Here is a 56,582-nt window from a genome sequence, read left to right as displayed (position 1 = left end):
TGTCGCAGCCAACTGCCTATGAAACACTACTCGGTAAGGAAGGTTGTCCGAGCGGCCGAAGGAGCTGGTCTTGAAAACCAGTGTGCGGTAACCCCGTACCAAGAGTTCGAATCTCTTACCTTCCGCGAACGATGCCCCGGGGCCCTGAACCATCAGGACCTGGGGCATTTTCCGTTAAGTGAAAGTTTGGACCGGGACCATTGAAAGTGTCGGTGCTCCGGAATAGTGTCTGGTTTGTCTTCACCGACCATCCCTTCACCGCGGCCCTGTTGCCGCGGATACCGACAGGAGCCACTATGCCCAGCCCTGACATCACTCCCGGCGCACCCAGCTGGATCGACCTCATGACTTCGGACGCCGCCACCGCCAAGCAGTTCTACGGAGAACTGTTCGGGTGGGACTTCCAGACGGGCGACGAGGAGAAATACGGCGGCTACATCACGGCCTGGAAAAACGGCAAGTCCGTGGCCGGACTCATGCAGAAGGATGACACCATGGCCGGAATGCCGGACGTGTGGACGACCTACCTGCGCTCGGACGACGCCGCCGCCACGGCAGCCGCCGTCACCGAGCACGGCGGCCAGGTCTTCATGCCGCCCATGGACGTCCCGGAACAGGGCGTGATGGCCATGTTCGGAGATGCCACCGGAGCAGCCATCGGAATCTGGCAGCCGCGCGAAATGACGGGTTACCAGCTCGTGGCCGAGCCCGGCGCAGCAGCCTGGCACGAACTCCACACCAAGGACTACGCCACCGCCGTGAAGTTCTACCAGGACGTCTTTGGCTGGGAAACGGACGTCATGAGCGACACTCCCGAGTTCCGTTACACCACGTTGGGCGCAGGGGATGCAGCGAAGGCCGGCATCATGGACGCTTCGGGCTACCTGCCGGCCGAGGTTCCGTCCAACTGGCAGGTCTATTTCGCCGTCGAGGACGCGGATGCCTCCATTGAGAAGGCAGTCAGCCTCGGCGGAAAGGTGATCGACGCACCGGACGACACTCCATTCGGCCGGCTGGCCACCCTTGCCGACCCCACCGGCGCAATGTTCAAGATCGTGGCAGATACCGGGCAGGGAGCCGCCGATCAGGCCGGAACAGGAGACGCAGACGCCTCCGGGGCGTAAAGCCTCCGGGCGTTCCATCTAAGTAAATTGATGTAAGAAATACCGGCCAGCGGCTCCCATCCGAGCTACTGGCCGGTATTCTTTTGGCATGTCCGGCACATGGGGTGGGCCGGAATCCACACCAAACAAAAACACCGTTGCCGGGACCGGGCCGATGCCGCCCCGGGGCCGGCGGTGAACGTTTCGCTGGGGGACGTCTCGCAGAATGCACGCTAAATCAATCGCACGTTCATTCAACCCTGTTTTGCTGTGCCGGAAACTACTTGACCAGGAGTAAAGTCCGGGCCCTTTGTCCGTTGCCACAAGCCGGACACATTCCACTGAGCCCCTTACCCGGGGCACCCTAATGAGAGTTAGAGCGGATGAAACGCACACCTTGGAAAATTGCGCTGGGCACGGCGTTGTCAGCGGGGCTCATCGCCGCTCCGTTGACGGCCGTCCCGGCGTTTGCAGCGGAGGTCCCACCAGCCGCTGCAGGTACATCGCCCGTCGTCATCAACGAGGCCTACCTCAGCGGCGGCAGCACCGGCGCAGCCTACAAGCACAAGTTTGTGGAGCTGTACAACACCTCTGATGCGCCCGTATCGCTGGACGGCTGGTCCCTTCAGTACCGCTCGGCCGGGGGCACGTCGGCGCCGAACGGGGTCGCGGCCCTCAGTGGCAGCATCCAGGCGAAGGGGCACTATCTGGTCCAGGGCGGCACGAACAGCGCCACATCCACGGCCGCCGAGCTGCCCGCGCCGGACGCCGTGGCCACCGGGCTGAACCCGTCCGGTACGGCAGGAACGCTGATCCTGGCCAGGCAGGCCACTGCCGTCAGCCCGCTGGCCACCGGTTCGGTGATCGAGCCGGCCAACGTTGCGGACCTGCTGGGCTACGGCACATCCAACACCTTCGAGACGCAGGCCGCGGCTGCGCCGGCCGGGAACACCGACGTCAAGAGCCTGAACCGCTCCAACGGAGGGGACGGCAACAACAACGCCGCCGACTTCGCGCTCAGCGCCACCATCACGCCGACAGCCACCGGCGGCACTGTGGATCCGGATCCCGTCGATCCTGACCCCGTGGATCCTCCCCCTGCCCCCGCAGCCAGGACCATCGCTGAAATCCAGGGTTCCGGTGCGGCCAGCCCGTTCATCGGCGCCACTGTCACTACCCGGGGCAAGGTGACCGCGGCGTTCCCCACCGGCGGTTTCGCCGGGTTCTACGTCCAGACGCCGGGAACCGGCGGCGATCTGACCCCGGCCAACCACACGGCGTCGGACGCTGTCTTCGTCTACTCCCCCGCCGCCGTCGGGTCCGTCACGGTCGGCGACTACGTCGAAATCACCGGCGCCGTCAGCGAGTTCTTCGGCATGACGCAAGTGAACGTGACTGACGCCGCCGGCCTGACAAAGCTTGCCGAAGCTGCTCCGGAAGTGAAGTCCACCGGCTTCGCCCTCCCGGCGGACGAAGCCTTCCGCGAATCCCTGGAAGGCATGCTGCTGACTCCGCAGGGCGCGGTGACCGTCACCGACAACTACTCCCTGAACCAGTACGGCGAAATCGGCCTGGCAGGCGGAACCACTCCGCTGGAACAGCCCACCGCCGTCGCCCCGTACGGTTCGGCTGACTACACGGCCACCGTGGCGGCCAACGCCGCCCGCGGTATCAAGCTCGACGACGGTGCCACCACCAACTTCCTCAAGGACGCCACGACGAAGGCGCAGGTGCTGCCGTACCTGACCACTGCGGATCCCGTCCGGGCGGGTTCGCCGGTGACCTTCCAAACCAACGTGGTGCTCAGCTACGCCAACAACGCCTGGAAGTTCCAGCCTCTGACCCACCTGACGCCGGAAAATGCGGGCATCGTCCAGCCGGCAACTTTCGGGGCCACCCGCGCCGAGGCCCCGGCCGCCGTCGGAGGCAACCTGAAAATTGCCTCCTTCAACGTGCTGAACTACTTCCCCACCACCGGCGACCTGCTCGCGGGCTGCACGTTCTACAAGGACCGTGACGGCAACCCGCTCACTGTCCAGGGCGGCTGTGACGCCCGCGGTGCCGCCAACGCCGAGAACCTCAAGCGGCAGCAGGACAAGATCGTGGCGGCCATCGGCAAGTCCGGCGCCGACGTCGTGTCCCTGATGGAGGTCGAGAACTCGGCACAGTTCGGCAAGGACCGCGACGACGCCCTGGCCAAACTGGTGGACGCCCTGAACATTGCCACGCCCGGCATCTGGGACTACGTCCGCACCCCTGCCAACGCTCCCCCGCTGGCTGACGAGGACATGATCCGCACTGCATTCATCTACAGGAAGGCCGTGGCGGAGCCGGTGGGCGAATCCATCATCCACAACGACACAGTGGCCTTCGCCAGTGCCCGCAAACCGCTGGCGCAGGTGTTCAAACCGGTTGGCGGGTCCGACGAGAAGAAGTTCATCGCCATTGCCAACCACTTCAAATCGAAAGGATCGGCTGCCACTGCGGAGGACACCGACAAGGGCCAGGGCGCCTCGAACCTTGCCCGCACTGAGCAGGCCAAATCCCTCCTCGCGTTCTCGAACGAACTGCAGTCCTCGAAGGGTACCGACAAGGTCTTCCTGATGGGCGACTTCAACGCCTACGCCAAGGAGGACCCCATCAACGTCCTCACGGCCGCCGGTTATGCCAACCAGGACGAGAAGGCCAGGAACGCCGACGGGACCGCCAAGCACTCGTACCTCTTCGGTGGCCTGGTGGGGTCCCTGGACCACGTCCTTGCGTCGCCGGGTGCGAACGCTGTGGTCACCGGCGCCGACATCTGGAACATTAACTCCGTGGAGTCCGTGGCTCTGGAGTACAGCCGGTATAACAACAATGTGACCAACTACTACGCGCCGGACCAGTTCAGGGCGAGCGACCACGATCCCGTGGTGGTGGGCCTGGACCTGCCGGCCGCACCTGTCACCCCGGCGAGCGTTGACCTGAACTTCCTGGGCATCAACGATTTCCACGGACGCATCGACTCCAACACTTTCCTGTTCGCGGCAACCATCGAAAAGCTCCGCGAGGCTGCCGCTCCCGGCGCCACGGCGTTCCTGTCCGCAGGAGACAACATTGGGGCCTCGCTGTTCGCCTCGGCCGTCGCCAAGGACCAGCCCACCCTCGATGTGCTGAACACCCTCGAACTGAGGGCGTCCTCAGTAGGCAACCACGAGTTCGACGGCGGCTGGGCGGACCTGCGCGACCGCGTCGTCGCGGGCGGAACGAACGCCAGGTTTCCCTACCTCGGCGCCAACGTCTACAAGAAGGGGACCACGGAACCGGCCCTGCCGGAATACACCGTGCTGGAGATGAACGGCGTCAAGGTGGCCGTGATCGGCACAGTCACCCAGGAAGTGCCGTCGCTGGTCACCCCGGCGGGCATCGCCGAGCTTGAGTTCGGGGATCCCGTCGAGGCGATCAACCGCGTTGCCGCGAAGATCACCGGCGACAAGCTCGCCGACGTCATCATCGTGGAGAACCACGACGGCGCCGGGTCCGGTACGCCCGACGGTTCCACTTTCGAACAGGAAGTGGCGGCCGGAGGCCCCTTCGCCAAACTGGTCAATGAAACCTCTCCCGATGTTGACGCGATCTTCAACGGCCACACCCACAAGCAGTACTCCTGGGATGCCCCGGTGCTCGATGCCAGCGGCCAGCCGACGGGCAAGACCCGCCCCGTCGTGCAGACCGGCAGTTACGGCGAATTCATCGGCCAGATCCAGCTGACGGTTGATACAACGACGATGCAGGTGACGGGCTACAAAGCCGGCAACGTCAAGCGGACCGTGCCCACGGCTTCGGAGACGGCGGCGGACCTGATGGCCAGATATCCACGCGTTGCAGCAGTCAAAACGATTGTGGACAAGGCACTGGCGGACGCCGCGGTGGTGGGCAACCAGCCCGTCGGGAAGGTGACTGCTGATATCACCACGGCCTTCACGCCGGCCACGGCAACCAGCCCGGCAGCGCGTGACGACCGCGCGAGCGAATCCACCCTGGGCAACCTCGTGGCGGATTCCCTGGTGGACGCGCTCAAGGCGCCCGACCTCGGCGCCGCGGAAATCGGCGTCGTGAACCCCGGCGGCCTGCGCAACGAGCTGTACTTCGCGCCGGACGGGACCATCACGTACGCGGAGGCGAACGCCGTGCTTCCGTTCGTGAACAACCTTTGGACCACGTCCCTGACCGGGGCGCAGTTCAGGACGCTCCTGGAACAGCAGTGGCAGACCAACCCGGACGGCACGGTCCCCAGCCGCGCCTACCAGCAGCTTGGGCTGTCCAGGAACGTCAACTACACGTACGACGCCGCCCGCGCCGCAGGTGACCGGATCACGTCCATCCGGGTCGACGGCTCCCTGATCGATCCGGCCAAGTCCTACCGCATCGGCACGTTCGGCTTCCTGGCAACCGGCGGCGACAACTTCCGGATCTTCAAGGACGGCGTCGGCACCAAGGATTCCGGCCTCGTGGACCGCGACGCCTGGATCAAGTACCTGCAGGGCCACAATCCGGTGTCGCCGGACTTTGCCCGCCGCACCGTGGCTGTTGTGAACACCACGGCGGCGGAGGTCAAAGCCGGGGGCTCCATCACGCTTGCGGTCTCCAATCTGGACCTCACGTCCCTGGGCAGCCCGGTCAACACCTCGCTCACGGCCGCCTTCACGGATGCGGCCGGAACGGTGAGCCAGCTCGGCACGGTCCCGGTGTCAGCGGGCGCGGCGGCAGTGGATGTGAAGGTTCCGGCCGGCGCAGCCTCCGGCACCGGAACCCTGTTGCTTACCGCGGCCGAATCCGGGACCGTGGTCAAGGCCGCAGTCCAGGTTGCCGCCAGCGGCCCGGTCCCGCCGGCCTGCACGGCGCCTGTGCCGCCCACCAAGTGGTACGACTTCCCGGGCTGGATCAGGTACGGCGTGGCCTGGCTCCAGTACCAGAAGTGCCTGAAGGGCTAGTTTCCAAGCCTGACAGCAAATGAACGTGCCCCGCCCCGGCCACGGACTCCGGAGTCCGTGGCCGGAGGGCGGGGCATGTTTTCGTTGGGGCAGGTGAGAGAGAGTTTGCCGGTCCTCCTGCGACGCTCTCTCACTACCTCGAAGAAAGTGAGAGAGCGTTCGCCCAAAAGGCCCCAAAAGTGAGAGAGCGTCGGCAAAAAGGGTGCAGGAAATGAGAGAGCGTCGGGGCGTTGGTTTGGGCCGGCGGGAGTCAGCGGTCGAGGATGTGCCGGGCTATTTCGTCGGCGTCACGGAGGGTCCGCTGGCCGCTGCGGTACACCGGCCCGCTCTGCGGCCGCGACTCCGCGGCAATGGCGGTGCCCCACTGCGCTGCGGAGAGCTGCAGGCCCAGCACGTACAGCCCGTCCGTGACGGATCCGTTGGCGCCCACCGGCCGGTAGGGGTGCGGACTGACATCCAGGCCGGAGGTCTCCACCGGAATTCCCTCCACGGTCATCATCAGGCGGGGCCGCACCAGGCCGTCGGCCAGGAGCTGCTCCAGCATCGGGGACACGTTCACGGCAACCCTGTTGGCGGGAGCGAGGGCTTCGATCATGGTGCGGGCGCGGACTGCTCCGTCCCTGACCCACGGAGATGCCGCCGAGAAGGTGCCGGCATTGCGGTCGAGCGCGAATTTCGGGTCCGGGCCCACAAAACTCACCACTCCCGCCTTTGCGAGCGCTGCGAGCTGCTCCGCGCGGATGGCCGGCGGGCCGCTGGCCAGTCCTTCGACGAACGACTCGAACCAGCCCCGGAGGCCGGCGACCCAGGACTCATCGGTGATGCCGCCGTCGGCCACTGCCGATTTCAGCACCGCCCTGCCGTGGTGCAGCGCGCCGATGGTCATCTTCACCGGGTCGTCCTCGCCCAAGGCCGAGCGCCGGGCGTCATCGAGCAGGTACTCCACGACGGCGGAATCCACGTCCGCCCGTGACGCGAAGGACCGTCCGGCCAAGGGTGCTGCGAGGCCCGGGAGGTTCAGGCGCTGGCCGGGCGCCACATGCTTGGCGATCAGGACGTCGGCTTCGGCCTCCCAGTGGGAAACGCTGTGGGCGTGGGGCCGCATCGTCTCCTGGAGCATGGCCAGGAACTCCCCGGGCTCGGTGACGGCGTCCGGGCGGGTCCGGACCAGGGTGGAGTAGTAGGCCCAGAGGGCGTCGCGCTGCAGGAGGGGCCAGAGGTCGTGATCGAAGCCGGGAGTGATTCCCGCCGCCGCGAACCGCCCGACGGCGCCCCCGGTGCAGTACCGGAGCGTCACACCAGCCGGGTAGTACCCGGCGAGGTTCGCTTTGGCCCGGTATGGCGTCCCGCGCCGGGACGCGGCAATAATCAGCGGCTCGTCCCCGGACGGGATGTACTCCAGTTCGGTCCGCACCGGCCTGGGACCCGCGGCCGTGTCGCCGTCTGCCACGGCTGCCACGAACTTCCCGCCGCGCCCTTCGGTGAGCTGCCCCATCACATCGAAGAAGTTCAGCCCCATGCCGCGGACCAGCACGGGCTGGCCTGCGGGCACTACGGACCAGTCGACGTCGGCAGGTGCTGCCGGCGGCAGGTACAGGAGCCCCAGCTGGCCGGCACCTGCCTGGAGCTCGCGCTGTTCGGCGTTGAGCCTGGACTCGAGGTGCCCCAGGGCCAGCACCACGGAACCGACGGTGAGCGGCCCGCCGTCCTCGAGTTCGACGTCGAACGTTCCGTTGCCTGCAGGCCGGACAGCGGTGGCTGTGGTGCGGTGGAACCGGACGGTCACGCCTGCCGGGAGGTGGGCCAGCAGCTCGTCGAGGGTGGAGCGCAGGTAGCGGCCGTAGATGGCACGGCTCGGAAAGTCCTGCGATCCGAGGCCGGACAGTTCGGCCCGTTCGTCCTCGGTCAGCGAGGCGAGCGGATTGTCCTGCTGCGCGGCCCGCCACCGGTCGAAGGTGGCGCCCGCTACCGGTGCAGCCAGTTCAGGGTCTTCGGGAATGACTGTGGGATAAAACGACTGCGTGTTCATCAGGTACAGCCGCGACTGGCCGGGCTGCCACACGTGGCCCGGCCCGGCAGGGTAGGGGTCCACCACGTCAATGTGGAGGCCCGGGGCGCCGCCCGGCCGGGAAGCGGAGGGGTTCCTGAGGCGCCAGTTGGCCAGGAGCCGCTCCAGGACACTGGTACCGCGGGGTCCGGCCCCTATTAGTGCCGTCCGGATGCTTTGCGATATGCCCACGCCATCCAGAGTATCCGCATGTGACTTGCTAGCTGCGCGCCGATGTTGTTTCGTAGGGGCCATGACCACCACAGCAGCTGATCACCAGCCCGCGTCCGGCGCCTCTTCCTCCGCCGGGAGAGCGCCCGAACCGACCGACGAGAATATCTGGCTCGAGGATATCTACGGCGAAGAACCGCTGGCCTGGGTCCGTGAACAGAACGCCCGCACCGAGGACCTGCTCGAGGATGCCGACTACGCCAGGCTCGAAAGCCGCATCCTGGAGGTGCTGGACTCCACGGACAAGATCGCCATGGTGGGCAAGCACGGCGACTGGTACTACAACTTCTGGCGCGACGGAACGAATCCCAAGGGCCTGTGGCGCCGCACGTCCTGGGACAGCTACCGGAGCGGGTCGCCCGAATGGGATGTGCTGCTGGACGTCGACGCCCTCGCTGCTGCAGAAGGCGAGGAGTGGGTATTCCACGGCGCCAATTTCCTGCGTCCTTCAGCCGGCGAACCGCACCGCCTGGCGCTGCTGTCCCTCTCCCCCGACGGCGGCGATGCCAACCGCTACCGTGAGTTCGACGTCGAGACCCGCACGTTCGTCGACCCCGCATCCGGCGGGTTCGACCTCCCGACGGCCAAGGGCAACGCCTCATGGCTGGACCGGGACACGCTGCTGGTGGCCAGCACCGCCGACGGCATGCCCAAGACGTCCTCGTCCTACGCGCGCACCGCCGTCAGGCTTCCCCGCGGCGGGTCGCTCGCGTCCGCCGAACAGGTGTTTGAAATCCCCGAGGACCACATGATGGCGCTGGTTGCCCATGACTCCACACCGGGGTATGAGCGAACCTTCGCCATGGACTGGATCAGCTTCTTCAACAAGAACACGTCCGTGCTGCGGGACGGGGAATGGGTTGTCATCGACGCCCCGACCGACGTGAACCTGAGCGTGCACCGCGGATGGCTGCTGTTCCGCCCGCAGGGCGACTGGGACGTCAACGGAACCACGTACCCGGCAGGTTCGCTGCTCGCCGCGGACTTCGAGGGCTACCTTGCGGGCAGCCGCGAACTCCAGGTCCTCTTCACCCCGGACGCGCACACGTCGCTGCAGTCATGGAGCTGGACCCGGAATTTCCTCATCCTCAACCTCCTGCGGGATGTCTCTTCGGAGATCCGCGTCCTGGACCCGGAACGGCCCGGAACTGATTCGGCCTGGGCCTCCAGTCTGCTGGACGCCTGCCCGCCGCTGCATGACGTCAACGCCTTCGCCGTTGACGACGAGGACGACGCCGGCGACTCGGATGACGACGACGGCACCGGCACCGGCGGCACCGTGCCCGTGCCGGAGGGGGAAGCTCCCGGCGCCGGGGATGACTTCTGGCTCGTGGCCACCGGCTTTACGACGCCGAGCACCCTGACCAGGGGGACGCTTCGCCGCAGCGGAGACGGCGGTGTTGTGAGCGAGCACGCGGTGATCCGCACCTCGCCGTCCTACTTTGACGATTCCGGCTACGAGGTCCAGCAGCACTTCGCCGTGTCGGACGACGGCACGCGGGTCCCCTACTTCCAGGTGGCTTCCCGGGACCTGGTGCTCGACGGCCAGAATCCCACGCAGCTGTCCGGGTACGGCGGGTTCGAAGTCTCGCGGACGCCTGCCTACAGCGGCGCGATCGGCCGGGCCTGGCTGGAACGGCGGACGGACGCACCTGGCGGAACCGAAGCGACAGCAGAAGACGGCCCGACGCACAGCCGCGGCGGCGTCTACGTGGTGGCGAACATCCGTGGCGGCGGCGAGTACGGGCCGTCGTGGCACCGCGCCGCGCTGCAGGAAAAGCGCCACCGCGCGTTCGAGGACTTCGCGGCCGTGGCCCGGGACCTGATCTCGCGCGCAGTCACGTCCAAGGAGCGGCTCGGCTGCGTGGGCGGCTCCAACGGCGGGCTGCTGGTGGGCAACATGCTGACACGGTACCCGGAGCTGTTCGGCGCGGTGTCCTGCGGGGTGCCGCTGCTGGACATGCGCCGCTACACCAAGCTGTCCGCCGGGTACTCGTGGATCGCCGAATACGGGGATCCGGACGTGCCTGAGGAGTGGGAGTTCATCCGGACGTTCTCGCCATACCACCTCCTTCACGACGGCGTGGACTACCCGGAGACCTTCATCTGGACTGCAACGTCCGATGACCGGGTGGGGCCCGTGCAGGCGCGCAAGATGGCGGCGCGGATGCAGGCCATGGGCATCCCCAACGTCTGGTTCCACGAGGCGCTGGAGGGCGGCCACGCCGGCGCTTCCGACAACCGGCAGGCGGCCGCTTTGCAGAGCCGCAGCCAGCATTTCCTGTGGCGTTCCCTGGCGGGCCGCGCCGACGGGTAGCTCCCGCGGCGGGTCCCTGTGCCTCCCGTTTGGCACGTTTTGGTGCCGTTTTGCACTGAATGCCCCGTTCTGCGTATCCTTGGTGGGCTAGGAATAGCAATTGGAGACGTGCCAGAGCGGCCGAATGGGCTTCACTGCTAATGAAGTGTGGGGCACAACTCCACCGGGGGTTCAAATCCCCCCGTCTCCGCGTTTGGCCCCGGTCTTTGGACCGGGGCCTTTTGCGTTCCCGGGACCTTCTGTGTTTGCGCCTTCTCCGTTTCCGTGGGTACTCCCGCGTTTGGCCTCCCGCCGGGAAGGTGCACGGGTGGCAGGATGGCCAGATGGCGAGCAGCAGCAAGCATGATGTGGTTATTGTCGGCGGCGGGCACAACGGCCTGGCGGCTGCCGCCTATCTGGCCAGGGCCGGGCGCGACGTCCTGCTGCTGGAGAAACTGGACCACGCCGGCGGCGCTGCCGTTTCCGCCCAGGCATTCGACGGCGTCGACGCGCGGCTTTCGCGGTACTCCTACCTGGTGAGCCTGCTGCCGCAGGAAATCATTGACGATCTCGGACTGCGGATCCGGCTCGCTCGCCGGCGCTACTCCTCCTATTCGCCGGACCCGGCAAACCCCGGCCGGGGCCTCCTGATCGACAACGGCGATGCCGGGGCAACGGCCGCATCATTCGCCGCAGTGGGGGCGCCGGCCACCGAGGGCGCGGACTTTGAACACTTCTACGCGGAGTGCCGGGAGCTCACCGGGACCCTGTGGCCCACCATGACATCCCCGTTGCTCACCCGGTCGGAGGCCAAGCGGCTCGCCACAGCGGCCGGAGCCGGGGCTGTGTGGGCATCGCTGGTCGAGCAGCCACTTGGCGAAACCATCACCAGCAGGCTGCACAGCGACCTGGTGCGCGGCGTGGTCCTGACGGATGCCCTGATCGGGACCTTTGCCAGGGCGGACAGCGCCGATCTCCAGCAGAACGTCTGCTTCCTGTACCACCTCCTGGGCGGCGGAACCGGTGACTGGGATGTTCCCATCGGCGGCATGGGGGCGGTCTCGGGCGAGCTCGAGCGCGCCGCCCGCGAAGCCGGCGCCACCATCCTGAGGTCTGCCGAGGTCACGGCCGTCCGGTCCGGCGGCTCGCTGGACTACCTCCATGGCGGCCGGGAACATTCAGTCTCTGCGGCCTGGGTCCTGTCCAACGTCGCGCCCGCGGTCCTGGACAGGCTGCGGGGCAGCACCGCCGGGGAGCCCGCAAATCCGAACCACCGGCGCGAGGGTTCACAGGTCAAGGTCAACCTGCTGCTCCAGCGGCTGCCGCGGCTGCTGGACAGCAGCGTCAGCCCGGAGGCAGCCTTCGGCGGCACGTTCCACATCAACGAAACCTGGACCCAGCTGGACGACGCCTACCTGGCGGCGGAGCAGGGAACAGTCCCGGATCCGCTGCCGTGCGAGATCTACTGCCATTCGCTGACCGATCCCACCATCCTCTCCCCGGAGCTGCAGGCGTCCGGCGCCCACACCGTGACTGTTTTCGGGCTGCACGTTCCGGACAGGCTCATCACGGCGGAGAACAACGACCAGATGCGGGCGGCGCTGCAGGCCGCCGTCGTGAAATCCCTCAACTCAGTGCTGGCGGAGCCGATAGAGCAGCTGCTGCTGACGAGCGCCGACGGAACCCCGTGCATCGAAACCAAAACCACCCTGGATATCGAGCGTGCCGTGGGCATGCCCCGGGGCAACATCTTCCACGGCGGGCTCGACTGGCCGTTCGCCGAGGACGACGCCCCGCTGGACACCCCCGCCCGGCGCTGGGGCGTGGCCACCGACGATCCCCGGATCCTGCTGTGCGGCTCCGGAGCACGGCGCGGCGGTGCAGTGAGCGCCCTTGGCGGCCACAACGCGGCCATGGCGGTGCTGGAGTCGTAGGGTCCGGTGTATGGGTTAGCTGCCTTGTTCGCGGCCTCGGCGAGTTGCCTGGGGGGGTTGCGGCCTAGGAGTTCGCGGCCTTGGGTGCCGCGGAACGCCCGCGGCTGACTTCGGCTCCGGCTTGCCGGTGCAGCGCCAGGCTGTCGGCGGTGCTGAGCAGCATCAGGACCGTAATGGCCAGAAACGCGCCCCGGTAGGGCGCAACGGGGTCTGCCCCGAAGGCGCCGGGGGCGGCGAAGAGCCGGAGGAACAGGGCGCCGACGGCGATGCCGGCACCGGCCGCAAGCTGGACCAGGGTGGCCGAAATTGCGTTGGCGGATGGCAGCTGCCCCGGGACGATGTCGGCGTACTGGATGGAGGCGTACGCCGAGAAACCGATGGAGCGGAACGCGCCGCTGCAGACCAGCAAGGCGAAGATGAGCGGTTCCGGGGTTCCGGCGTCCAGCAGGGCGCACACGGCAAACGTTGCGGCTGATGCGAGCGACGCGAAAACGAGGACGGGCTTAAAGCCGAACCTGCGGATGAGCGGTGTTGTTGCCGGTTTGATGCCGATATTGCCCACGAAAACCGCGGCCACCATGACGCCCGCATGCAGGGGATCCCAGCCGAAACCATCCTGGAACATGAGCGGCAGCAGGAAGGGGACCGCGCTGATGGTCAGGCGGTAAATAAACCCGCCCGTGGACGTTGCCCGGAACGTCCGGGTGGCGAAGACATTCAGCTGGAAGAGCGGGTTGGTGGTCCGCCGCAACCACAGGATCGCCCCCGCGATCGACACGAAGCCCGCGGCCACGCAGATCGCACCGAACGGTCCCGAGGGGTGGGCAGTGGCGAGTTCGAGGCCCACCACCAGGGCACCCACGCCCAGCGTGGTCAGCAGCAGCCCTACCCAGTCAAGGCGCCGGGACTGGTCTCCCGCTCCCTTGGGGACCAGCCGCAGGGCAGCAATGAACGCGGCCAGTCCCAACGGAATGTTGATCAGGAAGATCCAGTGCCACGACAGGAACGTGGTCAGTGCTCCGCCCACCAACGGCGCAAGGACCGGCGCCAGCAGGCCCGGCCACACCAGGTAGGCCGTAGCCCGCAGCAGGTCTTCCTTGGGGGTGCGGCGCAGCACCACGAGCGTGCCGACCGGCACCATCATGGCGCCGCCCGCGCCCTGCAGGACACGGCTGACGGTGAGCATGGTGAGGTCCTGGCTCAGCGCGCACAAAAGCGAGGCAATGGTGAACACGGCGATGGCGGCGCAGAAGACACGACGGGCGCCCACCCGTTCGGCCAGCCACCCGCTGACCGGAATGCCCATGGCCACCGTCATGAGGTAAGCCGTCATGGTGATGTTGACGTCCGCCGGCGCCACGGCGAAATCCCCCGCAATGCTGGGGATGGCAGTGGTCAGCACCGTGCCGTCCAGGAACTCCATAAAGAAGGTCGCAGCAACGAGCAGGGCCAGCCGGGGCTGCCACTCCTGGCGGACAGCCGAAGCGGCGTTGTTCAGTGGTTCGCTCATGGCTCCTGGCCTGGACTCATTCGCCGATCCTATAGGCGTGCCAGGCATGGTGCCAGAATAAGTCCGCCCCTTACGCGGACCCGCCGGAAGGCCCTACCCCGCCTGTCCCAGCACGAGGGGAAGCACGGCCCCGGCCCCGGCCCGGCGCAGGGCCCGGCCGGCGACTGTGACCGTCCAGCGGCTGTCCGTGAGGTCGTCCACCAGCATGATGCTCTGCCCCTGGATGCCGGCCATGGCCGCTTCCAGCTCAGGTCCCACGGCGAGGCGTTCCCAGACTCCGGCCAGCCGGTAGGCGCTGTTGCCTCCGCGACCGCCGGTGGGTCCGCCGTGCTCCAGGTTCAGCTCGCCCAGGTACGGTATGCGGCCAATCCCGGAGATGCCCCGCGCAAGGGAGCCAACGAGGGCGGGCTTGCTGCGCGACGGGATGCTGACGATGGCTGCGGGACGTCCGGCGCCGCTCCAGCCGGCGTTGCGTTCGTTTCCGGTGCCCCACTCGCGGAGGACCTGGACGCAGGCCTGGAGCATGGCGGGGTCCACCTCGCGGTCCGCGGCTCCTGATGCGAAAATTTCCCGCAGTGCACCGCCCCAGCCGAGGTCCGTCAGGCGGGCCAGCACCCGGCCCTCGGCCAGGCTCTCATCCGGCTTGATCTTGCCCTTGACGGTCACGCCGAGCCTGTCCATGCCGCTGGGCCACTGCAGGCGCGGCTCCAGTGCGATGCCGGCACGGCTGAGCGTCTGCCCCGCCGCTTCCGTTGCAGCTGACGCGATGTCCGCCGGGAACCAGCGTCCGGCGCAGTTGTCGCAGCGGCCGCACGCGTGGGCCGTTTCGTCGTCCAGGACCGAGGTGATGTACTCCATTCGGCACCCGGCCGTGTCCTGGTAGATCACCATGGAATCCTGCTCATCCACCCGGGCCTCGGCAATACGCGTGTACCGTTCGGCGTCGTACGTCCAGGGCTGGCCCGTGGAACGCCAGCCGCCGCCCACGCGCTCCACCGCACCGTCCACGGACAGTACCTTGAGCAGCAGTTCGAGCGGCGTGCGCCGCAGGTCCACGCGGGCTTCGAGGGCCACGGTGGATACAGCGGCGCCGGCCTCGGCCAGCGCGGTAAGGACCGCCGCGGCTTTCTCCTCCGACGGCATGGATGCCGTGGCGAAATACTGCCAGATGTCGCGGTCCTCCGAGCCGGGCAGCAGCAGGACATCGGCGTTCGCCGCGCCACGCCCCGCACGGCCCACCTGCTGGTAGTAGGCCACCGGGGAGGATGGCGCGCCCAGGTGCACCACGAAGCCCAGGTCAGGTTTGTCGAAGCCCATGCCAAGGGCCGAGGTGGCCACTAGCGCCTTGACCTCGTTGTCCTTGAGGAGCTGCTCGGCCCGTTCACGGTCCGCGGGGTCCGTGCGCCCCGTGTAGGCGAGCACTTCATGGCCGGCCTCGGCGAGCAGGCGCGCGGTGTCCTCGGCAGCGGAGACTGTGAGGGTGTAGATGATGCCGCTGCCCGGCAGGTCCGCCAGGTGGGTCAGCAGCCAGCCCAGCCGGTCGCGGGAGTCCGGCAGGCTCAGCACGCCGAGCCGCAGCGACTCACGGCCAAGGGCGCCGCGGATGGTGAGCACGCCGTCGCCCAGCTGTTCCTCAATGTCGTGGACCACGCGGGAGTTGGCGGTTGCGGTGGTGGCCAGCACGGGCACGGTGTCCGGAAGCTGTGTGATGAGGTCCGCGATGCGCCGGTAGTCAGGGCGGAAGTCATGGCCCCAGTCCGAGATGCAGTGTGCCTCGTCAATCACCAGGAGCCCGGTGCGGCGGATCAGTTCCGGAAGCTGGTTCTCCCGGAAGGACGGATTGGTGAGCCGCTCCGGCGAAACAAGCAGGACGTCCACCTCGTCCGCAGCCAACTGCCCGCGGACAGCATCCCACTCCAGCTGGTTGGCGGAGTTGATGGCGACCGCGCGGACGCCGGCCCGGGCCGCTGCCGCCACCTGGTCCCGCATCAGTGCCAGCAGCGGCGACACGATCAGTGTGGGGCCGGCTCCGCGGCGCCTGAGCAGCAGCGAGGCCACAAAGTAGACGGCCGACTTTCCCCAACCGGTGCGCTGCACCACCAAGGCGCGGCGGCCGCGGTCGACCAGGGCCTCAATGGCCTCGTACTGGCCGTCATGAAAGCGGGCTTCCGGATGTCCCACCAGGCTTCGCAGCACTTCCAGGGCCTGGTCCCGGGTGCCCGTTTCACCTGCGGGAAGATCGACGGAAGCGGAAAGGACTGAAGCATTCTGGTTATTGGCCATTGGTTCAGTATCCCAGCCCCCTCTGACAGCCGGGAAGTTCAGGCTCCGGCCATGTGGACTACAGATTCACACCCGGGCCTGCAGGGCACGCCCGGGTAACTCAACTACTCCTCCACGGCCGCGTTGCGCTTCAACGTAAGATGGAACGCGTGACTAGCGACCAGACAAAGACTTTTGACCTTTCGGCATCGTTCAAGGCCTACGACGTACGTGGCATTGTGGGCGAATCCATTACTGCCGAAATCGTCGAAGCCGTAGGCGCCGCGTTCGTGGATGTCCTGAAGCTCGAGGGCCAGACGGTCCTGGTGGGCGGCGACATGCGCCCCTCCTCCCCCGAGTTCAGCAAGGCCTTCGCCAACGGCGCCGCCACCCGCGGAGCAAACGTCCAGCTGCTGGACCTCATCTCCACGGACGAGCTCTATTACGCCTGCGGTGCGCTCAACGCGGCCGGCGCCACGTTCACCGCCAGCCACAATCCCGCCGAATACAACGGCATCAAGATGTCCAAGGCCGGAGCCCAGCCCATCTCCTCGGAGTCGGGCCTGAAGGAAATCCAGGCCCGCGCGGAGGAATACCTCCACGCCGGATCCATCCCGGCCGCGGGCACGCGCGGCCTCATCGGAGTCCACGATGTCCTCAAGGACTACTCCGAATACCTGCGCAAGCTCGTGGACCTCAAGGGATCCCGCCCACTGAAGGTGGTTGTGGATGCCGGCAACGGCATGGCAGGCCTGACCACCCCGGCAGTGCTCGGCGACGCCCTCCTGCCCAAGCTGCCGTTCGACATCATTCCCCTCTACTTCGAGCTGGACGGTTCCTTCCCGAACCACCCGGCCAACCCGCTCGAGCCGGAAAACCTGCTGGACCTGCAGGCCGCCGTCATCGAGCACGGCGCGGACATCGGGCTGGCCTTCGACGGCGACGCTGACCGCTGCTTCGTCATCGACGAGAAGGGCAACCCCGTCTCGCCGTCGGCCATCACCGGTATGGTGGCCCGCCGCGAGATCGCCCGCGCCAAGGCACAGGGCGAGGAAACGCCCACCATCATCCATAACCTGCTGACCTCCAAGGCCGTCCCGGAACTGGTGGCGCACGACGGCGGCCGCGCCGTCCGCACACGGGTCGGGCACTCCTTCATCAAGGCCGTCATGGCAGAGGAAGGCGCCGTCTTCGGCGGGGAGCACTCCGCGCACTTCTACTTCCGCGACTTCTGGAATGCAGACACCGGCATGCTGGCCGCCATGCACGTCCTGGCCGCCCTCGGCGAGCAGGACGGCCCGCTGTCCGAACTCGGCTACGAGTACGAACCCTACGTTTCCTCCGGGGAAATCAACTCCGAAATTGACGACAAGGCAGGCGCTGTAGAGCGCGTCCGTGCCGATTTTGCCGGCGAAGACGTGGATGTCGACCTGCTGGACGGCAGCACGTTCACCGCCCGCGACGGCAGCTGGTGGTTCAACCTGCGCCCGTCCAACACCGAGCCTTTCCTGCGCCTGAACGCAGAGGCCACGGACAGGGTTACGATGGAACGCATCCGCGACCGCGTGCTTGCCCTGGTCAACGGCTAGGCCGCCAGCATGGCTGAACTTTCCGGAACGCCCTGGCGGGACTCTGTGCCCGAGGCCACGGCCACCGACCTGGAAAACCTGCTGGGAACCGGCGTCGGCGCGGCACAGGAGCAGCTCGGGCGCAATGGCGGGTTCCTGCCCTTCGCACTCGTGGTGGAGAACGACGGCGAGGTGCGCCTCGTCGCCGTTACGCCTGCGGACGCCGAGTTCGGCTCGGAGGGTGAATTCGATGCCAATACGATGATCAGCGACCTCACGGAACTGCTCCGGCAGAACCGTGACGATTTCCGTGCCGCCGCCGTGGTCTGCGACATCACCCTGCTGGAAGAGGACACGGATGCCATCCACGTGGCGGCCGAGCACCGTGACGGGTCCGTGTTCGCCGCCGTCCTGCCCTACGAACCCAACACCGAGTCACGCGAATGGGAGTTCGGGCAGCTTTCAGCTGATTCCAACGAGCCCGCCATCTGGGTGGACTAGACCTCCACTAGGTTGATGACATGAAGATCAATGCCTTCGCGGATGTGAGCCTGCGGGCCATGATGGTGCTGTCCGCAGCACCTGACGGCAACCTGCTGACCACGCAGAGCATCGCCGACGCCGTGGGCACCCCGTACAACCACGTCAGCAAGGCCATGGCCAAACTCCGTGAACTTGGCGTGATCGACGTCGAACGGGGCCGGAACGGCGGCTCCAGGCTCAACGAAGCCGGGCGCAGGGCCACCGTGGGCCAGCTGCTGCGGCTCCTCAACACCCGGGTGGATCCGGCCGACTGCCACTCATTGAATGGCGACTGCCCGCTCATCAACGACTGCCGGCTTCGCGGGGCCCTCTCGCGCGCCCGGGAAGCCTTTTACCGCGAACTCGACGACATTGTGGTGTCCACTCTTCCCGGATCCCGCCAGATGGCGCCTGTGTTCCAGGCGATCGGGCTCCGCCCGGGGCTCTGACTCCCGACTCCCTGCAGACCGGGCATTTCCGGATCCGCCGCCCCCGATTTGGATATCTCTTCTACGAAGTGTAGAACTTATGTATAAATACTTGTATTTCAAATACAGGTATTGACGCGGTCCGGATGTACGCCCCGGGCCCTTACCTCAGGAGTACGCATGCTCTCGGACAAATCCCGCCCCGTCATCGAAGCCACCCTCCCGTTGGTCGGTTCCCGGATCGGCGAAATCACCCCCAAATTCTACGCCCGGCTCTTCGCGGCGCACCCGGAGCTGCTGGACGGGCTCTTCAGCCGCTCGAATCAGCGCAACGGCAACCAGCAGCAGGCCCTGGCCGGAAGCATCGCCGCTTTCGCCACCCACCTGGTGAACAACCCCGGTACCCTGCCGGAGACCGTGCTCGCCCGCATCGCCCACCGCCACGCCTCCCTCGGCATCACCGAACCTCAGTACCAGGTGGTCTACGAGCACCTGTTCGCCGCCATCGCCGAAGACCTTGCCGAGGTCATTACCCCGGAAATCGCCGAAGCCTGGACCGAGGTCTACTGGCTGATGGCGGACGCCCTGATCAAGCTCGAAAAGGGCCTCTACGCCGCACAGGCCAACGGCACGATGTGGAGCCTGTGGATGGTCGCCGCCAAGACCCACGCCGGCACCGGCTCGATGACCTTCACCCTGGAACCGGCCGACGACACCCCCATCACGCCCGCCCTGCCCGGCCAGTACGTCAGCGTCAAGGTCACCCTCCCGGACGGGCTGCGCCAGGTCCGCCAGTATTCTCTCTCCGGCGACGCCGGCACGAGCCGCAGCTTCACCACCAAGAAGGACGACGGCGGCGAGGTCTCCCCCGTCCTGCACGACACCGTCCAGGTGGGCGACATCCTCGAGATCTCCAACCCCTACGGCGAGATCACGCTCAAGGAAGGCGAGGGCCCGGTGATCCTGGCCTCCGCCGGCATCGGCTGCACGCCGACCGCGTCCATCCTGCGTTCCCTCGCGGACTCCGGCTCGGACCGCCAGGTCCTGGTCCTGCACGCGGAAAGCGATCTGGAGTCCTGGGCGCTGCGCTCCCAGATGACGGACGACGTCGAACGCCTCGAGGGCGCCGACCTTCAGCTCTGGCTGGAAGAACCGCAGGCCGGTTCCAACGCAGGCTTCATGTCGCTGCGAGAAGTGGACCTGCCGGCAAATGCGTCGCTGTACCTGTGCGGACCGTTGCCGTTCATGAAGCACATCCGCAACGAGGCCATCAACGCGGGAATCCCCGCCACGAAGATCCACTACGAAGTCTTCGGCCCGGACATCTGGCTGGCGAGCTAGCCGAAGCCTTCAGCGGACTGCCGCCCCCTCGGCGGGCTGACCCCCAACAACGGCAGCATCACCTCGTCCACCACCTGCACCAAATAATCGTCCTCGATGGGCGCGGCCGAGAAGATGAATCTCTGCCGTAGCAAGGCGGGGCCTGCCTCGATCTTGCAAGCCGTGGCCAGGGCGGGGTCGCATTCGCCCCGGGCCACGGCTTGCTCAATAATGGCGCGCATGACCTTGACGACGTTGCCCCGCGTGTAGTCGTGGATTTCCGCGGCCACCGCCGGGTTCTGAAGCGCCTCGCCCAGCAGCCCGCGCATGGCCTGCCCCACCACTCCTTGCAGTTGCTGCGCCACCTGCCGCAGGACTGCCAGGGCATCTCCGCGCAGGCTTCCCGTGTCGGGGACGGACGCGGGGCCGGGCATCGCATCGTAGGCTGCCTCTAATACCAATGCCGCACGTCCGGGCCACCGCCTGTAAAGCGAGGCCTTACTGGCCCGGGCGCGCTCGGCGACGCTGTCCATGGTCAAGGCGGCATACCCGGATTCGGCGATCTCCGCCCGGGCCGCTTCGAAGATGGCGCTGCTCAGGGCAGCTCCGCGGCGGCGCGGCAGCTTTCGGTGGTCTTGGAGCTCCGGCATCTCAGGCCCCGTCCGACGTGGGCGCGGACAGGACCGCTCCGGCGGTTCCATCCACAAGTACGCGCTGCCCGCCGGCCAGGGTGCTGGTACCTGAACCAGTGCCCATGACAGCCGGAATTCCGTACTCCCTCGCCACGATCGCCGCATGCGAGCCGAGCCCGCCGGTGTCCACCACCACCGCGGCGGCCCGCTGGAACAGGGGTGTCCAGGACGGGTTGGTATATGGGCAGACCAGCACCTCACCACTGCGCAGCTGGCCGAACTCGGCAGGACCACGGATCACCCGCACGGGCCCGCTCGCCTGGCCGCGGCTGGCTGGCGTTCCGGTGACGAGGGCCCCCTTCACACGGCGATTACGGCCAAAGAGCAACGCCGGGTCCAGCAACGGGATCCCCTCCAACTCGCGCCGCTTCGCCGCCCGCGCCAGCACCACCGGACGGAAACGCTCACGGACGGAAGCTGGCAGCGCCCCGCCGTCGTCCGTGTCCGTGTCCGTGTCCGTGTCCGTGATCGACGCCAGCTCCTCGAAGCGCAGGTGGTAGACGTCGTGCGCCTCGTCGACCACGCCGGCAAGAACCAGGCGGCGGCCGAGCTCCCGGTACGCGCGGCGCATCGGCGGAATGACCTTTGTGGCGTAGAAGTGGCTGTCCTCGCGGAACGCCATTCCGCTCCGTGCGGACTCGACGGCGGCCAGCACGCTCCGGCGCAGCGGCGCGAACCAGAGCAGAGGGTGCCTCCTCAACTCGGACAGCGCCATCCCGGTCTGGTCCACCGTCGGGAGCCGCTCCCCGAACATGGCTTTCACCAGCCCCAGCACCACTTCCGGCGCATCGGACCAGGTGGGTGCACTGCTCAGGACAACGCTGACGGTTTCACGGTGGCCGTATTCGAGCAGAAACGCTTTGAAAGCCTCGCGGAAGGCGACGTGTTCGGGTTCCTTTTCCACCAATTCCAGCAGCCTGCCCGGGTCCGGCTCAGCAAAGGCGCGCGCCAGTCCGGGATCATCGGCGGCAATCGCGGCCAGCTGTTCAAGAGCGCGGTTCGCCTGGCTGGTCCGGGTTTCCGCCCCGGCGATCAGCGCAGCCGCCAGCTTAGCCTTGCCCAGCAGCACGAGCATCAGACGCATTTTCAGCAACGGCACGAAGACTCCGGGCAGGTAGGAGACGCGCAGATCCGTGATGCCCCGCATCGTTGCGAAGGATTCTTCCGCGAGTGCGACGACGGCACGCCACCGTAACGGGCCGGGATCCTTCCCGTTCAGCTGTTCCACGTTCTCAAGGAACGCGGAAAACCGTGGATCCTGTGTCCATTTGGCCGGATCAAACTGCCTGGCGCGGCGCGCCAATGACACAGGCGCGGCCAGCGTCCGGATGGTCGGGTGCGGAATCGGCGGGACGAGCCGCACCACCACGCCGTCCTCCTCCGGGAGGAGCTGATCAACCGTTGGGAAGACCACCCCCACGCTTCCGGCCATCCGATGCAGCATGGCCAGGATTCCCCGGCTCATCCAGCCGGACACATCCAGCGGATAGGGCCGTTCCTGGAACATCTCCATGAAAAACGGCCCCAGCCGACGTTGGAAGGGGTTGAGCGTCTGCGGCTGGGGCGGCAGCGCCGTCATAGGCCGCGACTGCAACACATACAGGAGTCCCCCGGAGACCGCCCATTCAATATCCTGCGGCCGCCCGAAGTGTTGCTGTGCCCGCTGCCCCAGACGGGCCAGCTCCGTCAGTTGATCCGCGGCCAGCTCCGGCCCGGTGCCTGGCGCTCCGGGCTGTTCCTGTGTGCCGCCGCCCGCGGCCGCACTGATCATCACTTCCCGGCCACCTGGCGCAAAGCTGAGCGCCTTTCCCGTGCGGTCCAGGACATAGTGTTCCGGCGTCACCCGCCCTGCGACCACTGCCTCCCCCAGCCCAGGGCTCGCGTCCACCACGATTTCACCACGCGCGCCCGTGACGGGGTTAGCGGTGAACATGACTCCGGCCGTATCGGCGGGCACCATTCTCTGCACGACGACGGCGATGGCCAGCCCGCGCGGATCGATCCCCTGACGCTCGCGGTAGGCAACGGCCCGGTCCGTCCACAGCGACGCCCAGCAGTCGGCGACGGCCTGGACCACGGCGTCCTCGCCGAGTACGTTCAAGTACGTGTCCTGCTGGCCGGCGAACGCGGCCCCCGGCAAGTCCTCCGCAGTGGCACTGGAACGAACTGCCACGGCTCCGCCACCCAGCTCCGCATAGGCTGACCCGATCTCTTGCCACAAGTGTCCGGGTACCTCCGTTCCGGTGAACAGGGCACGGATGGCGGCGCCGCGGCTTTCACCGTCAGCCGTGCCAATGTCCGGGCCGTCGCCGGACTCAGCGCGCAGCAGGCCCTCCAGTGCCGCACCCACCGTTGTCTCCGCCAGGAAGGACAAGTACGCGCCGGTGGTGATGATGAAGCCCTGCGGCACGGGAAATCCCTGGCGCACCAACTCGCCCAGGGCAGCACCCTTTCCGCCGGCGGCAGCGATGTCTCCTACGCCGAAATCGGCCAGCGGGGCGGTGGTCTTCTCAGTCATCCGGGGCTCCTCGTGGTTTGCGGTCGGCAGGGTCTGCGGCGTCAGGGTCTGCGGCGTCGGAGTGCGCCGTGGTCCGCAGCTCCCGCTCGGGCAGGAAGAGCGTCAGGACGAATGCCGCGGCCAGCACCATGGCGGCATAGCCGAAAACAGGCGGAAGTGCATGGCCGAACGCCTCGGCCACTGCACTGCGGTCCGCAGCAGGCAGACGCTCAAGCGCCTTGGGCGTCAGTGATTTGAGACTCTCCCCCAGTGCGGCTGCCAGCGACGCGGGGACGGCGGCGGCGAAGCGCACAGTGATCAGGGAACCCAGAACTGCCACACCGACGGAGGCGCCCACCTGGCGAAGAAAGGTCACGGTGGAAGTGGCGGCGCCCAGGTCGCGCCGCTCCACGGAATTCTGCACCACCAGCACCATGACTTGCATGACCAGCCCGATGCCCAGCCCGAGCAAAAGCATCGACGCCAGCACCAGCCACGGGTTGCTCCTCGAATCCATGGTGCTGAACAGCCAGGTTCCGGGAACGGCCAGCAACGTCCCGGCCACCGGGTACAGCTTGTAACGTCCGGTGCGGGTGATCAGCGCGCCGGATGCCGCCGTCGTGAGCAACAGTCCGGCCATGAGGGCGATCAGCATGCCGCCCGAAGCGGTGGCCGACATGCCCATGCCCACCTGCAGGAAGGCCGGAAGGTAGCTCAGCGTGGCGAACATGGCGAAGCCGATCAGGAAGCTGACCGCCGTGGGGACCGCGAATGCGGCGTCGCGGAACAGCGACAACGGGATGATCGGATCCGCCGTGCGTCGCGCGACTAACAACCAACCGGCCATGGCCGCAACAGCCACCGCCGCCAGGACAGGCGTCACCCAGCCTGGCCCCGAATAGCTCCCGCCGCTGCAGAGCAGGATCACCGAGACAATTGCCAAGCACAGCAAAGCCGCGCCGGCGTAGTCCACCCGTCGCCCGCGCGGGGTGTCCGGCAGCCGGAGCGTGAGGGTCACCACCGCAAGGGCGGCCAGGCCCAACGGCACGTAGAAATAGAAAATCCAGCGCCAGGAGAAGTGGTCCACCACTGCCCCGCCGGCAAGTGGACCGCCTACCGCGGCCACAATGAAGGCGGCGCCGATGATGCCAAGAAACCTGCCGCGGTCGCGCGGACTGACAAGTTCGCCAATGATCGCCTGTGCCCCGATCATGAGCCCTCCGCCGCCGATGCCCTGAATCGCCCGGTAGGCGATGAGTTCCGGCACGGTCTGCGCCAAGGAGCACAACGCCGCGCCAATAATGAAGAAGATCAGGGAGCCTTGGAGGACGCGCCTGCGCCCAAAAGCATCGCCGAGTTTGCCGGTCAGGGGCATAGCGGCCGTGGCGGCGACAAGGTAGCCGGTGATGATGGCGGACATCTGGTCCAGACCACCCAGGTCTCCGGCAACGGTGGGCAGTGCAGAGGCCATGACCGTCTGGTCAAGGGCGCCGAGGAACATCACAAGCAGGATGCCAGGCAGCGCCGCCCTGATGGCAGACGGGAGCCGTTTGGTGTGCTGCTGGGCGTTGTCCATGGCCCGGTCCCTCAACTTAGAGAACAACTAGTTCTCTAAAAGCTACGCCCGGCCGCCGCGCGGCACAATGGCCAGGCGCATGATCGACTGCCACGGACCGGCCGTTTGACCGCGGAAACCGCTGTCACGGAGTAATCGACGGTGAAATGACGACGGCGGCCCCGCTCCTTCCAGGGGAAAGGTGCGGGGCCGCCGTCGTCCTTACTGGAATGTCAGCCGAGGCGGGCCTTCAGGCCCTCCAGCTCGGACTGCAGTGCCTCAGGCAGCGAGCCGCCGAAGTTGGCGAACCATTCCTCGATGGAGGCGAGTTCGGTGGCCCACTCGGCCGGGTCGACGCGGACGGCTTCTTCAACCTGGGCAGGGGTCATGTCCAGGCCCTTAAGGTCGATCGAGTCACCGGTGGGAACGAACCCGATGGGGGTCTCCACGGCGTCAGCCTTGCCTTCCAGGCGTTCGATGGCCCACTTCAGAACGCGGGCGTTGTCACCGAATCCGGGCCAGGCGAAGCCGCCCTCGGAATTGCGGCGGAACCAGTTGACCAGGAAGATCTTGGGCAGGCGCTCCGGGTTGGCCTTGGCGGACAGGTTGACCCAGTGGTTCAGGTAATCGCCTGCGTCGTAGCCGATGAAGGGCAGCATGGCCATCGGATCCCGGCGAACAACACCAACGGCACCGGCTGCAGCGGCAGTGGTCTCGGACGACAGGGTGGAGCCCATGAAGATGCCGTTGGACCAGCTGCGCGCCTCGGTGACCAGCGGAATGGTGGTCTTGCGGCGGCCGCCGAACAGGATCGCGGAAAGCTCCACGCCGTCCGGGTTGTTGTACTCCTCGGCCAGCATGTCGATCTGGTCGATCGGCGTGCAGAAGCGGGAGTTCGGGTGCGCAGCGGGCTTGTCCGAGTCCGAGGTCCAGGAGTTGCCCTGCCAGTCGGTGAGGTGCGCGGGCACTTCCTCGGTCATGCCCTCCCACCACACACCACCGTCGTCGGTCAGCGCGACATTGGTGAAGATGCTGTTGCCCTTGGCGATGGCGCGCATCGCGTTGGGGTTGGTTCCCCAGCCGGTGCCGGGAGCGACGCCGAAGAGGCCGGCCTCGGGGTTGACGGCGCGGAGCTCGCCTTCCTTGCCGAAGCGCATCCAGGTGATGTCGTCACCCAGGGTCTCCACCTTCCAGCCTTCGATGGTGGGATCGAGCAGCGCGAGGTTGGTCTTGCCACAGGCGGACGGGAAGGCAGCCGAGACGTAGTACGTCTTCTGCTCCGGGGACGTCAGCTTCAGGATGAGCATGTGCTCAGCCAGCCAGCCTTCGTCGCGGGCCATCACGGAGGCGATGCGGAGGGCGTAGCATTTCTTGCCCAGCAGCGCGTTTCCGCCGTAGCCGGAGCCGTAGGACCAGATGGAGCGCTCCTCGGGGAAGTGCACGATCCACTTGTCCGGGTTGCACGGCCACGGCACGTCGGCCTGGCCGGCCTCGAGCGGGGCACCCAGGGAGTGCAGGGCCGGGACGAAGAACGCGTTGGTCTCGGTGATGCGGTTCAGCACGTCGGTGCCGATGCGGGCCATGATGCGCATCGAGGCAACAACGTAGGCACTGTCGGTGATTTCGACGCCGAACTTGGGATCTTCGGCGTCCAGGTGGCCCATGACGAACGGGATCACGTACATGGTGCGGCCGCGCATGGAGCCGGCGAACAGTCCGCGCAGCTTCTGCTTCATCTCGGCCGGGGCCATCCAGTTATTGGTGAAGCCGGCGTCGTGCTCCTTCTCGGAGCAGATGAAGGTCTGCTCTTCCACGCGGGCTACGTCCGCGGGATCAGAGAATGCAGCGAAAGAGTTGGGGAAGAGCTCCTGGTTCAGGCGCGTCAGCGTTCCTGCTGCGACGAGTTCGTCGGTGAGGCGCGTGTTTTCCTCTTCGGTACCGTCAACCCAGTGGATGCGGTCCGGCTGAGTAAGTTCTGCAACCTCTTCGACCCATGCCAGCAGGCCAGCATGTGTAGTGGGTGCTTTCTCAAGCAGCGGCAGTCGTGCGAGATCGCCCATTGCGGTTCCCTTCCTCGGGTTCAGTGGTGTGTCCTAAATGCTAGGGCTCTAGACCACTGGAATTTCTGGGCTAGAGATGGGATGTCCTCGTGGGTAAAAAGCAAAAACCGCGGAAAATCAAGGAACAGCACCCAAGAAATCACCCCTTTTTGTGAGTAAGGTCACATAGACCGGTCTAGTTGTGTAGATTACACACGTTTCGATTTGGAACTCCGTGGCAACTCGCGTAAAGTAATTCGAGGTTCGGGGGTGAACGAAAAACTCCCGGAACCGAGAATGCGCCCATAGCTCAGCTGGATAGAGCGTCTGTCTACGGAACAGAAGGTCAGGGGTTCGAATCCCTTTGGGCGCACAGACAGAAAGATCCGCACCGGTTCGCCGGTGCGGATCTTTTTTTGTTTCAGTATGTTTCGTCCTGACCGGCCGAGGGCGGCCGACCTGACCGCCCCTTCGGGTCAGGCCGCCACCTACTTCTCTATTGACTCGGTGATGCGGTGACGGATGCCGTCGAAGTGGCGGTTGAGCCGTTCAGCAGCCAGGGCCTTGTCACCGTCCGCCACTGCCTCATAGATCCCGCGGTGCATCGCCGCCGTCTCCGTCAGGTCCTCGGCACCGGTGCCGACCTCGAGGTGGATTTGCCGGTACACCTTCCAAAAAACGGCGAGCAGGTTGATCAGCAGAGCATTGTTTAGCGGCTCAAACAACCGCCAGTGGAACTCGGCGTCCGCTTCCACAAACGCCTCCCCCGCGGCAGCCAGCTCCTCCATCCGGACCACGGACTCCTCAACAGCTGCCAGCTGCCCGGAGGTCATCGCGTCCATGGCGCTGCCGACCAGGCCGGATTCGAGGGCCTGCCTGACGTCCACCAGCTCCAGGGCCTCACCGCCCTTGTGCCGCAGCGACAGCCGGCCACGGAATGTCAATCCATCTGCCAAGGCATCAAAATTACTGGGCGCAACAAACATTCCGAATCCGTGGCGGATTTCCACAACGCCAAGCGCCTGCAGCACTTTGAGCGATTCACGGAGCGTATTCCGCCCCACGCCCAACGCCACGGCGAGCTCGTTTTCGGTGGGCAGCGGATCGCCCGCCTCGAGTTCACGCTCCAGGATGAGGTCCATGATGTCCGCCTGAAGCGCGCGGAGCCGCGCCTGGGCGCTGAACCGCGCCTGCGAAGCGACGCCTGATGTAGTCATGGGTTCCCCTAACCGAGAGTCCTGAACCACCGTACGCAGTGGGTCACAGCAAACAATATTGGATGTCCCACCTACTGTTAAGCTCCCGCGCCTGTCCCGGTCCCGATTCCGGGCGCCAATCCCCGGGCTTCATCCCGCAACACGTCCCGGATGCCGGGCGTAGTCTGTTGCCATGACGGCGACAATTGAACGCGAATTCGATGTCATAGTGATCGGCGCGGGCGCCGCGGGGGAAAACGTCGCGGACCGCGTGGTCCAGGGCGGCCTGACGGCGGTCCTGGTGGAGGCGGAGCTGGTGGGCGGCGAATGCTCCTACTGGGCCTGCATGCCCTCCAAGGCCCTGCTGCGCCCCGGCACCGCACTCCATGGCGCACAAACCGTTCCCGGTGCCGGAGAAGCGGTCACACGGACCCTGGACGTATCCGCCGTACTCAAGCGCCGGGACTACTTCACGTCCAACTGGCAGGATGACGGCCAGGTCAAATGGGTGGAGGACACCGGGATTGAACTGATCCGGGGCCGTGGCCGCATCACCGGCCCCCGTGCGGTCGAAGTGACGGGATTGGACGGCAAGAACTACCTCCTCTCGGCGAGGCACGCCGTCGTACTCTCCACCGGATCGGCCCCCACAGCCCCGCCGGTGGCAGGCCTGGCGGAGCTGGACTACTGGACCACCCGTGAGGCCACCTCCGCACGCAGCGTTCCGCGCAGCCTGGTGGTCCTCGGCGGCGGGGTGGCCGGCACCGAGCTGGCGCAGGCATTCGCCCGGCTTGGTTCGTCCGTGACGCTCGTGGCGCGCGGCGATCTGCTCAGCATGTACCCGCAGGACGCCACTAATCTGGTTCTGGCCGGGCTCCGCGCGGACGGTGTGGACGTCCGCCTCAACACCGGCACTGAGCGGGTCAGCAAGAACGACGACGGCTCCGTCACCGTGGATCTGGCGGACGGCAACAGCGTCAGTGCCGAGCAGCTGCTGGTGGCCACCGGCCGCCATGCCGCCCTGGACGGATTGGGGCTGGAAGCCGTGGGCCTTGGCGCGGCCGACGGCAAAGTGCCGCCGCTTCGCACGGATACCACCGGGCTGGTGGAGGGCATCGACGCCGCCCACAACGGCAACGGCGACGGCGGCAACGGCCGGTGGCTCTATGCGGTGGGGGACGCTGCCGGCAGGGTTATGCTGACGCACCAGGGCAAATATTCGGCACGCGCCACAGGCGACGCCATCGCCGCGCGGGCCAAGGGTGAGCTGCACGGAACACCGGCGCCGTGGAGCCGCTTCGCGCAGACCGCCAACGACCATGCCATCCCCAACGTGGTGTTCACGGATCCCGAGCTCGCCAGTGTTGGCCGGTCCGTCGGCCAGGCGGCGAAGGACGGCTACAACGTCTCCTCGGTGGAACTCCCCATCAACGTGTCCGGCTCCTCGCTGCATTCCGAGCACTACGAGGGCTGGGCGCAGCTGGTGGTGGACGAGGACCGGAAGGTGCTGCTCGGGGCCACGTTCGCAGGCCCGGACGTGGCCGAGCTCCTCCATGCCGCCACCATCGCCGTGGTGGGCCAGGTGCCACTTGACCGGCTGTGGCATGCGGTGCCGTCCTATCCCACCATCAGCGAGGTGTGGCTGCGGCTGCTCGAGGAGTACGGCCTCTGACACACCGCTGATGCCGTCCCGCCTAACGGCGCTGACTGCTTGGTCACATCCGCCGCATACTATTTGAACTGACTGGTCAGTTTAGTTAGCCTTGAAGCAGAAACCCTCTGCGAAAGGCTCCAATGCTCTCGGTTCGACAACTTCACGTGAAAGGCCGGCGGGATGACCTCCTCCCGCCGACTTCACTCCAGGCCCGGCGGGGCGAGCTCGTTCTTGTAGCCGGCGCCGGCCAGGACCAGAGAACTGCGCTGGCGCTCACACTGAGCGGACGCATGAAACCGTCGTCCGGCGAGCTCCTGTGGGACGGTGTGGCGAAGACCAAGCACATTCGGCTGGCCAGCTCCCTGGTGGACGCCCAGGGGGTCAATGAACCCGAACAGCACCTGAGCGTGCGCGATCTCGTCACCGAAGACCTGGTGCTGATCCCACGGCGCTACCGCGGTGCGCTCCTCAGCAAACCGTGGCTCAAAGTCAACCGCTTCGAGGACATCGCCGGCCTGTGGACGGAACAGCTGGACCCCGCCAGGCGCATCGAACTGCTCACTGCCCTCTCGCTCGCCAACCCGGACACCGACCTCCTGGTGGTCGACTCCCCCGATCGCCACAGCGCTGACACCGCAGACTGGCTGCCTCGGCTTCAGGAGCTGGCGTACGACGTCGGCCGGCACCTCGCCGTCGTCGCCACGGTCGCTTCCCTCCCGGACAACTGGACCGGGCCCGCCGCGGTGATCGGCAACGCCGTACCCCGGACGGCGGACACAACTGCCGCTGCGACCCCCGAGTCCCCGGAATCCCCGGGCGCCGATGCCCCAACCCCCGAAACAGAGGACGCAAAGTGACTGTGCTGCGGCTGGCCCGCTCCGAACTCAAGCGCATGACGGGCGGGCTGCTGCCCAAGCTGACCATCATTGCCCTGACCATGGTGCCGCTGCTTTACGGGGCGGTGTACCTCTACGCCAACTGGGATCCGTACAGCAACCTGGACCAGATCGACGCCGCACTGGTGGTGGAAGACACCGGCGCCACGTCCGGCGACGGAACACAGCTGCATGCCGGCCAGGATGTAGCGGACAGCCTCATCGACGGTCACGTGTTCAACTGGCAGCCGGTCGATTCCGCAGGGAAGGCCGATGAAGGAGTCAGCAGCGGCAAGTACGCCTTCGCCCTCAAGATTCCCAAGGACTTCTCCGCGAACCTTGCCTCCCCCGGCAGCTTTGACGCAGCCAACCAGGCCATGCTGAACGTGACCACGAACGACGCCAACAACTACCTCCTGAGCACCATCGTGGACAAGCTGACCACGGCCGTCCACTCGAGCGTCGCGAAGGAAGTGGGCGAGGAAACCGCCAACCAGCTGCTCACCGGATTCGGCACCATCCACACCCAGATGGTCAAGGCCGCGGACGGCGCCGGCCAGCTTTCCGACGGCGTGACCAAGCTCCACGACGGCACCGTGACCCTTCACGACGGCACCACGCAGCTGAGCAGCGGGGCCGGCGAGCTCTACAGCGGCCAGCTCAAGCTGCGCGACGGCGCCAACCAGCTGAACGCCGGCGCGGCACAGCTCAGCGACGGACTGGGCCAGCTCGAGGACAAGACGGCCTCCCTGCCGGCCGATTCGCAAAAGCTGGCCGACGGCGCCGCCCAGGTGGCCGCCGGAAACGCCACCCTGAACACCAAGGTGCAGGACGTCGTCGGGCAATTGAACGCGGCGGACCAGGGGCTGCGGACCCGGATTGTGGAGTCCAACAGCAGGCTGATGGCCGCCGGGATCATCACCCAGGCCCAGGCGGACAGCATCCTGGCGGACTTTGATGCGGCTGCTGCCTCCGGACCGGTCGCGGACGCCAAGGCGAAAATCCAGTCTGATGCGGCGCAGATCCAACAGCTTGCCGACGGTTCGGCTGCAGTGAGCGCCGGTGCCGCCAAGCTGGCGGCAGCCACTCCCGCCCTGACGGGCGCCATCTCCCAGGCGTCCGCGGGCGCCGACCAGCTTCATACCGGATCATCCGCGCTGGCGGCCGGTGAGCAGAGTGCCGTTGACGGCGCCGCGAAGCTCGCCGAAGGCGCCCGGACGCTCGACGGCGGCGCGGCGCAGCTTGAGGACGGAGCGGCAACGGCTGCCAGCGGAGCAGGCACCCTTGCCTCGGAGCTGGCCAAGGGCGCCGGGCAGGTTCCCAACCCCGACGATGCCCAGAAGGACAGCCTCGCCAAGGTCATGGCCGATCCTGTGGCCGTCAGCAACGTCTCCCAGGCGAAAGCCGGGTCCTATGGGGCCGGCCTCGCACCGTTCTTCCTGACCCTGGCACTGTGGATCGGCATCTTTATGCTCATCCAGGCCATGCGGCCGGTCACGCAGCGGGCGCTAGCGTCCAACGCGCCGTCGTGGAAGATCGCCGTGGGCGGCTGGCTTCCCTTCCTGGCTGTCTCCGTTGTCCAGGCGAGCCTGCTCACTCTCGTGGTGGACCTGGCGCTGGGCCTGAACCCCGCGCACCCGGTGCTGATGTGGCTGTTCATGCTTGCCGCCGCCATGGCATTCAGCGCCATCATCCAGGGCATCGTGGCCTTGCTTGGTTCACCCGGGAAGCTGGTGGTGCTGATCCTGCTGGTGCTTCAGCTGGTGTCCTCGGGAGGCACCTTCCCCTGGCAGACCACGCCCCAGCCGCTGCACGTGGTGCACGAGGTCCTCCCGATGGGCTATGTGGTCACAGGGATGCGGCACCTGATCTACGGCGCGGACCTGTCGATGATCCTGCCCACCGTGGCCGGCCTGCTTGGCTACACTGTGCTGGGGGCCGCGCTGTCAACGCTGGCCGTCCACAAGCACAAGTTCTGGACCCTGAAGTCCCTGAAACCGGAGATCGCCGTATGAGCATGCAGGAAGCCGGCGACAAGAAGCTCCGCCCCGCCCGCACCAATGCCACCAAGCAGAAACTGTTCGAAGCCTCCATGGAACTGATCGGGGAACGCGGTGCGGCAGGCGTCACGGTTGACGAGATCGCTGCAGCAGCCGGCGTTTCCAAGGGAACCGTCTATTACAACTTCGGCAGCAAGTCCGCCCTGATCGCCCAGCTGCTGCGCCACGGCGTGGACATCCTGCTGGCCAGGCTGCTGAGCGTGAAGGACTCCTCCGCTGACCCGCTGGCGGCCATGGACGAGATGATCGGCCAGGCGATGGACTTCATGGCCGAGTACCCGTCCTTCGCCAGGCTCTGGGTCAGCGAGAACTGGCGGACCCCCAGCGAGTGGCAGGACACCTTTGCCGAGCTCCGCGGCCGCCTGCTGGAAGTGATCGGCGCCGCGATCGAGGGCGTGGCCGGACAGTACGACGTTGACGAATCCATCTCCCGTGGCAGCCTGGAGACCGCCATCTTCGGCGCATGCTTTGTGGTGGGCCTGGACCGCCAGACGTACAACCCCGAGCGCACGCGCGAACAGAGCGTCGCGGCCATCATGGCAATCATGCGTGGCTACGTCAGGAAGTAGCGCGCATCGGGGAAGATTAGTCACATGCGCCACATGGGTAACAGTGGAAGACTGGCCATCGTTGCGGCCTTCGCCGCGGCGGGCCTTCTGGTGCTCACCGCGATCACGCTCGAAGAGGCAGTGATGTACACGTTCCTCGGAGCCGTGGCGGTGGGATACCTTGCCTGTGTCGTCCAGGTGGTGGCCCGGCGACGCAACGTGGCCCTGCTGGCGGGAGGCGTGGGAACCAGCCTGTTCATCGGTTTCGCCATTGCGTTCCTGCGCATGTGGGGGCTCGCCTTCACCGCGGAACCGGATTCGCTGGGCACGGCCGTGACCACGCAGGACTCCGATATCTACTTCTACCTCGCTGCCGTTTCCGGGGCGGGAACGCTGCTGGTTCTGTTCACCGGCGCGGTGTGGCCGGCCGGCAGGCAGCTCCGGCCGGGCCGCAACCAGTCCGGCCGCAAACAGTCTGGACGCAACCAGTCTGGACGGCGCAGACCTGCAGGCGCCGCCAGCCGACCGGCCGTCCGGCCTGCCGCACGCGCGGCTGCCGGGACCGCCTACGGACGCGTTCCCGCGTCAAGGTCAGGAGCCACCCGCGCCCCGGCGGCCAAACGGCCCGCGTCGGCGTCGTCATCCGCCAAGGCCCCCGTGACGCGCGTGTCCCGGCCGGCACCCAAGTCCGCCGCGCCTAAACCCGCCGTGCCCAAGCCGGCGCCCAAGCCATCGCCCAAGTCGCCCGCAAAGGCCACATCACGTCGCTGAGCATGCCATCTGCGCTGGCCCGGGGTGGCCCCCTGCCGGCCCGGCCGGAGGACGGCGATAGCCACTCCGCACAGCAACAGGAGCCCGCCGGCCATCTCCGCAGGTGAGGGGACCTCGCCCAGGACCAGCCACGCCGTCGTCATTCCCACCACCGGGACAAGCAACGTAAAGGGGACCACTGCCGACGACGGGTAGAGGCCCAGGAGCCAGTTCCAGATTCCGTAGCCCACCAGGGACCCGAGGACGGCCGTGTAGATGGCGCTCAGGATGGTGACCAACTGCATCCCTGTGAGAGTGCCGCCCACGGCGGCCGGACCGTCGATCAACAGTGACAACCCGATCAGCGGCAGCGGAACCACTGCACCGGACCACACCACGAGGCCCAGGCCGGAGGAGGCCTTGGCCTGCCGGGCGACGATGTTGCCCGCCGCCCAGGACAGCGCGGCCGCCAGCACGATAATCAGGGGAAGAACAGGCGCCACCATGCTGCGGCCGACTGCCACCACTGCAAGGCCCGCCACACCGAGCACGACGCCGGCGAGCTGGCGTCCGCTGGGACGTTCACCCAGGATTCCGGCAGCCAGCAGCACCGTTAGCAGCACCTGTGCCTGCAGGACCAGTGAGGCCAGCCCGGCAGGCATACCCAGGGCCATGGCCAGGTAGAGGAGGCCGAATTGTCCGGCACTCATAAACAGGCCGACGCCAAGGATGGCCCGCCAGCTGACGTCAGGCCTGCGAATGAAGAAGATCCACGGAAAGACCACCAGTACAAAGCGCATGGCCACAAACAGCAGCGGCGGCACTTCCGTGCCGTTGGCGTGCAGGCCGAGGTCGATCGCCACGAAGTTCGCACCCCACAGGACGGCCACGAGGACCGCAAGGGCGGAATGGCGAAGGTTCACTCTCCGGCTGCCGGGTCAGTACTGCAGCGCCAAGGTACGCCGGTCAAAGGTTCCGGGGGCGCTCTCCGGGAGCCCCGTCCGCTCCGCCGTCATGCTGGTCGCCGCCCGGGACGGAATCGGTCCGCCGTGTCGTCCCGGGTTCCGCGGCGCCCGCCTCGGTTGTGCGGGGTTCGTTCGTTCGGGGTTCGTTCGTTCTGGGTTCGGCAGCGGATGGTCCGCCAGCCGGCGGAATGTTGTCCGCGCCTCCGCGGGTGCCCGCTTCCGCACGCGTCTGCGGCGAAACGGGGGCCTCATCGTTCCGGTCGGTGTCGTACCCGTCGGTGTCTTGCCGGTCGGCGGTGACCACGTCCGGGTCAACTTCATCGGCTTCGCGTAGCTGCTCCTGCGAAGCCGCCCGCACGCGTTCCGATTCCTCCTGCTTTTCGCGGGCATCCCGGCGCAGGCGCTCGGCGTCCACCTCGGCCTGCTTGGCATCGGCCTCGGCACGCGCCGCCTTGGCCTCGCCTTCCCGCGCTCCGAGCTCATCGGCCTGGGCCTTTTCACGCATCTCGGCGGCCCGGTTCCTGTCCGCCTCCACCTTGCGCCTGCGGTTGAAGAACAGTACCGCTGCAATGATCGCAACCACCACCACAATGCCGATGATGATGCCCACAAGCTGTCCTGAGTCCATGATGATCTCCTTCTAACCTGGGCCGCCGATGAATATCTCCAGTAAACATCACAAACCCGCTGCTGACCATGAACCGCGGCGGCTAATTGCAGGGGCCTACTTGTGCCCCCGGGGCACCTTGAAGTGCGTCAGCCGGGCGTCCTGGCCGTCCAGTTCAGCCCAGGTCTTTTCAGTTTCCAGCACGGTCAATCCGCTCGTGGGAAACCGGGTGGCAGCGTCCATGTAGGCATCGTGGTTGGAATCGCGCGAAGCCAGGTGCATGGCAAGATCCTGCACACCGGGCATGTGGGAGATCACCATCAGCGTGGTCACGGTGTCCGGCACATGGTTGATGACGGTAAGCATCCGAATTGCCGATGCGCCGTAGAGGCCGTCCTCAAGTTTCGGTGTCGGGGCCTTGTCCCCCAGTTCCGCGCACACCCACGTGCACGTCTGCCGGGTCCGCAGCGCACTGGAGCACAGGATGAAATCGGGAACCACTCCGTGCTTGAGCAGCCACTTGCCTGCCAGCGGCGCCTCCCGGTGTCCGCGCTCTTCCAGCGGCCGCTCATGGTCGGGCACGCCTCCGGGCCAATCGGCCTTGGAGTGCCGCATGAGGACCAGCCGCCTGATGTGATGCTCGCTCATGCACCAATCCTAGTGCGGCGGCCTCGCCCCTCAGGTCACGGCCGCCCTGCACACGGTTTAGCCCTCCAGAACAAAGGTCACTTCGAGCACGACGTGCCAGGCAACCACGGCGCCGTTCGCGATTTCGACCTTCTGTTCCTTCACCCAGGCCCCCGTGACACCCCGCAGCGTCTTGTTGGCCCGGTCGATGCCTTCCTTGATGGCATCATCAAACGAGGTTTTCGAGTTCGCGCTCAGGGTTGTAATGCGTGCAACTGACATGGTTCCTCCTGATAGTCGGATGGACGATCAGAGCCTACGCCGCACCACCCCAAGCCAACAGGGCCATAGGACCACGCCCACACCCACGCCAACGCCGCCCCCCCACCAGCCTCGGAGGCACACACTTCAAGTGCCCACCCGCGCGGGACCAGCGTCCCGGCTGCGATCGGCGGGCGCTGAAGCGCAGCGGCACGTCCCGAAAAGCGCCGTTGTTGCGTGAGGAACGAGCGCAGGCGACGAGGGATCGTGCCGCGAAAGCGAAAAGCGCCCGCCCCCAACAGAGGGAACGGACGCTTTGCGCGGAGATAAGGCTAGATGGAGTATTCCGGAGCGGCCCAGACCACGACCTCCGGGTGCTCGTAGAACCGGTAGCCCTGGCCGCGGACCGTGCGCACGGTGTTGGCGAGGCGGCCCAGCTTGGAGCGGAGGCGGCGGATGTGGACGTCGATGGTGCGCTCGTTGGGAACCTCTTCGGCGTTGCGCCACAGGCCCTCGAGCAGTTCGTCTCGGCCCACGGTGCGGGTGCCGTTTTCGACGAGGTAGTTGAGGAGCTCGAATTCCTTGAAGGTCAGGTTCAGGGATTCGCCGTCGAGGTGGACTTCGCGGCGGGCCAGGTCGATGAGGACGCCGGACGGCCGGGGATCCTGGGGCTGGGGCAGCCGGGCGGCTTCCGTGCGCTGGCGGGAGTTGACGGTGGGGTCACCGAAGGTGGACCGTACGACGTCGAGCGCGGAGCCCGGGGCGCTGGCGGGGGCAACCGCCACGGCAGCGTAGCTCTCCGCACCGGAGACAAGGGACTGTGCGTAAGCCCGGATTTCCTGGGCAAGCTTGGCGATGGAGGTGCCGGCTGCTGCCGCGGTTTCCTCGTCGATGCCCATGTACAGGACAAATCCGCGGGCAACGTTTTCGTTTGCGACGGGGCGGATAGCGCTGCCGTTGGCCGGTGCAATCACGGGGGTGGGCGCCGTCTGCGGGGCTGACTCGGCGGCGGGAACAGCGCGAAGCTGGCCATAAGAGTTCGGGTTGTAGCCCTGCGGCGCATAGCCGGGGGCCGGGAAGCTGTTGCCGGGGGCTGCCGGGGCGAACGCCGGTCGGGCGCCAAATCCCTGGCGGAGGCCGGAAGGCTGGCCGCCCTTGTTGGCGTTTCGGACGGAGATGTGGACGTATCCAGATGCAACTGACATGGAATGCTTACCTCAATGTGAATGGCCGTCATCGCGGCTCGAATGCTGGCTTTCCCCGCAATGAGATCTGGGGAGGGGCGCCCGACGCTGGGCTTGGGGCGAATGCCTAAAAACTTCTCGGGGTGGGAAAGTTAGGCGTGCATTCGACAACAGCGCATGTCTTCGCCAGCGGGTGGGCTGGTCCAGGTTTCTGCGGCTGCAGGTGCTGTTGAGTTCTTGTTCACAATTGAAGTGTGCAACGTAACAATGAAAACTTGCAAGTAACAATGGGCGGAATCGTCCGCATCGTGAGACGGAATCCCGCATTGTGGCCCAAATCACGATTCTGAAATGCCAATAAAATAACAGGTGTTTTTCAGAACGATCGATCGGAATTGGTCAGATTCCGAATAATATTCTCCGAAACGAACCCTTTCGTGGCAAAAATTCAGTCAGTATGGAATTGCTGAAATACGAGGTCCGCTTATTGCCGATGTCCAGCCCCCGGTTTTGCTTCGCGGAAAAATCTGGCCCCTGGAACCCGCTCGGAACCCCCGCCCGCTCAGTTGGACTGCCCTGTGAGCGTGGTGGCCACGAGCTGAACGGACTCCGCCGGGAACCCGTTGGATTCCTTCGCAGCAACGATCCTTACCATGGTGCCGGAGGCGATATCGGCGACTGTCAGCTGGCTGGTTGAGGTTCCGCCGGCCTGTTGACGCCTTTGTTGCAGATTGCTCACTGCCACGTCCGAACCCAGCGAATACGACCGGCTGAACCCGTCCGTGCTCTGGACGGTCACGGCGTCCGAACTGACCTCGGTGATCGTCCCCTGCTGTTCCACTTTAGTGACGTAGGCCCCGTCCTGCAGGATCACGTATTCGGAGTGCACGGCGGCGGACACCCCGCTCCCCATTCCGCCCAGGCCCTCGGGGGCGAAGTTTCCGGGTCCACCCTGGGCAGGCATCCCGCCGTCGGCAAATCCGCCCTGCGCACCGCCGCGGGCGCCCGGCAAAGTTTCCTGCCGCGCCTCGCCGTCAGCCGTTGCGTCGGCGGTGCCGTCCGCCGCCGCGGAGCTGGACGCCAAAGCGTACATTCCGACGCCGGCTCCGCCAACGAGGACAACCGCCGCTCCGGCGGCCACCATCCCCCGCTTCGCGGTCCCGGGTTTCGAACGGCCGCCGGGCCCGCTGCCGGGGAAGTGTCCGGCAGTGCTGGTGACGGGGGCGCTGACGGGGCTGCCTGCCGGACCTGGCTGGTTTTCCCAAGTGGGGTCCGGGCTGGTTTCCGGAACCGGCGTGTTGTAGTGGTTGTTCATGGCGTACTCCTCGGGCCTGCGGACTGTGTCCACCCCAGACTCTGAATCGTTCCTGTGCGGGGGCTGTGCACCGTAAGAGGCGAGCCTGTGACCTTTCTGCGGCCACCTTCAGCCCGGAAACGACCGATCCACGCCGTGCCGCCCGGGAAGGCCCCGCCGGAGCGTTCAGCTGGCTAGGCTGGGATTCACAGCTGGCCCACAGGATCCCCATAGCGCGGGCTAAACCGTAGATCGGAGAGTTGTCCCATGGCCACTTCGCACTCCATGACTAACAACCTTCCCCAGCTCACCCACCCGGACGGCTCCCCCATCCGCGCCCTGGTGGTTGACGACGAACCCAGCCTCTCCGAGCTCATGAGCATGGGCCTGCGGATGGCAGGCTGGTCCGTTGCCGTCGCCGGCGACGGCCCTGAAGCCGTGAAACTCGCCAAGGAGTTCCGCCCGGACGTCCTGGTGCTGGACGTGATGCTTCCCGGGTTCGACGGCGTTGAGCTGCTCACCAGGATCCGCGCCTTCGCGCCCGAGGTGCCCGCGCTCTTCCTGACGGCAAAAGACGCCGTCCAGGACCGCATCCTCGGCCTGGCGGCCGGCGGCGACGATTACGTCACCAAGCCCTTCAGCATGGAAGAAGTGCTCCTCCGCCTGCACCGGCTGGTCCAGCGCTCCGGGGTGGCCGCCATGGACACCGCCGAGCTGGTGGTGGGCGACCTCGTCCTCAACATCGACACACGCGAAGTGACCCGGGCCGGGGAGGAACTGCAGCTCACGGCCACCCAGTTCGAACTCCTCCGCTACCTCATGGAGAACCCCAAACGGGTGGTCAGCAAGGCACAGATCCTGGACCGGGTGTGGGACTACGATTTCGGCGGCCAGGCCAACATCGTGGAACTCTACATTTCCTACCTGCGCAAGAAGGTGGACGCAACGCACCCGCCCATGATCCATACCGTCCGCGGGGCGGGCTATGTCATCAAACCGGCGGATTGAGCGGTGCCCACGCTTGCCGGCGTAGTCCGCAAAGAAGGCCGCCGCTGGCTCGATCCCTCGACCTGGCACCTGCGCACCCGGCTGGTGCTCCTGGCCATGGCATTGCTGGTGGCAATCTGCGGCGCGATTGGCCTGTTCAGCTACGCGTCCATGGATTCATTCCTCACCCAGCAACTGGACAAGCAACTCACGGAAGCCTCCCGGCGGTCCAGCGAGTTCGGGCGCCCGCCGCTTGGTAACCCCAACAACAGGCCGGATCCCCTGGATGCCAAGGGACAAGGCATCGGGACGCTCATCGCACGAATCAACGACGGCAATGTCAGCAAAGCCGGGTTCCTCGCCAACGACGCCACCAAGGCGTCGCTGTCCCCCGAGGATGACCGGGTCCTGTTGGCCCTCCGACACGACGGAACGCCGGTTGACCGGACCCTGTCCACCGGCTCCTACCGTCTGGTGGCCGTGGAGGCTCCGTATGGGGACGTGATCGTCACCGGACTTCCCCTCGATGAAAAACAGAACACGCTCAGCTCACTGGTGTGGACCATGGTGATCGTTTCGATGGGAGGCCTGGTCCTGATCGGCCTTGCCGGAACGGTCCTCATCCGCCGCACCATGAAACCCCTCGAGCAGCTGTCCGAAGTGGCAACGCAGGTTTCGCAGCTTCCGCTCGATGCCGGCGAGGTTGCCCTCGCGGTGCGCGTGCCGCCGTCGAACGCGCACCCCGGAACTGAAGTGGGCAGCGTGGGCCACGCGCTAAACCTCATGCTGGACAACGTCTCCAAGGCCCTCGAGGCCCGGCAGCAGAGCGAGACGAAGGTGCGCCAGTTCGTGGCAGACGCCTCCCACGAGCTGCGCACGCCACTTACGGCAATCCGCGGCTACACGGAACTCATGCGGATGACCGAGGACTTCACTCCGGACGGCAAGAAATCCCTGGCCAGGGTGCAAAGCCAGTCCGAACGGATGACCACCTTGGTGGAGGACCTCCTGCTGCTGGCCCGGCTGGACGAAGGGCAGCCGCTCAAGATCAGCGACGTGGACCTGACGCAGCTGGTGGTGGAAACCGTCAGCGACGAGAAGGTCATGGCACCGGACCGCGTCTGGCAGCTCGAGTTGCCCGACGAGCCGGTGGTGGTCCGCGGGGACGTCACGCAGCTGCACCAGGTGCTGGCCAATTTGCTCTCCAACGCGCGCAAGCACACGGACCCCGGAACCACCGTTGTCACCGGCGTGATGCGCTCCGCTGACGGCAGCGCCGTGGTGACCGTGACGGACAACGGCGCCGGGATCCCGCCCGAATTTGTGGACCGGGTCTTTGCCCGCTTTGCCCGGGCGGACGCCGCCCGCACCAGCCCGGCAGGTTCTGCTTCGGGTTCGGCCGCCGCGGGAGCGGCCGCCGCTGAGGGGACCAGCGGGCTGGGCCTTTCGATTGTGCAGTCGATCATGGAAGCGCACGGCGGAACCGTCGAAGTCACCTCCCGTCCGGGACGCACGGAGTTCGCGCTGCGCCTCCCCTGCGAACCACCGGCAGCCTAGTTCTCAGCGCACGGAAATCACAGCCGGGCGATGCCCATTTGGGCCGGCCGGCCTTTTCCGTGATCGAACGAATCCCTGGCCTCCCCGGCGCAAGTCAACGCGCCGTCACCGTGATCCTCGTTACCGAAATGTGACTTAAGGTTCTATCTCCTGTACGGTTTTTAGAGTGCGGCCACCGTTCCGGCCGCATATCCGGATGGACGCCAAACTCTGCCGCTACCCGGATTTCCTCATGATTAGGCAGAGGCGGGGGACCCAGGTCTCCGGGCATTCTGCATCGCCGCCCTCGGGGTGAAGCCGACACGTGAAGTTCCGTGCGGCCGGATGACCTCATCCGAACCCGACAGCTAACTCCGCCGGCATCGAGAGGCAACCATGACTAAATCCACGCCAGAAGTACGTCCAGAGCGCCCTTCAGCTAAGACCACGGCGCCCGCAGAACGCTCACGCCACCGCGCCGAATCAGCCAAGACGGCGTCCCCGCTGTCCCGGTTTGCCGCCGGCCTGCACGGCTCCGGCCGCCGCGCCGCTGTGGTGGCCACCGCCTGCGCCGTGCTGATCGGCGTCGGCGCCGCCGGCCAGGCTTCCGAGCCCGCCGCACCGGCAAGCTCGGCGACGGCCGCGGAAGTCGCCGCCGCGAGCGCCGACACGAAGTCGAAGCTCGCGTTCGAAAAGATCCTGGTTTCGGCCATGCCGGCTCCGGCTTCTGTCAGCATGTCCCCGCAGTCGACCGAAGAGCAGCCCGCGGAGGAGAAGGCCGCGGAGGCACCGGCCCCCGCGGCGGCACCGGCAGCAGCTCCGGAACCAGCTCCGGCTCCCGCGCCGCCAGTCGCCGTGGACGACCCCGCAGCTGCCCAGGCGTATGCCGCCTCGCAGCTCGGCAACTACGGCTGGGCCCCTGACCAGATGCAGTGCCTGACCACGCTGTGGACCAAGGAATCGGATTGGAAGACCACGGCCACGAATGCCAGCAGTGGCGCGTACGGCATCGTCCAGTCCCTGCCGGCCGAAAAGATGGCCAGCGCGGGCGGAGACTACCTCACCAATTTCCGCACTCAGATCAACTGGGGCCTGAACTACGTCAAGGAGCGCTACGGCTCCCCCTGCGACGCCCTGAACTTCCACTACGCCAATAACTGGTACTAAGCCGGCCCATACCCGCCGGACTTGGTCCGTATCACCCGAAGGCCCCGAATCCACGTGATTCGGGGCCTTCGGCCGTGTTGCGGGCGTATCGCTTCCCCCGGTTCCGGTGCCGTTGAGCTCCCTTTCCGGAATCACAAGGTTTTCACAAGGTTGCGGGGTGACTCTTGGTCGCCGCCGCTTTCAATCGTCTTCCAAGCGGCAGCCGGCCCCAGGGCCGTCATCAAGATCTAGGGAGCAACAATGAAAAAATGGTTAGTTCCAACGGCCGTCCTGGCCTCAATTTTCGCAGCCGCCGCTCCGGCCGTTGCCGCCCCTTCGGGCCCACCGATATCCGTTTCTGGATCCGGGACATTTACGAACTGTGGATTTGATGTCACCGGTACAGTCACCGGGAAGGTCAAGAACATCACGACGCCGTCCGGAGACGTCATCAGCACTTCCCCGGGTCTGAAGATAACGCTCACGGGGGACGAAAGCGGTAAGTCGGTCAGCTACGTCATCACGGGTGTCCTCTTCTTTTCATTCCCGAGCGACGACGTGGTCGAAGTGAAGGCCACCGGCCTCAACCTCCTTCAGCTCCCATCTCCTGACGGGCTCATCCTCACGCGCGGGAATGTCAACTTCGCTGTGGACCCCGCCGGCAACGAATTGCGACGATTCTCAGGGTCCGGCACGGCAGTCAATGTTTGTCCGCTACTGGCTCCCTAACGAACCGAACCGCGGCGGCGGTGCACCCACCAATGACGGTGGGCGCACCGCCGCCGCTTCCGTTCCCGCATCCGTCCCGGCAGGTTCCACAGCAGGTGCACAGCTGTGGCCTAAATCCCTCATATGCGCCGACTTCATAGTTGAACCATGACGCTCACAGACCAGGCCCCGGGGACCCCTCCGCACCCGCAACCGCAGGCCGCCGTCGACGTCCTGACGGGTGCCGCTCCGGCGCTTTCCGGTGCGGGTAACATCCGCCGCGTCCCTATCGACACGCGGGCCGCCGTCGACGAACGGACCGGGACCGCCGTGCCTGTCATGGATGTGACCATCCCGGTCTACAACGAGGAACAGGATCTGGAGCAGTCTCTCCGGCGGCTGCACGCTTACCTGCACAGCACTTTCCCGAACACCTTCCGGATTACTGTTGCGGACAACGCCAGCACTGACGGCACGCTTCGCGTCGCCGAACGTGTGGCACGGGAACTCCGCGAGATCACCGTGGTCCGGCTCCCGGACAAGGGAAGGGGAAACGCACTTCGCACGGTGTGGCTCGCGTCGCCGTCGCCAGTGCTGGCTTACATGGATGTGAACCTTTCCACCGACCTTGCTGCGCTGGCCCCCTTGATAGCGCCGCTCATCTCCGGGCATTCCGACCTGGCGGTCGGAACCCGGCTATCGCGCAGTTCGCGTGTTGTCCGGGGCCACCGGCGGGCGTTCATCCCCCGTGGCTACAACCTGTTGCTGCATACCCTTCTGGGCGCACATTTCAGCGATGCGCAGTGCGGCTTCAAGGCCATCCGCGGGGATATCGCCCGGCAGCTCCTCCCCCACACCGCGGACCACGCCTGGTTCTTCGACACCGAGCTGCTGGTCCTGGCCGAAAAATGCGGGCTCCGGGTGCACGAGGTGCCCGTGGACTGGGTAAACGAATCCGACGCCGGCGTGGACCTTCTCCGGACCGCCCTCGCCGACCTGCGCGGCATGCGCCGCCTTAGCCGCGACCTGGCGACCGGCCGCATACCTGTTCCTGAACTTCGCTCAGCCCTGGACAGTGGTCCGTGCCGGTGACGTCCGGCTGAACGGCGGTAGTGACGGCGCGGCTACGCGTCCCCAAGCCACGTCATGGCTTCGTCCAGGCAGGTGAAATACCGCGTGGGAGCAGCGGGAGAGTTGATGCTGAGGAAGAAATTGGCCATGGCCCGGTCCACTGGGGACGACCCGAGGAGCGCCACCCGCGCCACTGTGCTGGGACGGGCGAAGACGCGCCGTGCACCGCGGCTCATGGATGCCGCGGCCGCCATGTCCACCAGCATCGGATAAGGGCGCCCGCTGCTCAACTCCTTGACCGCCGCGATGACGGCCGCCGCGGCATCCTCCGATATGGCCAAGCCTGGAATCCATCGCACATGAAGAACACCATCTCGCAGTGCAACGGTGCCTCTGGCACCGTCAATCGAAACCTCGGTCATCCATCCCCCCAGATAGTGTCAGCCGTCTTCACTGACCCTAGCCGACAGGCGGCCGGTTCGGACGTCAGAACCGGAAGGAAATCGTCCTGCCCCCGGCGTCGTCCACTGCCGTGCTCATGGACACCTTGGTGTAATCGTCTATGTGCAGGACGCCCTCCGGCAGCTCACCGGTGTTGGGCCCGATGGCTACGGTCCTGATCCCGGCGGCGAGTCCGGCCGCAATGCCAGCGGGGGCGTCCTCAAAGACCACTGCGTCGGCCGGCTCGACCCCTAGCAGTTCGGCAGCCCGGAGGTAGCCTTCGGGATGGGGCTTGCCCCGCGTGACAAGATCAGCCGTGACCGCAGTGGCAGGCATGGCGAGACCCGCCGCGCCCATCCGGATGTCGGCCAGGATACGGTCGGCGGAGGTCACCAGTGCCACGGCATCCGCCGGCAGCCTGCGCAACAGATCAGCGGCCCCGGGCAAGGCGACAATGCCCTCGGTCCGGACCCGTTCCATGGCGCCGAGTTCCGCGGTGAGTGCCTCGACGTCGGCTCCGGCCGGCGCAAACCGGCGCACCGTGTCCCCGGCCTGGACGCCGTGCGAAGTCCGGAGGATCTCGGCGAGGTCCAGGCCGTAGCGGGCCGCAAATTCGCCCCACACCTGCTCTACAATTGCCGTGGAGTCAACCAGTGTGCCGTCCATGTCGAACAGCACGGCCCGGGCGGTCAACGTTGTCGCGGACCGTATGGCGGAGACAGGGGTTGCGGCGTCGGCAGGAAAGCTCATGCTTCCATCCTGCCCCACGCGGGCAGTGCGGGATTTTTGTGACTTAGCCGTTCGGGCGTTGAGGGAGGTACTGGACCGCCCATTTGTTGCCGTCGGGATCGGCAAAATGGACGAAGTGGCCCCAGTCCTGGACGTCGATGTCGCTGACCTCAACTCCGTTGTCCTTGAGCTGCTTGTGCGCGGCCTGGATGTCGCTGACCACGACCTGCAGGCTCGGGGCGGTGCCGGGAGGAGCGTCACTGAGGCCCTCGCCGATGGCGATCGAACAGGCCGATCCGGGCGGGGTCAGCTGGACGAAGCGGATGCCGTCCATGGGCCGCTCGTCGAAGTCGGCGTTGAAGCCCACCTTGTTGACGTAAAAATCCTTGGCACGGTCCACGTCGGACACAGGGACAAACACCAGTTCAAGTTTCCAGTCCATGGGGCACAGGCTAGCCGGGGCCGCCGGAAACCGGAAGGGGGCAATCGCTTCGCACCGGCCTAACCGGCGCCCCTGTTAGCCAGCGATGCTGTTAGCCGGCGATGCCGTAGAGGCGGTCGCCGGCGTCGCCGAGTCCGGGCACGATGTACGACTTCTCGTTGAGCTTCTCGTCAATGGATGCCAGGACGATGGTCACGTTTGCGTCCGAGAGTTCTTCCTCCAGCTTGGCCAGCCCCTCGGGTGCGGCCAGCAGGCAGATGCACGTGACGTCCGAGGCGCCGCGCTTGAAGAGGAACTTGATGGCTTCGCGCAGCGTGCCGCCGGTTGCCAGCATGGGATCCAGGACGAAGATCTGCCGGTCCGTCAGGTCCTCGGGGAGGCGCTCCGCGTAGGTGATGATGTCCAGCGTTTCCTCGTCACGGGCCATTCCCAGGAACCCGACCTCGGCTGTGGGCACGAGTTTGGTCATGCCTTCGAGCATGCCCAGGCCGGCGCGGAGGATGGGAACCACCAGCGGGGTGGGCTTGGTGAACGCGGTGCCGATGGTGGTGCTGACCGGAGTCTCGATGGTGACCGGCTCGGTGCGGACGTCCCGCGTGGCCTCATAGGCGAGGAGCGTGACCAGTTCCTCGGTGAGCTGCCGGAAGACCGGGGAGGGGGTGTTTTTGTCCCGCAGAACGGTGAGCTTGTGGGCGACCAGCGGGTGGTCCACGACGAGTGTGCGCATGGGTCAAAACTATCACCCGGCGGTGGTGTCCCCGCCCGGTTCTTCCCGGAGTAACGGGTGGTCGAACGTCGGAGCCGGTCCTGCGTGCTCGAGGTGCCGTATGACATGGAAGAGCCGGTGGGCCAGGATCACGATTCCCACCCAGGCGAGGCCAAGGAGCCACCCGGCGATGACATCCGTCAGCCAGTGGTGGCCGAGGAACACCCTGCTCAGGCCCATGGCGATGATGAAAATCGCACCGGCCGTGATCATGGACACCCGGGCAACGGTCCGATGGATCTGCAGGCAGGTTAGATAAACTACCAGCCCTATCACTACGGTGGTGTTGAGCGTGTGCCCGCTGGGGAACGACGGCGAATCTTCGTACGGCGGAACAGCATCCGTATGGTCCGGGCGGGTGCGGCCAAACAGCTTCTTGCCAAAGGTGGTCGCGGTGACCGAAGCGGCCGCAGCGCCGCCCACCAGGATGAGGGGCCGCCAGGTACGCCCTGCCCACGTAAGCCAGGCCGTCAGGATGCTGCCGACGATCGGCATGCCGACTCCGCCGCCGATGTTGGTGAAGGCAGTAACGGCGGAATTGAGCCAGGGGTTCCGGAGGCCCTCCGACAGCGCCAGCGCAGGCTTGTCCAGGTTGGCGAGGCCCGCTTCGTCCACCACGTCGTCGTAGACTTCGGCACCCATAAACGCCAGTGTGACGACGATCGCACCGCCAACCAGCATGGTGATCCAGAGAGCAGCGTAGGGAACAACCCACCGGCCCCATCGGTCGGTAATGCGCTCAGTCAAGGTCTTCACGTCGTCTCCTGGGCCCGTTCGTCGTCTGCGCCTGCCGTACCTTCGAAACTATCATTGAGCCATGACTTCCCCGGAGCCCCGCCATGCCGAATGGATGGGCCTTGCCCTCGCCGAGGCACGGGCTGCGCTGGCCACCGAGGACGTGCCGATCGGCGCCGTCGTCATCGGACCTGACGGTGAAGTCCTGGGTACAGGGAGGAACGAACGGGAAGCCCACGGTGATCCCACCGCGCACGCCGAGATGGTGGCGATCCGCGAGGCGGCTGCCCGGCTGCAGGCCCTTCCGCAGGGCGACGGCTGGCGGCTGGCGGACTGCACCCTCGTGGTGACCTTGGAACCCTGTGCCATGTGCGCGGGCGCCATTGTCCTGGCGAGGATCCCGCGTGTGGTGTTCGGGGCGTGGGACGAGAAGGCAGGGGCCGCCGGTTCGGTGTTCGACATCCTCCGCGAGCGCCGGCTCAACCACTGGGTGGAGGTCTACGCCGGCGTCCGGGAGCAGGAATGTGCCACGCTGCTCCGGGATTTCTTCACCGGCCACCGGCAGGTCAGCTAACCGGCATCCGCCGCGTCCAGGGCGTCAATGCGCTGCTGCCTGGATGCGGGCGAGTCAAGGCTGAAGGAACGGAAATCGCCCAGGTCCTCCCGGATCCACGCTTCCACTTCGGCGATCCGCTGCCCGATGCGCGGCGAAGACCTGCCGAACAGCCAGTGGGCGATCCGTTGCCCGACGGGATCGTACTGCCAGAGTCCGATGATCCGGCCGCGGTCCAGGATTGGATGGTCCGGCAGGTCGGCCTGTTGCGCCAGTATCGCGCCGAGCAGTGTCGCGTCCCCGTCGCCGTCCGCGAACAGGTCAGCGGCGTTCCGCCGCTGGATGACAAGCGAGTCCGTCCCGGCGAGGAGCTGAATCTGTTCTTCCACCGGCACGTCAAAAGCGGCGAGGCGTTTGACGTCGTCGGGCAGCATCCACAGCGCTTCGCCTTTGGCGGCAGGGTGGACGGTGGGCACCTCAACGGCACCGACGGCGGCCAGGGCCGCCTTGCTCTGGGCGACTGTGAACCCGGAGAACCACTGGGATTGCTTGAGCGTGGCTCCGCCGGTCCAACCCAGGTACTTGCGGATCAGCTCAGTGCGGGCGGCGTCCATGTCCAACGGGCTCGGCGGCAGGTCCCACAGCGTATAGGCGTAGCGCTGCTGGTCGAGACGGCCGTTGGCAGGGACGCGGCGGATCCGGCCGTCACGCTGCAGCAGGCCAAGAGCGGTGGGGAGGGTGGTGGAGACGCCCTGCCTTTTCCCTTCCTCGCCCAGGCTTCGGACCGAATCGCCGAGTTCATCCTTGAGCTGTTTCGGATCCAGCGGGCGGCCGGCCCCGGCCAGGGCGTGCAGCACCTGGTCCTCGAGCAGCGTGAGTTCGCCGCGGTCCACCCCCAGCCTGCCAAGCACTTTGAAGACTTCGGCGGAATCCTTGCCCAGCTTCAGGGCCCACGCGAAATCCTCCGCGCCCAGGATGTACGTGCAGCCGCGGGCGCTGGGGAGTTCGTAGATCCGCAGTGCCAGGACGTCGGCATCAGCCTGTTCGCGGCGGATTCCGGCACGGGTGAACAACGTGAGGTAGGGGTTGGCGCCGCCCAGGGAACGTGCCCAGCCGGCCCTGGCCAGGACCTCGGCCGCGGTATGACCGGCGAGACTGCCGTCGAGGCCCTGTTTGTGCCAGGCCCACGCGCGCAGGCGTTCTGCCGTGACCGTGTGCGCCGGCGGTACGCTGACGGCCGCGGGATTAGCCTCCGGAGTCTCAACAGTGAGGGGCCCGGTTGTCATAGGGGCCATTGTCCATCAGCCGGCACGGCAACGGAATGAGCCGACGCAGTCCGGCGGCGCGGCGCGTCCTGTCCCGATCTGTCCGCCGCAATGCTGTCCAGCACCGTCCTGGCCGTCGCGTCCCAGCCCGGCAGCCGGTTGCGCGCATCCAGTGCCGCGTCGCGCCACCGCGAGCGAAGTTCCGGATCCGTCAGCCAGCCGCGCAGGACTGCCGCCAGCGGGGACGGGTCCGCGCCGAGGACGACGGCGGCGCCCGGCAGCGCGGGTCCCCCGCCGCCGTCGGGAGCTGCTGCCCCGCCCGGCGGCCCCGCCGGACCCGGTGAACCCGCCGCGAGTGCCTCGACGGCGCCGGTGCCGGCCCGCACCACCACCGGGATTCCGCGGGCGAGGGACTCGGTGACCACCATCCCGTACGCTTCAGCCCGCGAAATGAGCAGGCTGAGATCGGCACGGTGCCATGCCTCGTCCAGGACCTCCCCACTGAGCTCGCCGCGGACTGCCACTCGGCCGGTCAGCCCGAGCCTGGTTATGGCGCTGCGGACCGTCCGGGCGTAGGCGGGGTCGGCGGAATCGGAGCCCACCAGCGCCGCGGACCAGGGCAGGTCCGTGAGTCCTGCGAGTGCATTCAGCAGCAGGAGCTGGTCCTTGTTCGGCAGCAGTGCGGCCACTGCCACGAAGTGTGGCGGGTTCGAGCCGGCCGCAGGAGGAGCGGCATCAGTGCCGGGCAGCGCCACGTGGATCGGGACGGGGCAGTGCTTGTCCCGGATTGCCGCAGCCGTCGTCGAACTGGTGCAGATTACGCCCGCGGCGGCCGCCAGCGCGCGTTCCTCCAGGTCCGGGTGCGCTGCCAGCGGCATGTGCAGCAGGATCCACGCGGGCCGTCCCGCGGCGGCTGCCGCCTCCATTTCCAGCGGCGCGCCCAGCGCAACCAGACCGTCCACGATGGTCACCGGTCTCGCGGCCCCTGTGGCGGCCGTCGCGCGGCCATGGGAACCGCTGCCGCCGTCGAGCAGCAACCCGGCCAGCCGCCGTCGTTCTTCCACGCTGCCCACCGGCCAGTGGCCGTCAGCGGGGCAGACATCCACGTCTGCCCCATGGGCGCTGAGCCCGCGGACCAGCGCGGCGTTGTAGGCGTTGCCCCCTGAGTTGTGCAGCACGTTGCCCGGCACGATCAGCCGGATCACCGGTCTCTCCGCGCGGGGCCCGGGCATGTGCTTACGCGGCGTTGAAGTCGAGCGCGAACGAGGCCCAGGCGTCGGGGTTTTCCCGGAGGGTGACGTCCAGTCCGGCCAGTTCCCGCCCGTCCTCACCGTCGCGGACCTTCGCGGCGACGGCCTCGGCGATGTACTGCGCGAGGGCCTCGGTGGTGCTCAGCTTCCCGGCAAAGTCCGGGTGCTCGTCGAGGTTCTTGTAGTTCAGGCCGGCCAGCACTTCCTCAATGAGCCCGCCGGCCGCACCGATGTCCAGGACGATGGCGTCGTCGTTCAGCGCCCGACGGCGGAAAGTCACCTCCGCCACGAACGTGGCCCCGTGCAGGCCCTGGGCGGGCCCGAAGGCTTCGCGCGGCAGGCTGTGGGCAATCATGAAGTGGCGGCGGACGGTCAGGCTGAACAAGGGCTACCTCTTGTCTTCGGCGGGGTATTCAATGACGTGGCAGAGCGCATCCAGGCGGCCGTCGGCCAGGTCATGGACGACGGCGGGAAGTTCCGCAAACGGGGAGGATCCCGTGAGGAAGGTGTCGTAGACGGGATCGCTGAGCAGGGACACGGCGAGCGCCAGGCGGTCGGCGTTGGTCCGGCGGTGGCGGCGCGAGCGGGCCACGACCCCCACCTGGCTGGCACGGATGGAGAGCCGGCGGGCGTGGAAGTCCTCCCCCAGCGGGATGGTGACCTTCCGGTCGGCGTACCAGGACATCTCGATGACGTCCCCTTCATCGCCCACCAGCTGCAGGCTCCGTGCGAGGCCCTCCTGGGAGGCCGAACAGTGGATCACGATGTCACAGTCCGCAAGGGCGTCGTCGGGGTGCGCGAATTCGACGCCGAGTGCTTCGGCGAAGGCGCGTTTCGCCGGATCGACGTCGATCAGCTGGAGCCGCTGCAGCGGAAAAGTGCGCAGCAGGGTGGCCACCATGCCGCCGACCAGGCCGGCGCCGACAACGGCCACGCGGTCGCCCAGCCGGGGCCCGGCTTCCCACAAGGCATTGACGGCGGTTTCCACGGTTCCCGTGAGCACTGCCCTGCGGGCCGGGACGTTCTCCGGGACCACGGTCAGGGACTCGACCGGGACAACGTAGCGGTCCTGGTGCGGGTGCAGGCAGAACACGGTGCGCCCCACCCAGTCCATGGGGCCCGCCTCCACGGTTCCCACGGAGAGGTAGCCGTACTTCACCGGCGATGGGAAGGAACCCTCCTGCAGGGGCGCCCGCATTTGTTCGGCAACCCGGGGCGGCACGTTGCCGCAGTGGACCACCGTTTCGGTGCCCTTGCTGATGCCCGAGTAAAGGGAACGGACCAGCGCTTCGCCGGGGCCCGGCGCGGGCAGGTCCTCGCTCCGGAGTTCGCCTTTTTCGTGGCCGACGGTCCAATAGGCCTTGGCTTGGGAGCGCTGCTGGGAATTGATCATCTTGCTTACGAATGTAGTCCCCGGCGCGGGCGCGGGGAAGACATCTGACACCGGCGCGCCCTCGTTTTGGGAAGCGAGCCATGCTCCGGTAACCTATTCAGGTTGGTGACGTGTCCGAGCGGCCGAAGGTGCAACACTCGAAATGTTGTTTGGTGTCAAAGCCAACGTGGGTTCAAATCCCACCGTCACCGCCAAGTAGCAAGGCCCCTGCTTCCCTTATAAACATAAGGGAAGCAGGGGTTTTGCTTTGCCCGGGAATGCGCCCCGCAGTAACGCATTGGGCCAGGCCCGCCAGCATGAGAATTTGTTTCGGGGACAACGGTGAGCCAACCGGTGATGTCCAGGAGGACCGGCGCTCAGCTTCCTCGCCGGGAAATGCCGGTGCAATACCGGTTCTGTCACCGATCGTTTGGCATGCTCCCTCCAGTACCCCCAATTCTTCGGCGACCAGGCGCAGCGCCTCTTCTACGGCCATGTCGGATCACGAAGGTCAAGGCGCACGTTCACCCCTTCAAGCATGTTGCGCACCCGTCCTAACTCTCCCGCCACACGGGCAACGGACTGAATGAGCTCCGGGAAAGTGCACTCGATCGCTGCGGGCAACGCCTTGGACAGTTCTGGTGCCTCGGGGAACTCCCAGTGGCGGACGTACTTGTAGGTGCGGGTCACGTCCTAGGAGAGATCACCTTCCGGGTCCTGATTCGGGACTTCGGCGATGAAGTTCATCACAGATTTGTCCTCCACTGCTGCCATCTCCCACATGAGGAGCGTGAGAAGATCTTCCCGTGGGAGCGAGCCTTCTCGGTGTGCATCAAGGGCATATTTCATACGTAGGAACCCTGCGTCCGGAGTTTCTTGCATAGCCCAAACCATAGCCACTTCGAAGTGCCTCTTCAGCACTTCCAACCAACACCGATTCGTAAGAAAAATGTTCAGGCCATGCGTTGTTATAGTCGTTTACGAGTGGAAAGACCCGTTCCAGCCATGACCCTACAGGCCGACGCGATATAGGCTTACTGGGCTGATAAACCAAAAGAATTGCGCAAAATCTACCCGTGCGGTTATTTGATTTCTTCTTAGACCCCTTGGGTGTGTCGCTTACACGTGAAGTCGGGTGTGCACGTGGTTGACGCCGGCGCCAACGGCTAAAAGTTCGGTCCGCGTGTGGCCCACACACGGTCCAGACTGATCCCCGGTGTCAATGAGCGGCGAGCTTCTCGTGGTCGATGTTTACTGCGCTTTTGCGGCTCACTTCGTCAGTCAGGTCGTCGGTGTTGCGCAGCAGATGCTCGGGGCAATCCACCGTGACCAGTTCGCGGTTCCAACGACGGTGGCGGGGTATCCATCTGACTTTCCCGACCCGCCATCTCCGCAGTCAGTATCCGTAGTGATTGACCACGATCTGCACTGTGGAGTTGTCATCCCCGGGTCCGTAGTCGTGCACCGAGATGCGTACGTTCCAGCCGTCAATAATTCCGACAGCCCGGCAGTCCAGTCCACCTGCGTTGAACCGCGGGTTCCTCTCGCACTTTTCCAGCTCCTGGGGAACCAGGCTGACCTGGTGGATGTATTTCTCCAGGTCGCCTTGCTGGTACGCCTGATGGCTGGCCCATCTGTAGGCATATTGGGAACATGGGCCATCCAGTGGGATGCACACGGCGGCAGCCACCGGGGGCTGGGTTTCCAAGTTCTCCCATCCCGGATTGGTTTCAAGGCGATCCGCGATCGACTTGAGCTCGGCGATGATCTGGCCGCTTTTCCAGGACGCCCAGACGAAGAAGGCGGTGAGACAGACAGCCAGCCCGGCCAGCACAGCAAGCCAGACTTTGCGGCGGCGGCTCATTCTCTTTGGTATTCCGGTGACCCCCATGAGAACAGGGTAGTCAGGACCAGGCAGCTGCACTACGCGACCGTAAGCATTTCATTGAAAGCCGGCCGCGAGGCGTGGCGGCCGTCACCCTCTATTCTGCGCCTTGCCGATGTGCCTCAAATCCGAGGACGCATTTGCGTTTAGACTTTGCCGGGATAGGGCCGAACAGGCCGTTCACATACTGGGGGAAATATGCTTCGTCGTACCATCAGCGCGTCTTTGCTCATGCTCGCAGCCACCTTGGCATTCCGCGCCCAAGGCATGTAGCCGAAATGTCGACAGCGCAAATCATAAACATCTCCATCACGGTATTCACGACTGTGTCCATTGCCGCGATTGCCTGGTGGGCGCGGAAGCACCCCAACCGGTCCAAGGAGTACCCGGAACAGGTTCGTATGCCGAAGGTGCTTTTGATCTTTGGCTGGCTCTGCGTGTCCGTGGGGCTCCTCATGGGTCTGTTCGCCTTCACCACAGCCCGCGCACCTCTTGGTGCCCGTATTGCTTCGGTGGCGATTCTCCTGGGCGGGATGGCATTCGTCGCGATGTACCGCAACTTTTACGTGGCTCCGCGCGCCTATGAGGTGGCCTTCCGCAGCGTGCTCGGCAAGGAACACCTGATTGCCTATAGCGACATCGCGCACTACAGCGTGGGGACGTTGAGAGGTCAGCAGTTCCTGACAGTGAAATCCGTTCACGGTGTCAAACTCAGCCTGAACATGAGTGCTTACGACATGACTCCATTGCTGCGGGCAATTGATTTCCGCGAGGTCACAGGCCGCTGGCCTGTCAGAACCGAGGTCGCTGTGCACGACATGTAGCGCAGCGGCTACGCTGGGAGGCAGAGAAGCTTAGGATGTTCCTCTAAGAAATGGCGGGCCTTGTTCCTTCGGGAAGAAGTGCCCGCCAATTCTCATTTCACTGCGCTGCTGACTGCTGGCTGGCAGGCGCTTCTCGGCGAACTCTCTAGTTTTGGGTCACCAGAGAATTTGCGAACTGCCTGGTCCCCGTTTCAGAGCGGGGGCCCCTAAGCTCGGTCCATGCCCGAAACCGCAGAAAAGCCCGTCGCCGTTCGCGCGACGGCTTTCATCCGACCCTCAAGGTGGCTGAACCGCCCGGTGCGCCTGGTCCGCCACGACGCCTACTGGGCGGATGGTCGCGTGGACTTCGACGTGAGCCTTTCGAAGATGATGTACCGGGGATTCCCAGCGGACTTCGCAGCCATCGACGAGAGCGTGCACGCCCACTGCCCGGAAGTAGGAACCGGCCGGTGGGTGGACGACTTCGGCAGGGTCGTCGAGGGACCCAGCGAGATTAATCCGAACCCGCCTGGAAACCGTGGAGGAGAGCGGCGGAAGTATGGGGTTTCGAGATATGGGTCAAACACGAAGGCTAACCGCGCGTGGCGCCTCGGCCGCGGAGTAGCCGGCCTCGGCCTCGGCGTTTTTCTCACCACCGGACCGATAAGTGACGGGATCGCCGGTTTCGTGGGAGTTATATTCTGCGCCGGCGGCCTGGCTTCGCTCGCGGGCTTCATCCCCGGCAAACACCGATGGTGGTGAGTCGCACGTCCACGGTGAGGTGATCTGCTCTGTTTCCGGAGGCCGTCACTTCAGGAGGCCGGCAGCGTTAGCTGACGCGGCGATAGCGGATGTGGGTGGCCAGCGGGGAGTGCAGCACCTCGGCGGGTTCGAAGCCGAAGGATTCAACCCCGCCGAAGATGCGCTCCCCCGAACCGAGCAGGACCGGTGCGATGTCGAGGGTGAGCTCGTCGATCACGCCGGCGATCAGTGCCTGTCGGACGGTCGAAGCCCCACCGGCGATGTCCACGCCTTTGTCCCCGGCAGCCTGGCACGCTGCGGAGTAGGCCGCGTCGAAGCCCTCGGTAACGAAGTGGAACGTCGTCCCGCCGTCCATTTGGATCGGGTCATGTCCGTGATGGGTCAGAACGAATACCGGCGCGTGGTACGGCGGTTCGGCTCCCCACCACCCGGTCCATTCCTCATCCCAGTCCCCGCGGATAGGGCTGAACATATTCCGACCCATCACATACGCGCCCCGCGGGCGCATGAGCCACTCGTTCGCAACCTTGTCGGCATCGTTGGCTCGCGGGTCGCCGATGTGCCAGCGGTGCAGCTCCGCCCCCGCTTGCCCAAGGGGTCCTCGCGGCTTTGGTCCGGCCCGGCGACAAAGCCGTCCAGCGAGATCGACATGTGGCAGGTGGTGTCCGGCACCGCGAACCTCCTAAGTGATTGCGACTTGCATGCGGTGTTGGTGTTAGTGCTCCGCTTCTGCGGCAGCCTTCTTGGCGTTTTTCTCAGCGTCCTTCTCGGCGCGCAGCGCCTCCGCATCGTGCTGTTCCTCGGCCTTTTCCTTGTGGATGACCTCTGCCAGGAGCTTCTCCATCTCCTTGGCGACGCCGGCCGCTGACGCCGGGTTCTGGCCGGTCACCAGCCGGTCGTCCACCACGACCTTCTCTTCAAAGACACCAGCGGAGACGTGGGTAGCGCCCTGTTCCTCAAGCCGGTCGGCCAAAAAGAACGGGATGACCTTGTCCTTCCCGGCGGCAACCTCCTCGTCATTGGTGAAGGCAGCGACCTTCCTGCCCTCGACCAGCCGAAATCCGTTGGCCAACTCGACGTTCAGCAGTCCGGCCGGCCCGTGGCAGACAGCGCCCACCACGCCGCCGGCGTTG

General features: G+C 66.3%; 47 protein-coding genes, 4 tRNA genes, 1 pseudogene and 1 riboswitch (1 of these 53 running past the window's edge). Of the genes and pseudogenes, 24 read left to right on the top strand and 28 right to left on the bottom strand.

The window, feature by feature from the left end:
- Positions 1-37 precede the first annotated feature (37 nt).
- The 3 genes from J7I79_RS08805 to J7I79_RS08795 all read left to right on the top strand — a co-directional run bounded on the left by J7I79_RS08805 (position 38) and on the right by J7I79_RS08795 (position 6,076).
- A tRNA-Ser gene (locus J7I79_RS08805) sits at positions 38-125 on the top strand.
- Between the two features lie 171 nt (positions 126-296).
- A complete protein-coding gene (locus J7I79_RS08800; RefSeq protein ID WP_214952341.1) occupies positions 297-1,124 on the top strand; it encodes a VOC family protein in 828 nt (275 codons plus the stop codon).
- Between the two features lie 362 nt (positions 1,125-1,486).
- Positions 1,487-6,076: an ExeM/NucH family extracellular endonuclease gene (locus tag J7I79_RS08795; RefSeq protein WP_214952339.1), complete on the top strand. Its 4,590-nt coding sequence runs from the start codon at positions 1,487-1,489 to the stop codon at positions 6,074-6,076.
- A gap of 250 nt (positions 6,077-6,326) precedes the next feature.
- On the opposite strand, the gene J7I79_RS08790 is transcribed toward J7I79_RS08795, so the two are convergent.
- The gene (locus J7I79_RS08790; RefSeq protein WP_214952337.1) at positions 6,327-8,315 is read right to left on the bottom strand and encodes an FAD/NAD(P)-binding domain-containing protein; all 1,989 of its coding nucleotides are present in this window, start codon (positions 8,313-8,315) and stop codon (positions 6,327-6,329) included.
- Positions 8,316-8,376: 61 nt separating this feature from the next.
- On the opposite strand from J7I79_RS08790, the gene J7I79_RS08785 reads away from it, so the two are divergent.
- From J7I79_RS08785 to J7I79_RS08775, 3 genes are all read left to right on the top strand, one after another.
- Entirely contained in the window at positions 8,377-10,671 is a 2,295-nt protein-coding gene (locus tag J7I79_RS08785; RefSeq protein ID WP_214952335.1) for a prolyl oligopeptidase family protein, read from the top strand.
- Between the two features lie 102 nt (positions 10,672-10,773).
- Positions 10,774-10,861: transfer RNA gene (locus J7I79_RS08780), tRNA-Ser, on the top strand.
- Positions 10,862-10,994: 133 nt separating this feature from the next.
- Positions 10,995-12,584, top strand: coding sequence for an NAD(P)/FAD-dependent oxidoreductase (locus tag J7I79_RS08775; RefSeq protein ID WP_214952333.1), 1,590 nt, complete (start codon positions 10,995-10,997; stop codon positions 12,582-12,584).
- Positions 12,585-12,648: 64 nt separating this feature from the next.
- On the opposite strand, the gene J7I79_RS08770 is transcribed toward J7I79_RS08775, so the two are convergent.
- Both J7I79_RS08770 and J7I79_RS08765 read right to left on the bottom strand, forming a co-directional pair.
- Entirely contained in the window at positions 12,649-14,094 is a 1,446-nt protein-coding gene (locus tag J7I79_RS08770) for an MFS transporter (RefSeq protein ID WP_214952331.1), read from the bottom strand.
- A gap of 93 nt (positions 14,095-14,187) precedes the next feature.
- A complete protein-coding gene (locus J7I79_RS08765) occupies positions 14,188-16,377 on the bottom strand; it encodes an ATP-dependent DNA helicase RecQ (RefSeq protein WP_214952329.1) in 2,190 nt (729 codons plus the stop codon).
- 149 nt (positions 16,378-16,526) lie between these two features.
- Between J7I79_RS08765 and J7I79_RS08760 the strand changes: the two genes are divergently transcribed.
- From J7I79_RS08760 to J7I79_RS08745, 4 genes are all read left to right on the top strand, one after another.
- Positions 16,527-17,945 (top strand): phosphomannomutase/phosphoglucomutase, encoded by a 1,419-nt coding sequence (locus J7I79_RS08760; protein ID WP_214952327.1) that lies wholly within the window; start codon positions 16,527-16,529, stop codon positions 17,943-17,945.
- Between the two features lie 9 nt (positions 17,946-17,954).
- On the top strand, positions 17,955-18,425 hold the full coding sequence (locus tag J7I79_RS08755) for a hypothetical protein (RefSeq protein WP_214952325.1): 471 nt from the start codon (positions 17,955-17,957) through the stop codon (positions 18,423-18,425).
- 20 nt (positions 18,426-18,445) lie between these two features.
- Positions 18,446-18,895, top strand: coding sequence for an Rrf2 family transcriptional regulator (locus tag J7I79_RS08750; RefSeq protein ID WP_214952323.1), 450 nt, complete (start codon positions 18,446-18,448; stop codon positions 18,893-18,895).
- A 159-nt stretch (positions 18,896-19,054) separates the two neighbouring features.
- On the top strand, positions 19,055-20,215 hold the full coding sequence (locus tag J7I79_RS08745; protein WP_214952321.1) for a globin domain-containing protein: 1,161 nt from the start codon (positions 19,055-19,057) through the stop codon (positions 20,213-20,215).
- On the opposite strand, the gene J7I79_RS08740 is transcribed toward J7I79_RS08745, so the two are convergent.
- The 4 genes from J7I79_RS08740 to J7I79_RS08725 form a co-directional block, all read right to left on the bottom strand.
- On the bottom strand, positions 20,212-20,844 hold the full coding sequence (locus J7I79_RS08740; RefSeq protein ID WP_214952319.1) for a TetR/AcrR family transcriptional regulator: 633 nt from the start codon (positions 20,842-20,844) through the stop codon (positions 20,212-20,214). The genes J7I79_RS08745 and J7I79_RS08740 overlap by 4 nt on opposite strands.
- Position 20,845: 1 nt before the next feature.
- Positions 20,846-23,404: a PEP/pyruvate-binding domain-containing protein gene (locus tag J7I79_RS08735; RefSeq protein WP_214952317.1), complete on the bottom strand. Its 2,559-nt coding sequence runs from the start codon at positions 23,402-23,404 to the stop codon at positions 20,846-20,848.
- Positions 23,397-24,959 carry an MFS transporter gene (locus J7I79_RS08730; protein ID WP_214952315.1) on the bottom strand — a complete coding sequence of 521 codons (1,563 nt, stop codon included), beginning with the start codon at positions 24,957-24,959 and terminating at the stop codon, positions 23,397-23,399. The genes J7I79_RS08735 and J7I79_RS08730 overlap by 8 nt, the downstream gene beginning before the upstream one ends.
- 212 nt (positions 24,960-25,171) lie before the next feature.
- Positions 25,172-26,998: a phosphoenolpyruvate carboxykinase (GTP) gene (locus tag J7I79_RS08725; protein ID WP_214952313.1), complete on the bottom strand. Its 1,827-nt coding sequence runs from the start codon at positions 26,996-26,998 to the stop codon at positions 25,172-25,174.
- A 278-nt stretch (positions 26,999-27,276) separates the two neighbouring features.
- Between J7I79_RS08725 and J7I79_RS08720 the strand changes: the two genes are divergently transcribed.
- Positions 27,277-27,350: transfer RNA gene (locus tag J7I79_RS08720), tRNA-Arg, on the top strand.
- A 115-nt stretch (positions 27,351-27,465) separates the two neighbouring features.
- On the opposite strand, the gene J7I79_RS08715 is transcribed toward J7I79_RS08720, so the two are convergent.
- Entirely contained in the window at positions 27,466-28,194 is a 729-nt protein-coding gene (locus J7I79_RS08715; protein WP_214952311.1) for a FadR/GntR family transcriptional regulator, read from the bottom strand.
- Between the two features lie 172 nt (positions 28,195-28,366).
- Between J7I79_RS08715 and J7I79_RS08710 the strand changes: the two genes are divergently transcribed.
- The 4 genes from J7I79_RS08710 to J7I79_RS08695 all read left to right on the top strand — a co-directional run bounded on the left by J7I79_RS08710 (position 28,367) and on the right by J7I79_RS08695 (position 33,331).
- Positions 28,367-29,845 (top strand): NAD(P)/FAD-dependent oxidoreductase, encoded by a 1,479-nt coding sequence (locus tag J7I79_RS08710; protein WP_214952309.1) that lies wholly within the window; start codon positions 28,367-28,369, stop codon positions 29,843-29,845.
- Between the two features lie 122 nt (positions 29,846-29,967).
- A complete protein-coding gene (locus J7I79_RS08705) occupies positions 29,968-30,684 on the top strand; it encodes an ABC transporter ATP-binding protein (protein ID WP_214952307.1) in 717 nt (238 codons plus the stop codon).
- Positions 30,681-32,717, top strand: coding sequence for a YhgE/Pip domain-containing protein (locus tag J7I79_RS08700; RefSeq protein ID WP_214952305.1), 2,037 nt, complete (start codon positions 30,681-30,683; stop codon positions 32,715-32,717). Before J7I79_RS08705 ends, J7I79_RS08700 begins: the two co-directional genes overlap by 4 nt.
- Positions 32,714-33,331 (top strand): TetR/AcrR family transcriptional regulator, encoded by a 618-nt coding sequence (locus tag J7I79_RS08695; RefSeq protein ID WP_214952303.1) that lies wholly within the window; start codon positions 32,714-32,716, stop codon positions 33,329-33,331. Before J7I79_RS08700 ends, J7I79_RS08695 begins: the two co-directional genes overlap by 4 nt.
- 545 nt (positions 33,332-33,876) lie before the next feature.
- Here J7I79_RS08695 and J7I79_RS08690 read toward each other — a convergent pair.
- The 6 genes from J7I79_RS08690 to J7I79_RS08665 all read right to left on the bottom strand — a co-directional run bounded on the left by J7I79_RS08690 (position 33,877) and on the right by J7I79_RS08665 (position 39,019).
- The gene (locus tag J7I79_RS08690; RefSeq protein ID WP_214952301.1) at positions 33,877-34,983 is read right to left on the bottom strand and encodes an EamA family transporter; all 1,107 of its coding nucleotides are present in this window, start codon (positions 34,981-34,983) and stop codon (positions 33,877-33,879) included.
- Positions 34,984-35,026: 43 nt separating this feature from the next.
- Positions 35,027-35,653 carry a hypothetical protein gene (locus J7I79_RS08685; protein WP_214952299.1) on the bottom strand — a complete coding sequence of 209 codons (627 nt, stop codon included), beginning with the start codon at positions 35,651-35,653 and terminating at the stop codon, positions 35,027-35,029.
- A 96-nt stretch (positions 35,654-35,749) separates the two neighbouring features.
- Positions 35,750-36,280, bottom strand: a complete 531-nt coding sequence (locus J7I79_RS08680; RefSeq protein WP_104173976.1) for a histidine phosphatase family protein — start codon at positions 36,278-36,280, stop codon at positions 35,750-35,752.
- Between the two features lie 57 nt (positions 36,281-36,337).
- Complete coding sequence (locus J7I79_RS08675; RefSeq protein ID WP_214952297.1) at positions 36,338-36,541, bottom strand: dodecin family protein; 204 nt, start codon at positions 36,539-36,541, stop codon at positions 36,338-36,340.
- Between the two features lie 311 nt (positions 36,542-36,852).
- A complete protein-coding gene (locus J7I79_RS08670; protein WP_104173977.1) occupies positions 36,853-37,725 on the bottom strand; it encodes a winged helix-turn-helix domain-containing protein in 873 nt (290 codons plus the stop codon).
- Between the two features lie 541 nt (positions 37,726-38,266).
- Complete coding sequence (locus tag J7I79_RS08665) at positions 38,267-39,019, bottom strand: hypothetical protein (protein ID WP_214952296.1); 753 nt, start codon at positions 39,017-39,019, stop codon at positions 38,267-38,269.
- Positions 39,020-39,265: 246 nt separating this feature from the next.
- On the opposite strand from J7I79_RS08665, the gene J7I79_RS08660 reads away from it, so the two are divergent.
- The 5 genes from J7I79_RS08660 (at position 39,266) to J7I79_RS08640 (ending at position 44,467) form a co-directional block, all read left to right on the top strand.
- The gene (locus J7I79_RS08660) at positions 39,266-40,006 is read left to right on the top strand and encodes a response regulator transcription factor (RefSeq protein ID WP_028271072.1); all 741 of its coding nucleotides are present in this window, start codon (positions 39,266-39,268) and stop codon (positions 40,004-40,006) included.
- A gap of 3 nt (positions 40,007-40,009) precedes the next feature.
- Positions 40,010-41,542, top strand: coding sequence for a HAMP domain-containing sensor histidine kinase (locus J7I79_RS08655; protein ID WP_214952294.1), 1,533 nt, complete (start codon positions 40,010-40,012; stop codon positions 41,540-41,542).
- Between the two features lie 191 nt (positions 41,543-41,733).
- A riboswitch (cyclic di-AMP (ydaO/yuaA leader) is annotated at positions 41,734-41,918 on the top strand.
- Positions 41,918-42,688: a hypothetical protein gene (locus tag J7I79_RS08650; protein WP_214952293.1), complete on the top strand. Its 771-nt coding sequence runs from the start codon at positions 41,918-41,920 to the stop codon at positions 42,686-42,688. It overlaps the preceding riboswitch by 1 nt.
- 240 nt (positions 42,689-42,928) lie before the next feature.
- A complete protein-coding gene (locus J7I79_RS08645) occupies positions 42,929-43,396 on the top strand; it encodes a hypothetical protein (RefSeq protein ID WP_214952291.1) in 468 nt (155 codons plus the stop codon).
- A 147-nt stretch (positions 43,397-43,543) separates the two neighbouring features.
- Positions 43,544-44,467, top strand: a complete 924-nt coding sequence (locus J7I79_RS08640) for a dolichyl-phosphate beta-glucosyltransferase (RefSeq protein WP_214952289.1) — start codon at positions 43,544-43,546, stop codon at positions 44,465-44,467.
- Positions 44,468-44,499: 32 nt separating this feature from the next.
- On the opposite strand, the gene J7I79_RS08635 is transcribed toward J7I79_RS08640, so the two are convergent.
- From J7I79_RS08635 to J7I79_RS08615, 5 genes are all read right to left on the bottom strand, one after another.
- The gene (locus J7I79_RS08635; RefSeq protein WP_251042561.1) at positions 44,500-44,787 is read right to left on the bottom strand and encodes an STAS/SEC14 domain-containing protein; all 288 of its coding nucleotides are present in this window, start codon (positions 44,785-44,787) and stop codon (positions 44,500-44,502) included.
- Positions 44,788-44,932: 145 nt separating this feature from the next.
- Positions 44,933-45,637 carry an HAD-IA family hydrolase gene (locus tag J7I79_RS08630; protein WP_214952285.1) on the bottom strand — a complete coding sequence of 235 codons (705 nt, stop codon included), beginning with the start codon at positions 45,635-45,637 and terminating at the stop codon, positions 44,933-44,935.
- Between the two features lie 43 nt (positions 45,638-45,680).
- Complete coding sequence (locus J7I79_RS08625) at positions 45,681-46,058, bottom strand: glyoxalase superfamily protein (RefSeq protein WP_214952282.1); 378 nt, start codon at positions 46,056-46,058, stop codon at positions 45,681-45,683.
- A 91-nt stretch (positions 46,059-46,149) separates the two neighbouring features.
- Positions 46,150-46,785: a uracil phosphoribosyltransferase gene (gene upp, locus J7I79_RS08620; RefSeq protein ID WP_043478170.1), complete on the bottom strand. Its 636-nt coding sequence runs from the start codon at positions 46,783-46,785 to the stop codon at positions 46,150-46,152.
- 12 nt (positions 46,786-46,797) lie between these two features.
- On the bottom strand, positions 46,798-47,505 hold the full coding sequence (locus J7I79_RS08615) for a phosphatase PAP2 family protein (protein WP_214952518.1): 708 nt from the start codon (positions 47,503-47,505) through the stop codon (positions 46,798-46,800).
- A gap of 136 nt (positions 47,506-47,641) precedes the next feature.
- Here J7I79_RS08615 and tadA point away from each other — a divergent pair, with 136 nt between their 5' ends.
- On the top strand, positions 47,642-48,133 hold the full coding sequence (tadA, locus tag J7I79_RS08610) for a tRNA adenosine(34) deaminase TadA (RefSeq protein WP_214952280.1): 492 nt from the start codon (positions 47,642-47,644) through the stop codon (positions 48,131-48,133).
- On the opposite strand, the gene J7I79_RS08605 is transcribed toward tadA, so the two are convergent.
- Genes J7I79_RS08605 through J7I79_RS08590 form a run of 4 tightly spaced genes read right to left on the bottom strand, consistent with a single transcriptional unit; the run spans position 48,130 to position 52,020 of the window.
- Entirely contained in the window at positions 48,130-49,398 is a 1,269-nt protein-coding gene (locus tag J7I79_RS08605; protein WP_214952277.1) for a DNA glycosylase AlkZ-like family protein, read from the bottom strand. The two genes, tadA and J7I79_RS08605, sit on opposite strands and share 4 nt — an antisense overlap.
- Positions 49,395-50,582, bottom strand: coding sequence for a glycosyltransferase (locus tag J7I79_RS08600; RefSeq protein WP_311380550.1), 1,188 nt, complete (start codon positions 50,580-50,582; stop codon positions 49,395-49,397). The genes J7I79_RS08605 and J7I79_RS08600 overlap by 4 nt, the downstream gene beginning before the upstream one ends.
- A 31-nt stretch (positions 50,583-50,613) precedes the next feature.
- Positions 50,614-51,012, bottom strand: a complete 399-nt coding sequence (locus J7I79_RS08595) for a 6-carboxytetrahydropterin synthase (protein WP_214952273.1) — start codon at positions 51,010-51,012, stop codon at positions 50,614-50,616.
- Between the two features lie 3 nt (positions 51,013-51,015).
- The gene (locus J7I79_RS08590) at positions 51,016-52,020 is read right to left on the bottom strand and encodes a zinc-binding alcohol dehydrogenase (protein WP_214952271.1); all 1,005 of its coding nucleotides are present in this window, start codon (positions 52,018-52,020) and stop codon (positions 51,016-51,018) included.
- Positions 52,021-52,124: 104 nt separating this feature from the next.
- Between J7I79_RS08590 and J7I79_RS08585 the strand changes: the two genes are divergently transcribed.
- Positions 52,125-52,214, top strand: a tRNA-Ser gene (locus J7I79_RS08585).
- 271 nt (positions 52,215-52,485) lie between these two features.
- On the opposite strand, the gene J7I79_RS08580 is transcribed toward J7I79_RS08585, so the two are convergent.
- The 3 genes from J7I79_RS08580 to J7I79_RS08570 form a co-directional block, all read right to left on the bottom strand.
- The gene (locus J7I79_RS08580) at positions 52,486-52,689 is read right to left on the bottom strand and encodes a hypothetical protein (protein WP_214952269.1); all 204 of its coding nucleotides are present in this window, start codon (positions 52,687-52,689) and stop codon (positions 52,486-52,488) included.
- A 3-nt stretch (positions 52,690-52,692) separates the two neighbouring features.
- Positions 52,693-52,848: a hypothetical protein gene (locus tag J7I79_RS08575; protein WP_214952267.1), complete on the bottom strand. Its 156-nt coding sequence runs from the start codon at positions 52,846-52,848 to the stop codon at positions 52,693-52,695.
- A 547-nt stretch (positions 52,849-53,395) separates the two neighbouring features.
- Positions 53,396-53,890 carry a hypothetical protein gene (locus J7I79_RS08570; protein WP_214952265.1) on the bottom strand — a complete coding sequence of 165 codons (495 nt, stop codon included), beginning with the start codon at positions 53,888-53,890 and terminating at the stop codon, positions 53,396-53,398.
- Positions 53,891-54,162: 272 nt separating this feature from the next.
- Between J7I79_RS08570 and J7I79_RS08565 the strand changes: the two genes are divergently transcribed.
- Both J7I79_RS08565 and J7I79_RS08560 read left to right on the top strand, forming a co-directional pair.
- Positions 54,163-54,708 (top strand): hypothetical protein, encoded by a 546-nt coding sequence (locus tag J7I79_RS08565; protein WP_251042560.1) that lies wholly within the window; start codon positions 54,163-54,165, stop codon positions 54,706-54,708.
- 219 nt (positions 54,709-54,927) lie between these two features.
- Positions 54,928-55,449 (top strand): hypothetical protein, encoded by a 522-nt coding sequence (locus tag J7I79_RS08560; protein ID WP_214952263.1) that lies wholly within the window; start codon positions 54,928-54,930, stop codon positions 55,447-55,449.
- 67 nt (positions 55,450-55,516) lie between these two features.
- On the opposite strand, the pseudogene J7I79_RS08555 reads toward J7I79_RS08560, so the two are convergent.
- Positions 55,517-56,100 (bottom strand): annotated as a pseudogene (locus J7I79_RS08555) (dihydrofolate reductase family protein).
- Positions 56,101-56,164: 64 nt separating this feature from the next.
- Positions 56,165-56,582, bottom strand: the 3' portion of a protein-coding gene (locus J7I79_RS08550; protein ID WP_214952260.1) for a type 1 glutamine amidotransferase domain-containing protein. It continues 359 nt past the right edge of the window; 418 of the gene's 777 nt are visible here — the last part of the coding sequence; the start codon falls outside the window, past its right edge; its stop codon occupies positions 56,165-56,167.

It is taken from the genome of Arthrobacter sp. ISL-69 (assembly GCF_018613775.1).
In the GTDB taxonomy this organism is placed as follows: Bacteria; Actinomycetota; Actinomycetes; order Actinomycetales; family Micrococcaceae; genus Arthrobacter.
Note: the sequence above shows the minus strand (reverse complement) of the source record. Positions and strands in the feature narration are given on the sequence as shown.

What these genes read in the sequence shown, in the direction of transcription:
- J7I79_RS08665 (WP_214952296.1), bottom strand. Translation starts at nt 39,019, where the DNA reads ATGAACAACCACTACAACACGCCGGTTCCGGAAACCAGCCCGGACCCC.
- J7I79_RS08565 (WP_251042560.1), top strand. Translation starts at nt 54,163, where the DNA reads ATGTCGACAGCGCAAATCATAAACATCTCCATCACGGTATTCACGACT.
- J7I79_RS08695 (WP_214952303.1), top strand. Translation starts at nt 32,714, where the DNA reads ATGAGCATGCAGGAAGCCGGCGACAAGAAGCTCCGCCCCGCCCGCACC.
- J7I79_RS08630 (WP_214952285.1), bottom strand. Translation starts at nt 45,637, where the DNA reads ATGAGCTTTCCTGCCGACGCCGCAACCCCTGTCTCCGCCATACGGTCC.
- J7I79_RS08745 (WP_214952321.1), top strand. Translation starts at nt 19,055, where the DNA reads ATGCTCTCGGACAAATCCCGCCCCGTCATCGAAGCCACCCTCCCGTTG.
- J7I79_RS08785 (WP_214952335.1), top strand. Translation starts at nt 8,377, where the DNA reads ATGACCACCACAGCAGCTGATCACCAGCCCGCGTCCGGCGCCTCTTCC.
- J7I79_RS08705 (WP_214952307.1), top strand. Translation starts at nt 29,968, where the DNA reads ATGCTCTCGGTTCGACAACTTCACGTGAAAGGCCGGCGGGATGACCTC.
- J7I79_RS08775 (WP_214952333.1), top strand. Translation starts at nt 10,995, where the DNA reads ATGGCGAGCAGCAGCAAGCATGATGTGGTTATTGTCGGCGGCGGGCAC.
- J7I79_RS08680 (WP_104173976.1), bottom strand. Translation starts at nt 36,280, where the DNA reads ATGAGCGAGCATCACATCAGGCGGCTGGTCCTCATGCGGCACTCCAAG.
- J7I79_RS08795 (WP_214952339.1), top strand. Translation starts at nt 1,487, where the DNA reads ATGAAACGCACACCTTGGAAAATTGCGCTGGGCACGGCGTTGTCAGCG.
- J7I79_RS08715 (WP_214952311.1), bottom strand. Translation starts at nt 28,194, where the DNA reads ATGACTACATCAGGCGTCGCTTCGCAGGCGCGGTTCAGCGCCCAGGCG.
- J7I79_RS08650 (WP_214952293.1), top strand. Translation starts at nt 41,918, where the DNA reads ATGACTAAATCCACGCCAGAAGTACGTCCAGAGCGCCCTTCAGCTAAG.
- upp (WP_043478170.1), bottom strand. Translation starts at nt 46,785, where the DNA reads ATGCGCACACTCGTCGTGGACCACCCGCTGGTCGCCCACAAGCTCACC.
- J7I79_RS08750 (WP_214952323.1), top strand. Translation starts at nt 18,446, where the DNA reads ATGAAGATCAATGCCTTCGCGGATGTGAGCCTGCGGGCCATGATGGTG.
- J7I79_RS08625 (WP_214952282.1), bottom strand. Translation starts at nt 46,058, where the DNA reads ATGGACTGGAAACTTGAACTGGTGTTTGTCCCTGTGTCCGACGTGGAC.
- tadA (WP_214952280.1), top strand. Translation starts at nt 47,642, where the DNA reads ATGACTTCCCCGGAGCCCCGCCATGCCGAATGGATGGGCCTTGCCCTC.
- J7I79_RS08640 (WP_214952289.1), top strand. Translation starts at nt 43,544, where the DNA reads ATGACGCTCACAGACCAGGCCCCGGGGACCCCTCCGCACCCGCAACCG.
- J7I79_RS08645 (WP_214952291.1), top strand. Translation starts at nt 42,929, where the DNA reads ATGAAAAAATGGTTAGTTCCAACGGCCGTCCTGGCCTCAATTTTCGCA.
- J7I79_RS08740 (WP_214952319.1), bottom strand. Translation starts at nt 20,844, where the DNA reads ATGCCGGAGCTCCAAGACCACCGAAAGCTGCCGCGCCGCCGCGGAGCT.
- J7I79_RS08605 (WP_214952277.1), bottom strand. Translation starts at nt 49,398, where the DNA reads ATGACAACCGGGCCCCTCACTGTTGAGACTCCGGAGGCTAATCCCGCG.
- J7I79_RS08570 (WP_214952265.1), bottom strand. Translation starts at nt 53,890, where the DNA reads ATGGGGGTCACCGGAATACCAAAGAGAATGAGCCGCCGCCGCAAAGTC.
- J7I79_RS08675 (WP_214952297.1), bottom strand. Translation starts at nt 36,541, where the DNA reads ATGTCAGTTGCACGCATTACAACCCTGAGCGCGAACTCGAAAACCTCG.
- J7I79_RS08730 (WP_214952315.1), bottom strand. Translation starts at nt 24,959, where the DNA reads ATGGACAACGCCCAGCAGCACACCAAACGGCTCCCGTCTGCCATCAGG.
- J7I79_RS08575 (WP_214952267.1), bottom strand. Translation starts at nt 52,848, where the DNA reads ATGAAATATGCCCTTGATGCACACCGAGAAGGCTCGCTCCCACGGGAA.
- J7I79_RS08615 (WP_214952518.1), bottom strand. Translation starts at nt 47,505, where the DNA reads ATGCTGGTTGGCGGTGCGATCGTCGTCACACTGGCGTTTATGGGTGCC.
- J7I79_RS08770 (WP_214952331.1), bottom strand. Translation starts at nt 14,094, where the DNA reads ATGAGCGAACCACTGAACAACGCCGCTTCGGCTGTCCGCCAGGAGTGG.
- J7I79_RS08735 (WP_214952317.1), bottom strand. Translation starts at nt 23,404, where the DNA reads ATGACTGAGAAGACCACCGCCCCGCTGGCCGATTTCGGCGTAGGAGAC.
- J7I79_RS08685 (WP_214952299.1), bottom strand. Translation starts at nt 35,653, where the DNA reads ATGGACTCAGGACAGCTTGTGGGCATCATCATCGGCATTGTGGTGGTG.
- J7I79_RS08590 (WP_214952271.1), bottom strand. Translation starts at nt 52,020, where the DNA reads ATGATCAATTCCCAGCAGCGCTCCCAAGCCAAGGCCTATTGGACCGTC.
- J7I79_RS08755 (WP_214952325.1), top strand. Translation starts at nt 17,955, where the DNA reads ATGGCTGAACTTTCCGGAACGCCCTGGCGGGACTCTGTGCCCGAGGCC.
- J7I79_RS08765 (WP_214952329.1), bottom strand. Translation starts at nt 16,377, where the DNA reads ATGGCCAATAACCAGAATGCTTCAGTCCTTTCCGCTTCCGTCGATCTT.
- J7I79_RS08710 (WP_214952309.1), top strand. Translation starts at nt 28,367, where the DNA reads ATGACGGCGACAATTGAACGCGAATTCGATGTCATAGTGATCGGCGCG.
- J7I79_RS08660 (WP_028271072.1), top strand. Translation starts at nt 39,266, where the DNA reads ATGGCCACTTCGCACTCCATGACTAACAACCTTCCCCAGCTCACCCAC.
- J7I79_RS08800 (WP_214952341.1), top strand. Translation starts at nt 297, where the DNA reads ATGCCCAGCCCTGACATCACTCCCGGCGCACCCAGCTGGATCGACCTC.
- J7I79_RS08560 (WP_214952263.1), top strand. Translation starts at nt 54,928, where the DNA reads ATGCCCGAAACCGCAGAAAAGCCCGTCGCCGTTCGCGCGACGGCTTTC.
- J7I79_RS08670 (WP_104173977.1), bottom strand. Translation starts at nt 37,725, where the DNA reads ATGTCAGTTGCATCTGGATACGTCCACATCTCCGTCCGAAACGCCAAC.
- J7I79_RS08725 (WP_214952313.1), bottom strand. Translation starts at nt 26,998, where the DNA reads ATGGGCGATCTCGCACGACTGCCGCTGCTTGAGAAAGCACCCACTACA.